Source organism: Gordonia sp. SGD-V-85 (assembly GCF_001456905.1).
Taxonomy (GTDB): domain Bacteria; phylum Actinomycetota; class Actinomycetes; order Mycobacteriales; family Mycobacteriaceae; genus Gordonia; species Gordonia hongkongensis.
This window is the reverse complement of sequence record NZ_LNQO01000032.1, coordinates 1-43,264: the sequence shown is the minus strand read 5'-3', so window position 1 is coordinate 43,264 and position 43,264 is coordinate 1. Positions and strand designations below refer to the sequence as shown.

23 protein-coding genes are annotated in these 43,264 nt (G+C 69.1%); 13 read left to right on the top strand and 10 right to left on the bottom strand.

All coding sequences use genetic code 11. The features are described 5' to 3' along the window. Nucleotides 1-506 precede the first annotated feature (506 nt). The 4 genes from AS181_RS23365 to AS181_RS23350 all read right to left on the bottom strand — a co-directional run bounded on the left by AS181_RS23365 (nt 507) and on the right by AS181_RS23350 (nt 4,225). Complete coding sequence (locus AS181_RS23365) at nt 507-2,528, bottom strand: NAD(+) synthase (RefSeq protein ID WP_058253834.1); 2,022 nt, start codon at nt 2,526-2,528, stop codon at nt 507-509. A 66-nt stretch (nt 2,529-2,594) separates the two neighbouring features. Then, entirely contained in the window at nt 2,595-3,419 is an 825-nt protein-coding gene (nadE, locus tag AS181_RS23360) for an ammonia-dependent NAD(+) synthetase (protein WP_058253837.1), read from the bottom strand. 21 nt (nt 3,420-3,440) lie between these two features. Next, nucleotides 3,441-3,935 (bottom strand): SixA phosphatase family protein, encoded by a 495-nt coding sequence (locus AS181_RS23355; RefSeq protein WP_058253833.1) that lies wholly within the window; start codon nt 3,933-3,935, stop codon nt 3,441-3,443. After that, the gene (locus tag AS181_RS23350; RefSeq protein WP_058253832.1) at nt 3,932-4,225 is read right to left on the bottom strand and encodes a hypothetical protein; all 294 of its coding nucleotides are present in this window, start codon (nt 4,223-4,225) and stop codon (nt 3,932-3,934) included. Before AS181_RS23350 ends, AS181_RS23355 begins: the two co-directional genes overlap by 4 nt. Nucleotides 4,226-4,340: 115 nt before the next feature. Here AS181_RS23350 and AS181_RS23345 point away from each other — a divergent pair, with 115 nt between their 5' ends. Beyond that, nucleotides 4,341-5,246, top strand: coding sequence for a DMT family transporter (locus AS181_RS23345; protein WP_058253831.1), 906 nt, complete (start codon nt 4,341-4,343; stop codon nt 5,244-5,246). A 25-nt stretch (nt 5,247-5,271) separates the two neighbouring features. Here AS181_RS23345 and AS181_RS23340 read toward each other — a convergent pair whose 3' ends face one another. Continuing rightward, nucleotides 5,272-5,712: a flavodoxin domain-containing protein gene (locus AS181_RS23340; RefSeq protein ID WP_058253830.1), complete on the bottom strand. Its 441-nt coding sequence runs from the start codon at nt 5,710-5,712 to the stop codon at nt 5,272-5,274. A 100-nt stretch (nt 5,713-5,812) separates the two neighbouring features. On the opposite strand from AS181_RS23340, the gene AS181_RS23335 reads away from it, so the two are divergent. From AS181_RS23335 to mmsB, 3 genes are read left to right on the top strand one after another with little or no spacing between them, the layout of a single operon-like run. After that, on the top strand, nt 5,813-7,402 hold the full coding sequence (locus tag AS181_RS23335) for a CoA-acylating methylmalonate-semialdehyde dehydrogenase (RefSeq protein ID WP_249145016.1): 1,590 nt from the start codon (nt 5,813-5,815) through the stop codon (nt 7,400-7,402). Nucleotides 7,403-7,408: 6 nt separating this feature from the next. Beyond that, nucleotides 7,409-8,584: an acyl-CoA dehydrogenase family protein gene (locus AS181_RS23330; RefSeq protein ID WP_058253829.1), complete on the top strand. Its 1,176-nt coding sequence runs from the start codon at nt 7,409-7,411 to the stop codon at nt 8,582-8,584. Between the two features lie 36 nt (nt 8,585-8,620). Then, nucleotides 8,621-9,490 carry a 3-hydroxyisobutyrate dehydrogenase gene (gene mmsB / locus AS181_RS23325; RefSeq protein WP_058253828.1) on the top strand — a complete coding sequence of 290 codons (870 nt, stop codon included), beginning with the start codon at nt 8,621-8,623 and terminating at the stop codon, nt 9,488-9,490. A gap of 69 nt (nt 9,491-9,559) precedes the next feature. On the opposite strand, the gene AS181_RS23320 is transcribed toward mmsB, so the two are convergent. The 3 genes from AS181_RS23320 to AS181_RS23310 form a co-directional block, all read right to left on the bottom strand. Continuing rightward, nucleotides 9,560-10,429, bottom strand: coding sequence for a type IV toxin-antitoxin system AbiEi family antitoxin domain-containing protein (locus tag AS181_RS23320; protein WP_058253827.1), 870 nt, complete (start codon nt 10,427-10,429; stop codon nt 9,560-9,562). A gap of 114 nt (nt 10,430-10,543) precedes the next feature. Next, nucleotides 10,544-11,047, bottom strand: a complete 504-nt coding sequence (locus AS181_RS23315; protein WP_058253826.1) for a MarR family winged helix-turn-helix transcriptional regulator — start codon at nt 11,045-11,047, stop codon at nt 10,544-10,546. A 35-nt stretch (nt 11,048-11,082) separates the two neighbouring features. Beyond that, nucleotides 11,083-11,679, bottom strand: a complete 597-nt coding sequence (locus tag AS181_RS23310) for a TetR/AcrR family transcriptional regulator (RefSeq protein WP_058253825.1) — start codon at nt 11,677-11,679, stop codon at nt 11,083-11,085. 51 nt (nt 11,680-11,730) lie between these two features. On the opposite strand from AS181_RS23310, the gene AS181_RS23305 reads away from it, so the two are divergent. The 3 genes from AS181_RS23305 to AS181_RS23295 all read left to right on the top strand — a co-directional run bounded on the left by AS181_RS23305 (nt 11,731) and on the right by AS181_RS23295 (nt 32,246). Further along, nucleotides 11,731-12,222 carry a DUF4188 domain-containing protein gene (locus AS181_RS23305; RefSeq protein WP_058253824.1) on the top strand — a complete coding sequence of 164 codons (492 nt, stop codon included), beginning with the start codon at nt 11,731-11,733 and terminating at the stop codon, nt 12,220-12,222. Nucleotides 12,223-12,864: 642 nt separating this feature from the next. Next, a complete protein-coding gene (locus tag AS181_RS23300; RefSeq protein WP_058253823.1) occupies nt 12,865-31,203 on the top strand; it encodes an amino acid adenylation domain-containing protein in 18,339 nt (6,112 codons plus the stop codon). Beyond that, nucleotides 31,200-32,246, top strand: a complete 1,047-nt coding sequence (locus tag AS181_RS23295; protein WP_231742681.1) for a hypothetical protein — start codon at nt 31,200-31,202, stop codon at nt 32,244-32,246. The genes AS181_RS23300 and AS181_RS23295 overlap by 4 nt, the downstream gene beginning before the upstream one ends. A gap of 52 nt (nt 32,247-32,298) precedes the next feature. Here AS181_RS23295 and AS181_RS23290 read toward each other — a convergent pair whose 3' ends face one another. Next, nucleotides 32,299-32,928, bottom strand: coding sequence for a TetR/AcrR family transcriptional regulator (locus AS181_RS23290; protein WP_058253821.1), 630 nt, complete (start codon nt 32,926-32,928; stop codon nt 32,299-32,301). 278 nt (nt 32,929-33,206) lie between these two features. Between AS181_RS23290 and AS181_RS23285 the strand changes: the two genes are divergently transcribed. The 6 genes from AS181_RS23285 (at nt 33,207) to AS181_RS23260 (ending at nt 42,315) form a co-directional block, all read left to right on the top strand. Next, entirely contained in the window at nt 33,207-34,796 is a 1,590-nt protein-coding gene (locus AS181_RS23285) for an amino acid permease (RefSeq protein ID WP_058253820.1), read from the top strand. 332 nt (nt 34,797-35,128) lie between these two features. Beyond that, nucleotides 35,129-35,980, top strand: coding sequence for an urea amidolyase associated protein UAAP1 (locus AS181_RS23280; protein WP_058253819.1), 852 nt, complete (start codon nt 35,129-35,131; stop codon nt 35,978-35,980). A 27-nt stretch (nt 35,981-36,007) separates the two neighbouring features. After that, nucleotides 36,008-36,688 (top strand): urea amidolyase associated protein UAAP2, encoded by a 681-nt coding sequence (locus AS181_RS23275; RefSeq protein WP_058253818.1) that lies wholly within the window; start codon nt 36,008-36,010, stop codon nt 36,686-36,688. 60 nt (nt 36,689-36,748) lie between these two features. Continuing rightward, the gene (locus AS181_RS23270; protein ID WP_058253817.1) at nt 36,749-38,818 is read left to right on the top strand and encodes a 5-oxoprolinase/urea amidolyase family protein; all 2,070 of its coding nucleotides are present in this window, start codon (nt 36,749-36,751) and stop codon (nt 38,816-38,818) included. Continuing rightward, nucleotides 38,815-40,488 (top strand): allophanate hydrolase, encoded by a 1,674-nt coding sequence (gene atzF / locus AS181_RS23265; RefSeq protein ID WP_058253816.1) that lies wholly within the window; start codon nt 38,815-38,817, stop codon nt 40,486-40,488. Before AS181_RS23270 ends, atzF begins: the two co-directional genes overlap by 4 nt. Before the next feature lie 120 nt (nt 40,489-40,608). Further along, nucleotides 40,609-42,315, top strand: coding sequence for a hypothetical protein (locus AS181_RS23260; protein ID WP_078113651.1), 1,707 nt, complete (start codon nt 40,609-40,611; stop codon nt 42,313-42,315). A gap of 277 nt (nt 42,316-42,592) precedes the next feature. On the opposite strand, the gene AS181_RS23255 is transcribed toward AS181_RS23260, so the two are convergent. Further along, a partial coding sequence (locus AS181_RS23255; protein WP_139114267.1) for an HNH endonuclease occupies nt 42,593-43,264 on the bottom strand: 672 nt, incomplete at its 5' end.

Genomic DNA, 43,264 nt, shown 5'->3' with positions numbered 1-43,264 from the left:
GCTCGACGACTAACCAGCACTGACACACAATCTTGGCCACCCGTCGCGGGACTCCCGCTGTGGTGAACAGGGAACGAATCCACGGCGTCGCTATGTGCGCCAGCACTTTTGGGTGCACGGTACGCACGTTTACATAGACCCGTCGGCCAGCGTTTTCATCTCCTGTCGAACACCGTTGAGCGGTAACCAACCCGCGTATATCAGTCCGACAACACCGTCGCGAGTAACGACCACCACACACCGCGGCGGGTGGCCAACCCCACAACAGCCCCTGAGAAGGAGGCAATTTCGCCATGGGACTTGACAGAGCAGCACTACATATCAGCGACGAGCCACGAAGGGCCTGGTGAGACAGGTTGCGGAGCCCTTCGTGGCTCGCTTCGCTCGCACCTCAGGGAGCAGAGATGTGGACCCTCAAGAGGGTTCTTCGTAGTCCACGACGGCCGCCCGGCCGCAGGTACTGAGGAGCGGGCCGGAGCTTGCGCAGGGCCCGACCACCCGCCGCACTAGCCCCCGGCGAGTTCGTCCAGCCAGACCCGCGCCGACGCATCCGAGGGTGAACGCCAGTCGCCGCGTGGGGACAGCGACCCGCCCGACCCGATCTTGGGGCCGTTGGGCATCGCCGAGCGCTTGAACTGGTTGCCCATGAACCGCTTCAGGAACACCGAGAGCCAGTGCTCGATGGTCGCGGTGTCGTACTCGTTGCGCTTGTCCTCTGGCAGCAGATCCGACCACGGGCCACGGCTGCGGTCACCCCACGCCTGGCGCGCGAGATAGGCGATCTTGCTCGGGCGATAACCGAAGCGCGTCAGGTGATAGAGGAAGAAATCGTGCAGCTCGTAGGGGCCGACCGTGTCCTCGGTGCTCTGGATCCGGCCGTCGTCGCCGGCGGGGACGAGTTCGGGAGAGATGACGTCGTCGAGGATCTCGACGAGCGTCTCGGTGGTCTCGGCGGAATGGTGCCCGCTGGTGATCATCCACCGGATCAGGTGCTGGATCAGCGTTTTCGGCACCGACCCGTTGACGTTGTAGTGCGACATCTGGTCGCCGACGCCGTAGGTGCACCATCCGAGCGCGAGTTCGGAGAGATCGCCGGTCCCGAGCACGATGGCGCCGTTGGCGTTGGCGAGCCGGAACAGGTGTGAGGTCCGCTCACCGGCCTGCACGTTCTCGAAGGTGACGTCGTAGACCTTCTCGCCGCGCGCGTACGGATGGTCGAGGTCGGCGAGCATCTGCTCACAGGACGGCCGGATGTCGATCTCCGCGCCGCTCACCCCGAGCGAGTTCATCAGCGCGTGGGCGCGCCGCAGTGTCGGGCCGCCGGTCGCGAAGCCGGGCATCGTGTAACCGAGGATGTTGGTGCGCGGCAGACCGAGTCGATCGAAGGTGTCGACCGCGACCAAGAGTGCGAGCGTCGAGTCCAGCCCGCCGGACACCCCGATGACGATCTTCTCCAGACCCGTCGAGCGCAGTCGTTGGGCCAGTCCCTGGACCTGGATGGAGCGGACCTCCGCGCAGCGTTCGTTGCGGTCGGCGGAATCCGCTGGGACATAAGGGAATCGGGGAACCAACCGCCGGACGACATCGTCGTCGGACAGGTCTCCGAAGTCGAAACCGATGCGACGCAACGACTTCAACCGGTCGGAGTGATCGCCGACCTGGTCCCGGAGGCTGATCATCCGCATGCGTTCCTGCCGCAGGCGGTCGAGATCGATGTCGGCGGTGATGATCTGGTCGATCGTCGCGAACTGTTCACTGCGGGCGAGGAGCGAACCGTTCTCGGTGATGAGGGCATCGCCGTCCCAGGCGAGGTCGGTGGTCGACTCGCCGTACCCGGCAGCGACGTACACGTGGGCCGAGATGGTCCGCGCGGAATGCCCGGTGCACAGGTTGGTGCGGTAGCTCTCCTTGCCGATGGTGACCGGGCTGCCCGACAGGTTGGCCAGCACGGTCGCGCCGCCGAGAGCTGCCCATGTACTCGGTGGGATCGCCACCCAGCCGTCTTCGCAGATCTCGACGAACAGTGCGAAACCCGGCAGGTCGCGGGCCTCGAACACGAGATCGGCACCGAACGGGACCTCGTCGTCGCCGATCCGCACGGTCGTGGGGATCGCGTCGCGCGCCGCGGCGAAGAAGCGCTGCTCGTAGAACTCGCGGTAATTCGGCAGGTACGACTTCGGGACCACCCCCAGGACCGCGCCGTCGTGGATCACGGCGGCGCAGTTGTACAGGCCGTCACCCACGCGCATCGGTAGTCCGACGCAGAGAACCGGCTTGAGCCCGGCACTGGCCGTCACGATGTCGTCGAGTGCGGTGCGGCAACCGTCGAGGAGGGCGTCCTGGTGGAAGAGGTCGTCGACGCTGTACCCGCACAGCCCGAGTTCGGGGAACACGACCAGGCAGGCGCCGTCGTCAGCGGCCCGCGTCGCGAGTTCGACGGTGCGCGCGGCGTTGACCGCGGGTTCGGCGAGCGTCAGGACGGGTACGGCTCCGGCGACGCGGGCGAATCCGTTTGCGTAGACAGACACTCCGACACCCTAATCGCGGACAGGCCGTCGTGTGGGGTCCGCCGAACGCGCCGGCCGGGTGCAGGGCTAGGACCGCCACCACGTGTCGTCGACCTCGACGGGGGTGGTGCGCTTGTGCCGGTTGCGGTGCCAGGCGGCCTCGATCTTCTCGGCCGCGTCCTCGGGGATCTCGCGCCCCTCGAGGTAGTCGTCGATGTCGTCGTAGCGCAGGCCGAGTTCGTCCTCGTCGGTCTGTCCGGCCTTCTCGTCCAGCAGGTCGGCGGTCGGGACCTTTTCCCACAGCTGCTGCGGCGCATCCAGGTGGCGCAGGATGGCACGCCCCTGTCGCTTGTTCAGGCCGGAGAGCGGCAGCACGTCGGCCGCACCGTCGCCGTGTTTGGTGAAGAAGCCGGTGACGTTCTCGGACGCATGATCGGAGCCGATCACCAGCAGCCCGCGGTCACCGGCGAGGGCGTACTGCGCGACCATGCGGTGCCGCGCCTTGGCGTTGCCCTTGGTGAAGTCGGTGAGCCGGGTGCCGGTGGCCTGTTCGATCTCGTCGTCGAGGGCATCCACGCCGGGTGCCACGTTGACGGTCACGACCTCGTCGGCGCCGATGAACTCGAGGGCCGCGGCCGCGTCGTCCTCGTCGTGCTGTACCCGGTAGGGCAGCCGCACGCCCATGAAGGTCGCGTCACCGCCGTCGGACCGGATGCGTTCGGCGGCGAGTTGGGCGAGCTTCCCGGCCAGGCTGGAGTCGACGCCGCCGGAGATGCCGAGTACGTAACCCTTGGCGCCGGTGACGCGGACGTAGTCGACGAGGAACCCGACCCGCCGCTCCACTTCCTCGCCGGGGTCGATCGAAGACTTCACGGCGAGGGCGTCGATGATGGTTCGCTGGATCTCACGCATGATCCCAGTGTGCGCCACCGGTCACCCCTCGCGTGGGATCCGCACGCCGACGAGGTGGGCTTCGGGGTCCGGGGCCAACCCGATCCGGTCCCACTCGTGGGAGATGCCGACGACCGCATAAGCCGAGGTGGGGAAGCGTTCGATGTAGCCGTGCGGATCGAGCGTCAGCGCGGTCGACGGCATCCCGGGCTCGTGGCCGACGACGAGGACCGTCCGCGCGTCGGCGGGCGCGTGGACGCGGATGGCCTCCAGGATCTCCTCGGGCGCGCCGCCGTAGATGTCCTCGACGAAGGTCACGGGCGCATCGATGCCGATTCGGGCGAGCGTCTGCCGCGTTCGCGTCGATGTCGAGCACAGCACCGCGTCGATCCGCAGGCCCTCATCGGCCATCCAGCGTCCGGCGAGGGCGGCCTGCCGATCGCCGCGCTCGGCCAGCGGACGGTCGTGATCGGGCGTCGCGGGCGGATAACCCGACTTGCCGTGCCGCATCAGGACCAGCGTGCGGGTCCGGCTCATGCGGCGCCGTGCCGGCCGCGGTCCCGGGCGTCGGATTCGGACCCCGACTCGGCGCCGATCATCCGCAGGACCCGCACGGTCGCGCGCCAGGCGGCGGCCTCCTGGCGGAGGTAGGCCGCGTGTTCGTCGTGACCGCGGGCCTCGGCCTCGTCGGCGGCGACGTCGAACTCCAGGTACTCGTCCACGGCACAGTCGATGAGCTCACCCACCGAGGTGCAGTCGGTGCAGGCCACCTCGATCGCGGCGGCGTCGAGGGTGGCCAGTCGTTCCAGATCTGACCGATAACGCATGGGTTCGAATCTACGTTGTCCGGGCAGGCCGTTGGTGTTACGACACCGTCGATGTCGCCCGGGACGACCCCGGCCGGGACCGCGACCGCGGCTCACCGCCGTTACCCTGGGGATCGTGCACACCTGGGTACCCGCGCTCCTCGCGGTGCTGGCCGCGTTGATGATCGCCGCCGGTACCGTGCTGCGTCAGCGCGCCTCCCGGGTCAACGGTGCGATCACCCCGGGATGGTGGGCCGGTGCGGCGATCGCGCTGTGCGGCTTCGGTTTGCAGGCCTCGGCACTCGGACTCGGCTCGATCCTCCTCGTGCAACCCCTCGTCGTGCTCGCCGTGCTGTTCGCCCTTCCGCTCGAGGCGTGGGCCGATCATCGGCACCCGGCCCGCATCGAGTGGGCCTGGGGCGGGGTTCTCGTCGCGTGCGTGGTGACATTCCTGATCGTGGCGCGTCCCGAACCGTCGATGCGACGCCCCGATGCTCTCCTGCTGTGGGGCACCGTGGGAGCGGTCATCGGCGTCGTGGTCGCGCTGGTGATCCTCGCCCACCGCTCGAGTCCGCACTACAAGGCACTGTTCTACGGGCTCGTCGCCGGCATCCTGTTCGGCGTGTCGGCGTTGCTGGTGAAGACCGTGATCTACCAGATCACGCACCACTTCTGGCGTTCCTTCGTCCACCCCGAGATCTATCTCTTCGTGCTGGTGGTGGTCTGCGCCATCCTCGCCCAGCAGATGGGGTTCGGCGCCGGTGATCTGCAGACGTCGTTCCCGTCGATGACCGTCGCCGAGCCGGCCGTCGCGATGGTGCTCGGTGTGCTGCTGCTCGGTGAGAACCTGAAGGTGTCGGTACCGACCGCGCTGTTCCTGGGGATCGTGCTCGCGATCATGGTGCGCGCTGTGTGCGAACTCGCGAAGCTGTCGGCCGTGCGCGGATACGAGCAGGCCGTGGCGGCGGAGGAGTCCGCCGCAGCCGACGCCGCAGCGGACGCGGGCCCGGCGGCGGGCGCGACGTCGCGCCCGGCGGGTTGACCGGCCGCGTCGACGTCAGGCGTGCTCAGATCTCCTGAGAGATCCCCTCGGCCCACTCGGCGGCCTGCTTCGCCGGCTTGATGGGCGAGGAGTTGTCGTGGCGAGCGTGCTCGCCGACCTGGACCGCGCCGCGCTTGGTGAGCATCTCGGCGACGATCTCGCCGCCGCGGTTGAACGTGTCGTAGATCGAGTCCCCGAGACCGAAGACCGCGAAGCGGAGACCGGTGAGGTCGGGGTTCACGCTCTCGAGTTCGTCGGCGAAGGGCTCGGCGCCAGTCGGCAGCTCGCCTTCGCCGTACGTCGAGCACACGATGACGAGGAAGTCCTCGGGGTCGAGGTCCTCGACCGCGTATTCGCTCATGTCGTAGATCGACGGATCGTGGTCGGCGGCCAGCGTGTCGGCGATGGCGTCGGCGACGAGCTCACCGTTCCCGGTTTCGGTTCCGTAGAGGATGACGACCGACATGTGAACTCCTCTCGACGTCGGCGTTTTCGCTAAGCGAGGGTAGCCTAACCCGCCCGTCGGGGCGAAATCCCAGTTGAGGGGGGTTGGAAGAAATACTTGGATGTCCTACTATGTGGTGACACCGGCCATACCCCCAACGAAGTCGAAGGTGATCTCCGTGTCCGCTCCTGCTGTCCCCTCGATCCCGCACTACCTGAACGGCAAGCGCGTCACCGCCGAGGGCGGCCGCTTTGCTGACGTCTTCAATCCGAGCACCGGCGCCGTGCAGTCTCAGGTTCCGCTGGCGTCGACCGACGAAGTCGCCGCCGCGATCGCGACCGCATCGGCCGCGCAGAAGGAGTGGGCCGCCTGGAACCCGCAGCGGCGCGCCCGCGTCCTCATGCGGTTCGTCGACCTGGTCAACAAGAACGCCGATGAACTCGCGACCACGCTGTCGCTCGAGCACGGCAAGACCCACGCCGATGCGCTCGGCGACATCCAGCGCGGCGTCGAGGTGATCGAGTTCGCGATCGGCATCCCGCACCTCATCAAGGGTGAGTTCACCGCGGGTGCCGGCGGCGGCATCGACGTGCACTCCATCCGTCAGCCGCTCGGTGTCGTCGCGGGCATCACCCCGTTCAACTTCCCGGCGATGATCCCGCTGTGGAAGGCCGGACCGGCGCTCGCGTGCGGCAACGCCTTCATCCTCAAGCCCAGCGAGCGCGATCCGTCCGTGCCGGTGCGTCTTGCCGAGCTGTTCACCGAGGCGGGCCTGCCCGACGGTGTGTTCCAGGTCGTCCACGGCGACAAGGAAGCGGTCGACGCGCTGCTGACCCACCCGGACGTCAAGGCCCTCGGCTTCGTCGGCAGCTCCGACATCGCGCAGTACATCTACTCGACCGCGGCCGCCCACGGGAAGCGCTCACAGTGCTTCGGTGGCGCCAAGAACCACGCGATCATCATGCCCGACGCCAACCTCGACCAGGTCGTCGACGCGCTGATCGGTGCGGGCTACGGCAGCGCCGGTGAGCGCTGCATGGCGATCAGCGTCGCGGTCCCGGTCGGCGAGCAGACCGCAGACCGGCTGCGCGCCAAGCTGATCGACCGGGTCAACGCACTGCGCGTCGGTCACAGCCTGGACCCCAAGGCCGACTACGGCCCCCTGGTCACCGCCGCCGCTCTCGAGCGGGTCCGCGGGTTCATCGACAAGGGTGCCGAGGAGGGTGCCGAGGTCGTCATCGACGGACGTGAGCGCGCCAACAACGAGCAGACCTTCGGCGACGAGGACATCTCGAAGGGCTTCTTCATCGGCCCGACCCTGTTCGACCACGTCACCAAGGACATGACCATCTACACCGAGGAGATCTTCGGACCGGTCCTGTCGATCGTGCGCGCCGGCGACTACGAGGAGGCCCTCGCCCTGGCGTCGGATCATCAGTACGGCAACGGCGTCGCGATCTTCACCCAGGACGGCGACGCCGCCCGCGACTTCACCGCTCGGGTCGACGTCGGCATGGTCGGCGTGAACGTGCCGATCCCGGTGCCGGTGGCGTACTACACGTTCGGCGGATGGAAGCGTTCCGGCTTCGGCGACCTCAATCAGCACGGCCCGGCGTCGATCCAGTTCTACACCAAGACCAAGACGGTCACGACGCGGTGGCCCTCGGGCATCAAGGACGGCGCCGAGTTCGTCATCCCGACGATGGACTGATCGGCGTTGACGACTTTCGCCGACGCCGCACTCGCCCGGCTCGACGGTGACGAACGTGTCATCGTCGAGACCGCGGCGGGTTTCGCGGCCAAGAAACTGGCGCCGTTCGCGCTCGAATGGGATGCCACGAACCACTTCCCGGTCGACGAGTTGCGTGAGGCCTCGGAACTCGGGATGGGTGCCATCTACTGTGCCGAGGATTCCGGCGGCAGCGGTCTGCGACGCCTCGACGGGGTGCGCATCTTCGAGCAACTGGCGTACGCCGATCCGGCCGTCGCGTCGTTCCTGTCCATCCACAACATGTGCACGTGGATGGTCGACGAGTACGGCACCGACGAACAACGTTCGACGTGGGTGCCGCGCCTGGCGACGATGGAGACGGTGGCGAGCTACTGCCTGACCGAGCCGGGTGCCGGCTCCGACGCGGCGGCGCTCGCCACGCGTGCCGAGCGGTCCGGCGACGAGTACGTGCTCACCGGGGTCAAACAGTTCATCTCCGGGGCCGGGTCGTCGGACCTCTACGTCATCATGGCGCGCACCGGTGACGCCGGCCCCAAGGGCATCTCCACGTTCTTGGTCGAGAAGGATTCGCCCGGACTGAGTTTCGGTGCGCAGGAGCACAAGATGGGCTGGCATGCGCAGCCCACCGCCCAGGTCATCCTCGACGAGGTGCGGGTGCCCGCGGGCAACCTCCTCGGCGGCACCGAGGGCATCGGGTTCGGCATCGCCATGAACGGTCTGAACGGCGGCCGCATCAACATCGCGGCGTCGTCGCTCGGTGGGGCGCAAGCCGCCTTCGACAAGGCGGCGGCCTATGTCGCGAGTCGCCGCGCGTTCGGCAACGCGCTCATCGACGAGCCGACCATCCGGTTCACCCTCGCCGACATGGCCACCTCGCTGCAGGCGTCCCGGCTCATGTTGTGGCAGGCGGCGACGGCGCTCGACGACGGCGCGCCCGACAAGGTCGAACAGTGCGCGATGGCGAAGCGTTTCGTCACCGACACCTGCTACGAGGTCGCCGACCAGGCGCTACAGCTGCACGGCGGATACGGGTATCTCACCGAGTACGGAATCGAGAAAATCGTCCGCGACCTCCGTGTGCACCGCATCCTGGAGGGGACCAACGAGATCATGCGGGTCGTGCTCGGCCGTTCGATCGCGACCCGCTACCGGGACAGCTGAATTCGCTCACAACCACTTTCGTAGGAAGCAGAGACAATGACGACGATCGCCTTCCTCGGCCTCGGCAACATGGGTGGCCCGATGGCCGCCAATCTGGTGAAAGCCGGTCACACCGTCCGCGGTTTCGATCCGGTACCCGAGGCGGTGAAGACCGCGCAGGAGAACGGCATCGAGACCTTCCCAGCCGCCATCGAGGCCGTGTCCGCCGCCGAGGTCGTGGTGACGATGCTGCCCAACGGCGGCATCGTGAAGAAGCTGTATGACGAGATCCTGCCGGCAACTCCGACCGGAGCCCTGTTCATCGACTCGTCGACGATCTCGGTCGACGACGCGCGGGACATCCACCAGCGCGCCACCGAGCACGGCTTCGCACAGGTCGACGCCCCGGTCTCGGGTGGGGTGAAGGGTGCCGTCGCCGGCACCCTGGCGTTCATGGTCGGCGGCGAGGACGAGGCCTTCGCCGCAGCGCGTACCACCCTGGATCCGATGGCGGGCAAGATCATCCACTGCGGTGCCGCGGGTGCCGGCCAGGCCGCCAAGGTGTGCAACAACATGGTGCTCGCCGTCCAGCAGATCGCGGTGGGGGAGGCCTTCGTGCTCGCCCAGAAGCTGGGCCTCGACGACCAGGCGCTCTACGACGTGATCACCGGCGCCACCGGCAACTGCTGGGCCGTCGAGACCAACTGCCCCGTCCCCGGGCCGGTCCCCACCTCGCCGGCGAACAACGACTTCAAGCCGGGCTTCGCGACCGCCCTGATGAACAAGGACCTCGGTCTCGCGATGGACGCCGTCGCCAGCACCGGCGCCCGTGCGCCGCTGGGTACCCACGCCGCACAGCTCTACCGCGGCTTCGCCGAACAGCACGCGGACCTCGACTTCAGCGCGATCATCACGTCGCTTCACTAGATCGTTCGCCGACCTCACGAGATCCGTATGACGTTGTGCCCGGTTTCCGGGCACAACGTCATACGCGTTTCAGGCGGCCGCTCGTCGGAGCACGGCCCTGACGTCCGCGGCGACCTGGGCGGGCCGGTCGACGAGGTCGGTCCACGTGAAGTTGAGGACAGTCCATTCGTTGGCGGTGAGCAGGTTGCGCTTGGTGCGGTCGCGCTGGAAGGCCGCGGCGTCGCGGTGGAAGGAGAAGCCGTCGATTTCGACTGCGACCTTCCTGTCGGGAAAGGCGAAATCGATGACGTAGCCGTAGGCGGGCATGTTCGGCATCCAGCCGGAGATCCCAGCGGCAGTCAGCAGTTCGGTGGTGAGTCGTTCGGCTTCCGATCGTGCTCCGTCGCCGAGGAGTTTCAGATAGGCAGCGACGCGCGGTGCTCCGTGCCGGTTGGGGTAGCGGTCGTTGGCGGCGCGGAGAGCGTCGAGGGTGACGCGGGTGCTGAGTAGTGCTGAATCGAGGATGCTGATCCCGAGGTCGAGGGAGGCGTCGAGGACGGTCAGCGCGGCGCTCGTTGTTCGGAGACCTTGATGCTCGGTGATGTCGTCGTCGTGTAGTCGCCGGAACCTGACCACCGCGGTCGCGGACGAGCGTCGGGCGCTGCCGCGGGTCGGGGTGTAGACGAGGTGTTTTCGGGGTTCGGTGTCGTGCAGTCCGAGCCACCAGGCGGCCGCTGGTCCGCCGAGTACCGCCATGTTGTGCACCGACAGGACCGCGATGCGGGCCTGAGCCCGGGCTGTGCGGTGGTGCCCGGCGACGAGGTACACCCCGCGTGCTACCGCTTTCCACTCGCCGGCAGCGACTTTGCGTTGGATCGTCGACGAGCTCGCACCGCAATCACGCGCTTCGCGGGTGGAGAACACGCCGTCTCGGCGGGCGGTCAGTTCGGCGAGGTCCATGGGGTTTCGACGCAGACGATCACCGCGCGGTTCCAACGCCGAGCAGCTGAGCGAATCCGTATGACGTCGAACCCGGATTCCGGGCACGACGTCATACGGATTCCGCGCGCCGTTTCAGAAGTCCCCGTTGTGCTTGCGAAGCGACTGGATGGCGCCGACGAGGCCGGTCATCTCGTCGTCGGACATGCCGACGTTGCCGAACACCTCGCGGTTGAGGGTCTCCGTGGCGTCGCCCACCGTCTTGCGGCCGAGGTCGGTGATCTCGACGAGCGTGGTACGTCCATCGGTGGGGTGCGGGACGCGGCGGACGAGCCCGCCCTCCTCGAGGCGACGGATCGCGTGGGTCACGCTGGTCACGTGGACCTGGAGCCGGTCACTGGCCTTGGTGATCGGCAAGGACCCCTGACGCGAGAACGCCAGCAGTCGGAGCAGTTCGAAGCGGGAGAAGCTGAGATCGAACGGACGCAGGGCGGCCTCGACACGGGCGAGCAGGATCTGATGGGCGCGCATCACCGACGTCACCGCGACCATGCCGTCGGCCACCTCGCCCCACCCCGCCTGGGTCCAGTTCTCCCGTGCTTCGGCGATGGGGTCGAAATCCATGCTGCGCCCTGCCATACCGACACCCTAGTGGTCCTCCGGCCCCGCCGCGGTCAGGCGCGAGCAGGACGCCATCCGTCGATGACCGCCGTCGCCGCAGCCACCGGGTCGGCACCGTCCGGGTAGTTGCCCGACAGCAGGAGCATGGCCATGCCGTGCACCTGGGCCCACAACGAGGCGACGACGGTGTCGGTGTCGGCGTCGCGGAAGACGCCCGCGGTGATCGCGGCCTGTACTCCCTCGCGCAGCGGGGTGATCGCCCGCGTCGCAGCGGCGCGGGTCTCCTCGGTGCGTGCGACACCCACCAGCGCATCCCCGAACATCAGCTCGTAGAGCCGGGGATTCTCCAGCGCCCACCCGACGTATGCGACACCGAGTTCGGCGAGCGCGGTCGGGTCGGTTGCTGCCGCCGCGGCGGAGCGCTGTGCGTCCGCGAACGCGTCGAAGGCGCGCACCAGGATCGCGCGCGCGAGGCCTTCCTTGTTGCCGAACAGCGAGTAGACCGCGGTGGTGGAGGTGTCGGCGGCACGGGCGGCCTCCCGGACCGACAACGCGCCGATGCCGTCGGCGGCCACCATGCGAACCGCCTCGTCGAGCAGCAGGGTACGCACATCGTCGGTGTGGGATCGGGGTCTTGCCACGACGCCCATCGTTTCATAACATCGTTTCGTAACAACGTTACGAAATGTCCTGGAGGTCTCATGTCCGCTCGCCGAGCCGCCCGCACGACCAACGACACCCCGCCGCCGGGCACGACGCTGTTCTTGATCGGGGTGCGGGTGACGCGACCCTGGCGGGTACGCGCCTGGTTGCCGGTGCTGACGTCGATGTCCCGGATGCTGATCCACCTCCGTCGCCGACCGGATGCGGGCATGCTCGACGCGCGCCTCTATCTGGGCGGTTCGCCGATGGTGTTGTCGTACTGGCGCAGCGCCGACGATCTCCGACGGTTCGCCTCCGACCCCGACGCCCCGCATCTGTCCATGTGGCGGTGGTTCAATCGCGAGCTCGCCGACACCGACTCGGTCGGGATCTGGCACGAGACCTACGTCATCGGCGAACACGAGACCATCTCGAGCGGGATGCCCCCGCAGGGCCTGGCCCGGGCGGTCGGGTGGCACCCCGTGGGGCCGGGGACCGCAACCGCCTCGGCTCGGTTGACGCGCAACCGGCCGGCCCCGCAACGTGGCTGACCCAGGGCAGCTGCGTTCGCTTTTTGTCGTTCATCAGTCGTGTCGTCTCAGCGAATGACGTCGACGATCATCTGGTTCCGAGTCGTCGACATCGGCATCGCATTCCCGATGAGTCCGGTCCGGTGCCAAACGCTGAACATGGTTAAACGGTTCGTTAGCAATGACACCTAAATATGATCCGTCCATTCTGGGCGATTTGCGTGAGAAGGGCGTGATGGACCGATTGATCGGTCGCCCGAAAGAACAACTGCTCCTTGTGGTTTGACAGACTCCGTGTGAGTAATGAATCCACATTCGCTTGTCGAATGAGTTGATCTGAAAATCAGAGACACGGGCGAAAATCCACGCCTTTCGGAAAACTCATCCGAATGGACCATCGAATTCTTTGTGACCGTTCTGAGACGTTTTATAGCTAGTCATTACTTCGACTTTACTGACGTTTTGCCTTTGCCGAAAAGGGATGTCGGCGAATGTTAATCGGGAGTATGGTCCGATTTGTCGACGGGGCGACAGCTCTCCAGGGGGGCTTATCTGGCTTGATCTCGCGCGGGTTGTGAATTGTCCATCCCGTGGTCTGCGGGGGGCGCCCGGGTGGTCCTGATACCCGGACGAGTGCGATCGATACGAACGCATGGAGGCCACGTGACCATCTCAGACAAGGATCTCGTCACCCCGTCCGCGCACTCCTCGTCGACCCGGATGCCGGCCGATGACCATCCCACGGAGACGACCGGGGCCGCCACGTCGGCGAGACCGGATCCCGGTGTGGACTCACTTCCGTTGTCCGCCGCGCAGCGCGGCATCTGGTTCGCCCAGCATGTGGCCGGTGACCTGCCGGTCTCGGTGGCACAGTACGTCGACATCGACGGCGAACTGGACACCGAGTTGCTGACGGAGGTCTGCCTAATCACCGGGCGGGAGTTCGGCTCGGGGCACCTGCGCCTGGTCGTCGTCGATGGCGAACCGCGGCAATACGTCGCCTCCCAGAGCGCTCCGGTGAGCACCGTGGATCTGCGCGGCGAGGCCGATCCGACCGCGACAGCGCACCGGCTGATGCTGCTCGACTACACGAGACCGCTCGACCTGCTCACCGACGACCTGATGACGAGCATCGTCTACCGCGTCGGGGACGCGCACTACATGTGGTACCTGCGGGCGCACCACATCGCGCTCGACGGATTCGCCGCGGTGACGATGGTCCGGCGGATCACCGAGCTGTACAACGCGGCCGTTCGCGGCGATCCCGCGCCGCCGTCGAAGGCGAGCGACATCGCCGACATCATCGCCCAGGACGCGTCCTACCCCGGGTCGACTCGTCACGACAACGACCGCAGGTACTGGAGCGACCATCTCGACGGCGCCCCGCCGGTCGTCACCCTGGCCGGCCGGCACGGCAAGCCGACGCTGCACCCGATCCTCGTGAGCGCGCCGATTCCCGCGGAGACGGCCGTGCTGCTCGATGCGGCCGCGCAGGAGGGAGGTGGCGTGACCCCGGTGGTCGTCGCGGCGTTCGCCGCGTACCTCGCGCGGATGACCGGCAGTGCCGAAGTCCTTCTCAGCCTTCCGGTCTCGGGTCGCCACTCCGCCGTGCTGCGCCGGTCGGGCGGCATGGTGGCCAACGTCGTGCCGCTCCGTGTGCCGGTCGCCGGCCGCACGCTCGGCGACGTGGTGACCTCCGTGCAGGGGGAGTTGCTGAGTGCTCTGCGGCGGCAGCGGTACCGGCAGGAGGACATCTTCGCCGACATGGGAATGGCCCGAGACGAGTCGGCGTCCTTCGGGCCGGCGGTGAACCTCATGATGGTCGACAGCGAGGTGGTGCTGGGTGAGGTCACCGGGCGGCTGCACGTATTGACCTCGGGTCCGACGTCCGATCTGTTCGTCAACATCTACCCGGGCGCGGGAAAGAGCAGCACGCACATCGACTTCCAGGGCAACCCGAACATCTACACCCCGGACGAACTCACCGGGCACCACCGTCGCTTCCTGATGTTCCTGCACGCCTTCCTCGGCGGGGCTTCCGACGATCGCGTGGGACAGATCTCGTTGCTCGACGAGCATGAGCGGGCGACATTGCTCCCAGTGCGGGGCGCGCGTTGCGCCCCGCCGCGGGTACTCGCCGACATTATCGCCGAAACCGTTGCACGGCACGGAGAGTCGACGGCAGTGTGCGCGTCCGGGCGTTCGATGACGTATCGCGAACTCGACGCCGCCTCGTCGCGACTCGCGCGGCGCCTGCTCGCCGCGGGCTGCGCGCCGGAGGAGTCGGTCGCGATCCTGCTGCGACGGTCCCTGGGCACCGTCGTGGCCGTCTGGGCGGTGGCGAAGACCGGTGCCGCGATCGTGCAGGTGGATCCGGAATACCCGCGAAAGCGCATCGAGCACATCTTCGCCGACAGCGGTGCCCGCGCGGCGATCACCGTCGACGAGTTCGCCGAGCGGGTGCCCCCGTCGGCGGTCCGGATCGACCTCGGCGACCTCTCGCCCGACGGGAACACCGACGCCTCGGGCGGCGGCCTCGACGACCCGCCGGCTCCGTCGCGCGCCCGGCTCGAGAACGTCGCGTACATGACCTACACGTCCGGTTCGACCGGCGTGCCGAAGGGCGTGCAGGTCACCCACTCCGGGCTGGCGAGTCTTATCACCGATCGCACCCGCGCCTATGGCCTCGCGCCGTCGTCCCGGGTGTCCTACGCGCTCTCCCCGAGCTTCGACGCGTCGATGGAACAGCTGCTGACCTGCTTCGCAACCGGATCCGCCCTGGTGATTGTGCCTCCGGAGGTGATCGGCGGCGAGCGGCTCACCCAGTTGCTCGCCGAGGAGGAGGTCACCCACCTGACCCTCACGCCCGCGATGCTGGCGACCATCGAGCCGGAATCGCTGACCCGGATGCAGACCGTCGTCGTCGGCGGCGACCGATGCGCACCGCACGTGGTCGAACGGTGGACCCGGTCGGCGACGATGATCAACGAGTACGGGCCGACCGAGTCGACGATCACGGCGGCGAGTGCGGTGGTCGAGCCCGATGCAGACGTCACCGTGGGCGGCCCCATCCGCGGTACGTCGGTGATGGTCCTCGACCACGCACTGCAACCGGTGCCGATGGGAACCGCAGGCGAGCTGTACCTCGCCGGCCCGGGGCTGGCTCGCGGCTACGCGCGCCTGCCCGGTCAGACCGCGGCACGTTTCGTGGCCCACCCGCACGGCGCGCCGGGCGAACGGATGTACCGGACCGGCGATCTCGCCCGCTGGGTCGGGGCGGGGACCGCGCCGTCACTGGAGCTGTTGGGCCGCACCGACTTCCAGCTGAAGATCCGTGGGTACCGGATCGAGCCCGGTGAGATCGACGCCGCTCTCACCGGGCACGCCCAGGTGGACCAGTCCGTCACCGTGCCCGCGCTCAACCTCGCCGGCGCGACCGTCCTGGCGTCGTACGTGGTGCCGGCGACGGGACAGCGGGTCGAACCGGCGGAGCTGGAGCGATTCGCACGCGAGTGCCTGCCGCCGCACCTGGTCCCGTCCGTCATTACGATCCTCGACACCCTGCCGCTGAATGCGTTCGGCAAGGTCGACCGACGAGCCCTGCCCGCGCCCGTGTTCGCATCCGCGCGATCGGGGCGGCCGCCGTCGACTCCCCGGGAATACCGACTGGCGCAACTCTTCTCCGAGGTACTCGGGGTGGTCGAGGTGGGTGCCGACGACAGCTTCTTCGTCCTCGGCGGCGACAGCATCCTGTCCATCCAGCTCGTGGCGCGGGCGAAGGCGAGCGGGCTCGCGTTCACGACCCAGGATGTGTTCGAGCACAAGACCGTCGCCGCGCTGGCCGCGATGGCTTCCGACGTCTCCGACGACGACGGACTGCGCGAGTTGCCCGGCGGAGCCGTCGGCTCCATCCCGTTGTCACCGATCATGCACGCCATGCTCGAACGCGGTCCCGTCGACCGCTTCGGACAGGCCGCGCTGGTCGAACTCCCGGATGCCGCCGGGCGCGACGAACTGGTGCGCACACTGCGCGCGGTGCTCGACCGGCACGACATCCTCCGGGCCACGCTGGTCGACGATCTCGCCGACCAACCACACCTGGTGGTCCGCCCACCCGGTACGGTCGACGCCGACGAGGCGCTCGAGCACGTGTGGCTCGACCGACGGGACGCCGACGAGATCGACCGCCACCTCCAGGCCGCGGCCGATCGACTCGACCCACGCGCCGGCGTCCTGGTGCGGTTCGTGTGGATGCAGCACCCCGACCGCACCGCGCCCGACCTGATGTGGCTGGTCATCCACCATCTGGCCGTCGACGGGGTCTCCTGGCGCATCCTCCTCGCCGACCTCCTCACCGCCTGGCACCAGATCCGCGGAGGCGCGGTGCCGGGCCTCGGCCTGCCGACGACGTCGGTCCGCCGTTGGGTCCACGGCCTCGTCGAGCAGGCACCCGTGCGCGCCGCGGCCGAACTGGACCGATGGACGGAGATCCTCGAGCCCGGCGACCGGTTGCTCGGACGCCGCGCGCTCGACCCGGATCGAGACATCGTCGCCACCGCCGGACGCATCCGGATGCGGATTCCGGCGGATGTGACCGAGGCGGCGCTCACCACCATCCCCGCGCGGTTCCACGGCGGTGCCAACGATTCGTTGCTGGCCGCGCTGGCCCTGGCGCTCGCGCACTGGCGACGTCGGCGCGGGCAGGCCGACGGCAGCGAGTTGATAGCCCTCGAAGGCCACGGTCGCGAGGAGGCCGCGGTACCCGGCGCGGACCTCACCTCGACGGTGGGCTGGTTCACCTCTCGCTTCCCGGTCCGGCTCGAATTGCACGGTGTCGACGTCGAGGACGCCCTCACCGGTGGTCCGTCGGCCGGACTGGCGATCAAGCAGATCAAGGAACAGCTGCGGGCGGCACCCGACCACGGGATCGGCTACGGCATGATCCGATATCTCGACCCGGCCGGCCGCGACGAACTGGGCGACCGGCCCGAACCCCAGATCAGCCTCAACTACCTGGGCCGGATGGGGACCGGCGAGCACACCGGTCCGTGGATGCCGGCGCGCGATTTCGACGCGTTGGTCGGGACCGGGCACCCGTGGATGGCGTTGCCCGCCGTCATCGACATCAATGCGATCGCCGAACCGGGTTCGGCCGGCGTCGAACTCGACGTCGGCTGGGAGTACGCCGCGCTGGTGCTCGACCGGGTCGACGTCGAGGAGCTGGCCGGCCTGTGGGTGCAGGCCCTGAAGGGTCTCGCCCAGCACGTCCGGTCCGGGACGGCCGGCGGCCACACGCCGTCGGACTTCCCGCTGGTCTCGACCACCCAGGCCGACATCGATCACTGGACCGCCGCCCATCCGTCGATGGTCGACGTGTGGCCGCTGACCGCGCTGCAGTCCGGACTGCTGTTCCACGCGACCTACGACGCCGCCGCCGTCGACGGGTACACGGTGCAGGCCGAACTGCGACTCGGCGGGCGGCTCGAACCGGACCGGATGCGTCGGGCGGCGCAGGCGCTGATCGCCCGGCACGACAGTCTCCGCGTTGCATTCGTCGAGACCGGCGCCGGGCCGCGGCAGATCCTGCTCGACGACGTGACCGTCGACTGGTCGGACTCCGACCTCACCGGGATCGCCGACGCCGACGACCGGGACCGTGCACTGCGTCGTCTCATCGCCGGGTCGGCGGCCCCCTTCGACCTGGCTCGGCCGCCGCTGGTCCGTTTCCACCTCATCCGGTTGACACGCGACACCGAGAACCCGGGTGGCGACGAGTTCCTGCTGTCGATCACCAACCACCACATCGTCCTCGACGGGTGGTCGATGCCCGTCGTCATCTCCGAACTGCTGCAGCTGTACCTGGCCGACGATGACGCCGACGGCGCTGCCGGACTTCCCGCACCCCGGACGTTCCGGGACTACCTGCAGTGGCTGCACACCCGCGACCACGACGCCACGGCACGTGCGTGGCAGGAGACCCTCGCCGGCATCGAGAGTCCGACGCGACTCACCGGCGCCGCGGAGCGCGACGCGACGGCCGAGGTCGACGAGACCGCGCTCGATCTCGACATCGCGACGACGGAGGCGATCGCGGGTCTCGGGCGCGCCCACGGGGTGACCGCGAACACCTCGATCCAGGTGGCGTGGGCGATGCTGCTCTCGATCATGACGGGCCGATCCGACGTGGTCTTCGGCAACACGGTGTCCGACCGTCCCGCCTCCATCCCGGGCATCGAGCAGATGATCGGGCTGTTCATCAACACCCTCCCGGTGCGGATCCGGCTCGACCCGGACGAGCGGGTGATCGACCTGCTCACGAGAGCGCAGTCCGAGCAGGCGGCGATGCTCGGCCACCGCGACATCGGCCTCGCCGAACTCCAGCGGGTGACCGGGGTGGCCGACATGTTCGACACCGCCACGGTGCTGGAGTCGTACCCGGTCGACCCGGACGAGATCAACCGCATGCTCGGCGACGCGGGACTGCGATGGAACGGCCTGGCCGCCCACGACGCGACCCCGTACCCGGTCAGCCTCCAGGTCACGCCGCCCCGGCCCGGACGGGCCGACCAACCGGCCGCCGATCGGCCCGGCACCTACGAACTGGTGGTGAAGTACGCCGTCGACCGCCTCGACCGGGAGTCCGCCGAGGTCCTGCTCGAGCGGTTCGTGCTGCTGCTGCGCCAGATCGCCGCCGAACCGGGCCGCAAGGTCGCCACGCTGGCATCCTGTTGGGACACCGAACGATCCGCCCTCTGTCCGATCGAGGGGCCGCCCGCCGTGTCGCCCCGCCTACTCCGGGACATCCTCGCCGACACCGCGCGACGACACCCCGAGGCACCGGCGGTGCGCGCCGACGGCGTCACGATGACATATCGCGAACTCGTGCGCCGCAGCAACCGGCTCGCCGACGAGCTCGCCGCCCGCGGCGCCGGACCGGAGACCTCGGTGGCCCTGGCGATCCCGCGGTCGGCCGCGCTCATCGTGGCGATCTGGGCGGTCGCCCGGACCGGAGCGGCCTTCGTCGCCGTCGACCCGGGCAATCCGGCCTACCGCATCGCCGAACTGCTCGCCGACGCGCGGTCCACGATCGGGGTGACCGTCGACGCCGTCGTCCCGAGCCTCCCGGACACCGTCGAGTGGCTGACCCTCACCGGACCCGGCTCGCTCCCGCTCGGTACCGACGACTCGACACCGCTCGGTACCGGGGACCCGCTCCCGCTCCGGCCGGACAACGCGGCCTATTTGATCTTCACGTCCGGCTCCACCGGCCGGCCGAAGGCCGTCCACGTCACCCATCGCGGCCTCGCCGACCTGGTAGTCGAGTACGCGGAATCCTTTGCGGTGAAACCGGATTCGACGGTCCTGCAGGTCGCGTCCCCCGGCTTCGACGCCTGCGTGTCGGAGGTGTTGGTCGCGCACAGCGCCGGCGCCTGCCTGGCCGTCGCGCCGCCGGAGATCTACGGCGGTTCCGACCTCGAGGACCTGCTGCGGACCGAGCGGGTGTCCCACGCCATCATCACGCCGACGGTGCTCAACACGATGGACCCGTCGCGTCTGCCGGAGCTGCGGATCGTCGCGGTGGTCGGCGAGGCGACGGGCGCGGACATCGTCACCCGGTGGTCGCCGGGTCGTCGGCTGATGAACCACTACGGACCCACGGAGACCACGATCTGGGCGACCGGCGCCGACGATCTCCGGCCCGGGGAGCCGGTGACGATCGGGGAACCGATCCGGGGAGTCTCGGCGTTCGTGCTCGACACCTGGTTGCGGCCGGTGCCGGTCGGAGTGGTCGGCGAACTCTACCTCGGTGGTCCCGGTCTGGCGCGTGGCTACTTCGACCGCGCCGGCGTCACCGCGACGAGGTTCGTGGCCGATCCCGTACGCTCCGCCGGCGAACGCCTCTACCGCACCGGCGATGCCGTGCGCTGGATTCGCACGGACGGCGCCCTGCGGCTGGATTATCTGGGGCGCAACGACCAGCAGGTGAAGGTCCACGGCCTGCGCATCGAGACCGGGGACATCGATGCCCATCTCGCGCGGATCGCCGGCGTCGCGCAGGCGGCGACCGTGCTCCAGCGCGGACCGGCGGGTCGTCCGGTCATCGTGTCCTACGTCGTGGGGACGCCGGACGAGCCGATGGACGTGCATGCGTTGCACGACGACCTCGCGAACACCCTGCCGCACTACATGGTTCCCGCAGCGATCGTCGAGCTGGAGTCGATGCCGGTCACCCGGTCGGGGAAGGTCGACACGAAGGCGCTGCGGCAGTGCGAGTTCCGTGCCGAGAGCGGGGGCGGCCGCCCGCCGGAGACACCGGCCGAGCGCATCATCGCCGCGCTGTTCGCCGAGGTGCTGGAACTCGACGACGTCACCGCCGACGACAACTTCTTCACCCTCGGGGGTGACAGCATCGTCTCGATGCAACTGGTCGCGGCGGCGAAGGCCGCCGGACTGTCCCTCACTCCGCGGGCGATCTTCGAGGCGAAGACCGTCGCCGCGCTCGCCGCCATCGCCACCACCGCCTCCGCGACCGGCGACCCTGCCACCGGTTCGGCCGTCGAACAGGCTGTCACCGAGCAGGATTCGCCACTCGTCGATCTTCCCGATGCCGATCTCGACCGGCTGCGCAACGACTACCCCAGGCTGTCGGACGTCTGGCCGTTGTCGCCGACGCAGTCGGGTATCCACTTCCACTCGACCCTCGATCCCGATGCGGTGGACACCTACACCGTGCAGTCGACGATCGCCCTCTCCGGTCCGGTCGACGCCGGTCTGCTGCGCCGCGCCGCGCAGGCGCTCGTGGACCGCCACGACGTCTTGCGGACGGCCTTCGTCGAGACGTCGCGTGGCCCGCGGCAGGTCGTCGTCGACGGCGTCGAGGTGCGCTTCCGGACAGTCGATCTCACCGTTGCCGCGGACCGCGGGGCCGCCCGGCGGGTCGCCGCCGACGACGCCGCCGCCGGTTTCGATCTGACCGAACCCTCGCTGATCCGATTCACCCTCGTGCGGCTCGACAGCGACCACTTCGCCCTGCACGTCACCAACCATCACGTGATCCTCGACGGCTGGTCGATGCCCCTGCTGCTCGGCGAACTGCTCCACTATTACGGCGACCCGGGGCAGATCGGCGCATGCCGGCCGGCAGCCTCATACCGGGACTACCTCGCGTGGCTCGGCGAACAGGATCAGGACGCCTCGACGGCCGCATGGGCGCAGGCCTACGCCGACGTCGACGGACCCACCCGCGTGACCCGACTCGGCGCCGCGACCACCGTGTTCGACGCCGGTGAGGTCATCGCCGAGCTGCCCGGGCAGGAGTATGCGCGTCTGCGGTCGGCCGCCGCGGAGTCCGCGGTGACGGTAGGGACCGCGTTGTCCGCGGCGTGGGCCCTCGTCCTGCGAACCCTCACCGGCGACACCGATGTGGTCCTGGGCTCCGCGATCGCCGGACGGCCACCGGAGCTGCCCGGCGTCGACCGGGCGCTGGGGATGTTCCTCAGCACGGTACCGATCCGGGTCCGTCTCGAACCGTCGATGTCATTGCGCGAGTTGCTGGTTCATGTGCAGGACGCGAACGCGCTGGTCCTGGACCACCACTACGTCGGACTCCCGGCCATCCACCGCGCGGTGGGCCGGTCGGATCTGTTCGACACCGCACTGGCCTTCCAGTCGTTCCCGCTGCGCGAGGACGCACTGCAACACTTGGTCACCGCGGCGGGCTTGCACGTCGACAGCGTCACCGGGCTCGACGCCACGCCCTACCCGCTGAGCGTCGTCGTGGCGCCGAAGATCGACGGCGGCGAGGGGGAACCGGGACTCGGCATCACCGTGCGGTTCCATCGGGACGAGTTCGACGAGAACCGCGCACGGGAGATCGTCGACCACTTCGTGGAATGTCTCGCCCGCATCGCCGATGAGCCGGGTTCGCGCCTCGGCGCACTCCGTCACATCGGGCACGAGGCAGGCGCCGGTCGGATCGACGCGAAGACGGAACCGGCCACCCTGCTCGACATCCTCACCGCCGCAGCCGGTCAGGCGCCCGATGCGATCGCGGTGACCTGCGGCGAGCGGTCGCTGACGTACCGGCAGCTGGACGCCGAGTCCGATCGCCTGGCGCGACAGATCTCGCGGCAGGCGCGGTCCGGCGTCGTGGCATGCGCACTGCCGCGGTCCGTCGAGGCGGCGATCGCGATCTGGGCGGCGGCCAAGGCGGGAGTGCCGTTCCTGCCGCTGGATCCGAACCTGCCCGCCGAACGCATCGAGTTCGTGCTGGCCGACGCCGGCGCCGGGTTGGGGATCACCGTCGGCGCGCGCCGGGCCGCACTGCCCGACAGCATCGATTGGCTCCTCGTCGACGAACTGCGGACGGACGGCCCCCAGTCGAACGAAGCCGGCGGCCCGATCCGGCTCGGGGACACCGCCTACGTGATCTACACGTCCGGTTCCACCGGCACGCCCAAGGGCGTCGTCGTCTCCCACCGCGGACTCGCGCCGGTGGTCGCGGCGCAGCGCGCGGTACTCGGCGTCGACCAGTCGTCGAATGTGTTGCAGGTGGCCTCACCGAGCTTCGACGCCTTCGTGTTCGAACTCCTGATGGCCCACGGCTCCGGGGGACGTCTCGTGGTGGCGCCACCCGATGTCTACGGCGGCCCCGAGCTCGCGAATCTGATTCGGCGCGAGAAGGTCTCGCATGCCGTCCTGACCCCGTCGGCACTGGCCACCGTCCCGGCCGACGGTCTCGACACGCTGCGCGTACTGGCGACCGCGGGTGAGCCGGTCGGGCCCGAGTTGGTCTCACGGTGGGCCGACGGCCGGAACATGATCAACCTGTACGGGCCGACCGAATCGACCATCTGGGCCACCGCCGGCACGCCGCTGCGGGCGGGTCATCCGATCACGATCGGGACGGCGGTGGGACCGGTCGGCACGATGGTGCTCGACACGTGGATGCGTCCGGTTCCGCAGGGCGTCGTCGGCGAGTTGTACCTCGTCGGCCCCGGCCTGGCCGACGGTTATGTCGGCCGGCCCGCGACGACGGCGGCGCGGTTCGTGGCCTGCCCCGCCGACGCGCCCGGAACCCGGATGTACCGGACGGGCGACCTCGTCCGGGTCTCCCGGTCCGGTGCACTGGAGTATGTGGGACGCAACGACTTCCAGGTGAAGGTGCGCGGCACCCGGGTAGAGGTGGGCGAGATCGACGCGCGCCTCGGATCGCGCGCCGACGTCGCCTACGCCGTGACCGTCCCGCGTGGCGGGAACGGAACGCCGCACTGTCTGGTCTCCTACGTGACCGCCACCGCGGGGGCGTCGCTCTCCGGTGACGAACTACGTGCGTCGCTGGAGCGATCGCTGCCCGCGTACATGGTCCCGGCCGCGGTGGTCGTGCTGGACGAGATACCCCTCACGCCGACCGGCAAGCTGGATCGGAGTCGCCTGCCCGAACCGGTGATCGCCCCGCGTGGGTTCCGTGCACCGTCCGGCCCGGCCGAGTCCGCCGTGGCGCACGTCTTCCAGGACGTCCTCGGCGTGCCGCGCGTGGGCGCCGACGATGACTTCTTCGCCCTGGGTGGCGACTCGCTGACCGCCTCGGTGGTGACGGCGCGGCTGGGTGCGGAACTGGGAGTACGGGTTCCGCTGCGGTCGGTGTTCGACGCGCCCGGCGTCGCGGCACTGGCGGAGCTGGTCGGGTCGCTGGGCGACGACCGGCGCACCGCGTTGACGGCAGCCGTTCGCCCGGAGCGCATCCCGTTGTCGCTGGCGCAGCAGCGGATGTGGTTCCTCAATCGGATGGAGCCGGAGTCGCCGGCCTACAACATCCCGGTGGTCCTCGAACTCATGGGGCACCTGGACCTCGCGGCGCTCGGGCAGGCCCTCGACGACGTGGTCGGGCGGCACGAGGTGCTGCGGACGATCTACCCCGACACCGACGGCGAGCCGTGGCAACTCGTCCTCGACCACGCCCCGGTGCTCCTCGAGTCGATGCGGGCATCGGCCACCGAGGTCGAGGACGTCGTCGCCGTATTCGTACGCCGCGGCTTCGACGTGACCGCGTCGGTACCGATGCGTGTGGCCGTGGTCGCGATGGACCCGGACGGCGTGGACGATCCCGATGGCCCGGACAACCGCGACGCACACGACGACCGGGAGGGGACCGACGGGCGTTTCCTGCTCGTCCTCGTGGTCCATCACATCGCCGGTGACGGCCAGTCCATGGCGCCGCTCGCCCGCGATGTGATGACGTCGTACGCCGCCCGCATCGCCGGCGCGGAACCGACCTGGGAACCGCTCGCGGTCCACTACGCCGATTACGCGCTGTGGCAGCGAAACATGCTGGGGAGCGAAGGCGACCCGACCTCGTTGATGCACGCCCAACTGGATTTCTGGCGGTCGACCATGTCGGGTGCCCCGGACGTCCTCGATCTGCCCACCGACCGCCCGCGTCCGCCGGTGGCGACCCTGGCGGGCGGGCAGGTGCCGGTGGCGATCGACGCCCGCCTGCACGGGCAACTCCTGGCCCTCGCGCGGGCACATGGCGCGTCGTTGTTCATGGTCGTGCACGCCGCGCTCGCCGCAGTGCTCGGCCGGTTGAGCGGCGCCGACGACGTCGTGATCGGCACCCCGGTCGCCGGGCGCGGCGAACCGGGACTGGAACCGCTCGTCGGCATGTTCGTCAACACCCTCGCGCTCCGGACCGACCTCGACGCCGCGGAGTCGTTCGCCGGATTGCTCGACCGCGTGCGCGAGGTCGACCTGGACGCCTTCGAGCACTCCGACGTCCCGTTCGAGCGGATCGTCTCCGAACTCAACCCGGAACGGTCCACCGCGCATCATCCGCTGTTCCAGGTCGCGCTGGCCTTCCAGAACCTGTCCGACGTCCATCTCGACCTGCCGGACCTGCGCGTCTCCCGCGCGCAGGCCGACACCGGCATCTGCCAGTTCGACCTCCAGGTGGTCCTCGCCGAGTCCTACACCGAAGACGGCACGCCGCAGGGTCTTTCGGGAACCGTGATGTTCGCCCGCGACCTGTTCGATCCGGGGACGGTGGCCGGCATCGCCAGTCGGTTGCACCGTGTGCTCGACGCGATCGTCGACGACGCGACAACACCCGTCGGTGACATCGACTGGCTCGGTGAAACCGAGCGCGCCGAACTGGTGTCGGTGGTGGGACCGGGTGCGGTCGCGGAGCCCGTGCTGCTGCCGGAGATCTTCGCGGCGGCCGTCGTGGCCGACCCGGACGGTGCGGCGGTGATCTGCGGCGACGTCGAGCTGTCCTATGGTGAGCTCGATCGCCGATCGAATCGGCTGGCACGGTATCTCATCGAGAACGGGGCGGCACCGGAGCGGCCGGTGGCGGTGGCCGTGGAGCGGTCGGCGGAATCGTTGGTCGCGTGGTGGGCCGTCGTGAAATCGGGTGCCCCCTATGTCCCGGTGGACCCGCACTACCCGGCAGCGCGCATCGACCAGATGGTATCCGATTCGGCTGCGCCACTGGGGATCACGACTATTGGCTCGCGGCCGGCACTGTCCGGGGCGCTTGAGTGGATCGTGCTCGACGACCGCGCCACCGTCGCCGAGGTCGCCGAACTGTCGCCGTCGCCGATCCGACAGACCGATCGGGTGTGCCCGGTCCTGCCCGCGAACACCGCCTGGGTGGTCTTCACCTCCGGCTCCACCGGCGTGCCGAAGGGCGTCGCCGTCACGCATGCCGGCGTCGCCGACTACCTCGCCACGCTGCACATCGACCGTGAGCCCGGAACCAGCCCGCGGGTACTGCATTTCGCCTCTCCCTCGTTCGACGCGTCGCTGCTGGAGATCCTGCTCGCCGTGAGCGCCGCGGCCACCCTCGTCGTGGCGCCCACCGGGATGCGGGGTGGTCGCGAGCTGGCCGACTTCCTCCGCGATCACCGCGTCTCCCATGCGTTCGTCACCCCGGCCGCGCTGGCCTCGGTGGACCCGGACGGGCTCGATGACCTGCGGGTCGTGATGTCGGGCGGTGACGAGGTACCGACCGACCTGGTGAGCCGGTGGGTGGGTGCCGATCCGGCTACTGGCCGGGAATTCCGGGTGCTGTACGGCCCCACCGAGACCACCATCGTCGCCACCGCCACTACTCCGCTGCGGGTGGGAGAACGGTCGACAATCGGCACGGCGCTCGCCGGGATGCAGACGCTCGTGCTCGACACCCGTCTGCAGCCCGTGCCGGACGGGGTCGCGGGGGAGCTGTATCTGTCCGGACCCGCGCTCGCGCGCGGCTACCTGAACAGGTCCGGGGTATCCGCCGCCCGATTCGTCGCCCACCCCTTCGGCGATGCCGGAGAACGCGCGTACCGCACGGGGGACATCGTGCGCCGCAACCACTCGGGCGACCTGGAGTTCATCGGACGCAACGACTTCCAGGTGAAGGTCCACGGCTTCCGGGTCGAGCTCGGGGAGATCGACGCCGCGCTGGCAGAACTCGCTCGGGTGGCCTACGCCGTCACCGTCCCGCGGCACGACTCCGGCATCGGTATGCGCCTGGTGTCCTACGTGGTGCCCGCGCCGGGCGTCGCCCTCGTCGGTGAGAAACTGCGTGCCGAACTCGGCGAGGTGTTGCCGACGTACATGGTCCCGGCGGCGGTCGTGGTCCTCGACGAGATCCCCCTGACACCCAGTGGCAAGCTCGACCGGCGTGCCCTTCCGGCGCCGGTCGTCACCACCCGGAGTTTCCGTGCCCCGGCCACGCCGGTCGAGGAGATCGTCGCGGGGGTGTTCGCCGACATCCTGTCCGTCGATGCCGCGGTCGGTGCCGACGACGACTTCTTCGACCTCGGCGGCAACAGTCTCGCCGCAACGCGGGTGGTGGCGAGAATCGGTGCGGCGCTTGACACCACGATCCCGGTGTCGGTGATCTTCGAGGCGTCCACGGTGACGCGGCTGGCCGCCCGCGCCGAGTCGCACACGGACACCGGGCGTGTCGACCTGGTGGCACACGAACGCCCGGAGCGGATCCCGCTGTCCTATGCGCAGCAACGCATGTGGTTCCTCAACCGGATCGAACCCGAGTCGCCGGCGTACAGCATCCCGGTCGTGGTGCGGTTGTCCGGAAGTCTCGATGTCGACGCCCTCCACCGGGCGATCGGTGATGTCGTCGCGCGCCACGAGATCCTGCGCACCGTCTACCCCTTCGTCGAAGGCGAACCGGCTCAGGTGATCCTGCCCGCGGACTCCGTCCCGATGGAGGTCGTCCAGGTCGCGGAATCCGATGTCGATCAGGCGATCACGGAGCTGATCGCGGCACCGTTCGACCTCACCGCCGGGGCGTCGACCCGGATCGTGCTCTTCGAGCTCAGCGGCGACGAGTGGGTGCTCGCCGTGATCCTGCATCACATCGGCGGTGACGGCTCCTCGTTGGGGCCCCTCGCGCGGGACATCATGACGGCCTACGTCGCGCGTCTGCAGGGCGAGGCGCCCGGATGGGTGCCGTTGCCGGTGCAGTACGCCGACTACGCGATCTGGCAGCGGGCGGTCCTGGGCTCCGAATCGGACCCGAACTCGTTGCTGCGAGCGCAGATCGACTACTGGGCCGAGCAACTGGCCGACACACCGCCGCTGCTCGAACTGCCCACCGATCGGCCGCGCCCGGCCACCCAGTCCTACGCCGGGGAGTCCGTCGGCCTGACCGTCGACGCCGATCTGCACGCCGGGTTGCAACGGGTCGCCCGCGCCCACAACACGACCCTGTTCATGGTCTTCCATGCCGCGCTGGCCGCCCTGCTCGCGCGGCTCGCCGCGACCGACGACGTCGCCGTCGGGACCCCGTACGCCGGACGCGGGGAACGTGCCCTCGACGATCTGGTCGGGATGTTCGTCAACACGCTGGTCCTGCGCACCCGGGTGCGGAGCGGGATGTCGTTCGCCGAGTTGATCGATGACGTGCGCGCCACCGACCTCGCGGCGTTCGGTCACGCCGACGTCCCGTTCGAACGGCTCGTCTCCGAACTCAACCCGGTCCGCTCCGACGCCCACAACCCGCTGTTCCAGGTGATGCTGGCGTTCCAGAACATCTCGAGCACCGACATCGAACTGCCTGATCTGTCGGTGCGGGCCGTCGAACCGGACACCGGACTCGCCCTGTTCGATCTGCAGGTGACGGTCGCCGACTCCTACGACGCGCACGGGGCGCCGGCCGGCATCACCGGTGGTGTCACGTTCGCGTCCGACCTCTTCGACGCGTCGACCGTGGAGCGGTTCGTCGAACGGTTGGTGGCGATGCTCGAGGCGATGACGATCGACAACGACCGCCCTGTCCACGACGTGGACCTGCTCGACGACGCCGAACGGGCTGCCGCCCTCCAGGGTCCGAACGCGACGTCGCACGAGGTGGACTCCGCCGAGACCCTCGCCTCGATGTTCGCCGCGGCCGCGGTCGCGTACGCCGAGGACACCGCGGTGATCTGCGGGACGGTCTCGCAGACCTACGCCGAGTTCTCCGGTCGGGTGAACCGGCTGGCCCGCTGGATGATCGCACAGGGGGTGGGGCCGGACTCGCTGGTCGCGCTCCGTATGCGACGCTCGCTCGACCAGCTCACGGCGATGTACGCGGTGCACGCCGCCGGCGGTGGTTACGTGCCGATCGACCCGGACCATCCGGCCGAGCGGATCGACTACATGGTCGAGTGCGCCGAGCCGGTGCTGGTGCTGTCCGCGCTCGACTCCGTCGACCTCTCGGGGTTCGACGACTCGCCGCTGACCGACGATGACCGGATCACGCCGCTGAACCCGGACGCCCTCGCGTACGTGCTGTTCACCTCCGGCTCCACGGGTCGACCCAAAGGCGTTGCCGTGTCGCATCGTTCGGTGGTCAACCAGCTTCGCTGGATCAGCGCCGAGTACGGGCTGAGCCGATCGGACGTGGTGCTGCAGAAGACTCCCGCGACCTTCGACGTGTCGGTGTGGGAACTGTTCGCGACCCTGGCCGTCGGTGCCCGACTGGTGATCGCGCGACCGGACGGCCACACCGATCCGCGCTACCTGGCCGAGGTCATGTCCACCCATCGGGTGACCATCACCTCGTTCGTGCCGTCGATGCTGGCGGTGTTCGCCGACGCCCTGCCCGTCGGGTCGGCGACGTCGTTGCGGGCGCTGCTCGTCGCGGGTGAGGCCTTCGGGCCCGACGTGGTGGACGCCGCCCGCCGTGCGTTGCCGGAAGTCGAGTTGTACAACCTGTACGGGCCGACGGAGTTCACGGTGCACGCGACCTCCTCCGCGGTGGGGACGGCCGCCGACGGCGCGGTGCCGATGGGGGCGCCGGTGTGGAATGCCTGTGCGTACGTGCTGGACTCGCGGCTGCGTCCGGTGCCGGCGGGGGTGACCGGCGATCTCTACCTGTCCGGGACGCAGGTGGCGCGGGGTTATCACGGACGACCGGCTCTGACCGCCGATCGCTTCGTGGCCGATCCCTTCACGGCCGGCGCCCGGATGTACCGCACCGGTGATCTGGTGCGGCGTCGCCGAAGCGGTGCGCTCGAGTATCTGGGACGCAGCGACTTCCAGGTCAAGCTCCGCGGGCTGCGCATCGAACTCGGTGAGATCGAGGCGGTCTTCGCCGCGCACCCGGACATCGCCCGCGCGGCGGCCGCGGTCACCTCGACCGACACGGTCGACTATCTCACCGTCTACCTGGTGCCGGCGGGGGCCGACCGCGGCGTCGGCGTGAGGGACGTCGGGGAGAGGTCGGTGAACACCGCCGAGGTCACCGCGTTCGCGTCGGCGGCGCTCCCGGGATACATGATGCCGACGGCGGTGATGGTGATCGACTCGCTGCCGATCACCGCCTCGGGCAAGCTCGACCGGGCGAGGCTGCCGCAGCCGACACGTGACGCCTCGGCGTTCCGCGCACCGTCGTCGTGGCTGGAGACCGAGATCGCCCGGACCTTCGAGCACGTGCTCGGTGTCCCGCGGGTCGGTGCCGACGACGACTTCTACGCGCTCGGCGGCAATTCGCTGCGGTCGGTCCAGGTCGTCAACGACCTCGAGACCGAGTTGCACGTCGAGATCCCGGTCCGGTGGATGCTGTCCGATTCGAGCCCGGCCGACCTGGCCCGGCGGATCGAGGACGGGATGCGTAACGGGTTCGACGTTGCGAGCGGGCCGGGGGACGAGTCGCCGGGCGGGGTGGGCTTCGACGTCTTGCTCCCCATCCGGCCGGAAGGCGAACTGCCGCCGCTGTTCTGCGTCCACCCCGCCTCCGGACTGGCCTGGTGCTACCAGACGCTGAGCCGGCAGGTCCCGCCCGGCCGGCCGGTGTACGGCCTGCAGGCGCCACAGATCGGTGGCGAGGCACCCGGCCCCACCACGATCTCCGAAATCGCACGCCGGTACGCCGACGAGATCCGGACGGTACAGCCCGAGGGGCCGTATCACCTGCTGGGATGGTCGCTGGGCGGGGTGATCGCGCACGCGGTCGCCGCCGAGATGCGGGCGGCCGGTTCCGAGGTCGCGCTGCTCGCCATGCTCGACACCGAGGCCGACGGTGTCGACTCGTCGGCGATCACCACCGTCACCGCCGGCGAGCTGATCAGCAACCTCGGCCCGGTCCTCGGCATCGACTACGTCAGTGCGGACGCGACCGCCGAACAAGCCGCCGAGCAGATCGCCGAGCGCCTCGGCGCCGGGTTCGGCATCGACGCCGCGACGATCGAGCGGCTGACCGACGCCTACAACCTGTTGATCCGGGCCACCGGTGACTGGCACCCGCCGGTCGTCGACACCGACGTGCTCTACTTCACCGCAGTGCGCGATCGGCGACCGGATGCGTTGGGCGCCAACGGATGGGGTCGGTACGTCCGGGGGAGCATCACGAATGTCGACATCGACACCCACCACCTCGGGATGACCGAGGACGAGGCGATCAGACAGATCGCGACCGTCCTCGACGATCATCTGACGCGCGAAAGTGCCTCGCGGAAAGCCGCTTCGGGGTTAGCGTTTTCTCACGATGATCGGTTCACCAACAAGAGATGAGGTCGTCCATGGACAAGAACGGCAAATCCGGCGCACACCGTTGCCCACGTCCGCGCGGTCGCCGCCCGGCGGGCGCCTTGCTCGGCTGCGCAATGGCCGCGTCGCTCACGGTGACGGCCCCGGCCGTGGCCCAGGCGGCCTCACCCGGGGTGGCCCTGCCCGTCCCGATGGTTCCGTCTTCATCGACGTCGGGAGCACAAACGCTGCCCGGCAACGCTTTCCGCATCGCGCAGATCGACGCCGCACTGGTCTCGGATGCGGCGCCGGTGGTGGTCGGGTCATGGCCGGACGTGACGTCGGTCGTCCCGACACCGGGGCCGCGGCACCTACGGCCACTCGGTTCGGTGGCGGTGCCGGTCGCCGATGCCGGGGACCGGGTTCGGGTCGGCAACCTGGACCTGACCCGTCCGCGAGCGGTGTCGCCGCAACTGGCCGCGCAGATCTCGGCGGGAGCCGGCGAGATCGTCCGAGGAATCTCGGATGTGTTGCAGAGCAACGGCGTACCGGTCGCGCGCGCCGACCGGGTGGCCGAGCAGATGGTCGGTGACGCCGCGGTCGGTGGCGTCATCGGAGCCGGGGTGGCAGCACCCCTCGCCCTCGCGGTCGGCGGTGTCGTCGGCGGCGGACTGGGTCTGCTCTTCGGTATCCCGTTCCTGCCCACCGGACTCGTCGTCGGTCCCGTGGTCGGGACGGCTCTGGTCGCCACCCTCGTCGCGCTGCCCGCGGTCGCGGCCGGTGTCGCGATCGGCGCCGCGCACGGCTACGACAAGGGTTGGAAGGTGCCGGTCGACAAGCCGCGACACCTGCGCGCGGACGCCACCGAGGTGTCGGCCGAGCGGGTCGTCGTCCCGCATCAGCCGCGGCACGCCGCCCCGGAGCCGGTCGTACCGCAGGTCACCGGGCCGGTCGGCCGGCAGCTCGCCCCGACCCCCGCGGTGAAGCAGGTCGAACCCATGCGGGGTGTCGGGAGTGGTCCGGCGGACTGCTCGATCGTGCGCAAGATGGAGGTGGCGCTGCAGGGCGGCGTGATCGGAACCTGCTAGCCGCCACGCTCGCGGGGATCCCGTAGCGACGTCGGCCATCGGCGCTCTGTTGCTACAGGATTCGCGAGATCGCGTCGACGACGGTGGCGGCGAGACCGGCGGCCGTGTGTTCGCCGAGCTCGCCGCGCTGTTCGTCGGCGCGCATCATGATGACCGACTCCACCAGCCGGAAGGGGAGCAGCGTCCGCTTGTCGGTGGAGTCGCCGAGTGCCGCGGCCGCCAGGGCGGCATAGGAGTCGGCCAATTCCTGCCGTGCTGAACGGAATTCGACGAACCGCTGGTCGGCGACCTCGGGCAGCAGGTACAGGGCGCCGAGGTTCCAGCGCGACTGTGCCAGCTGATCGACATCGAAGCGCGCGAGCTCCAGCAGCCGCGCGAGCGCGGGTCCATCCCCGTCGAGGAGTACCCGCGCGCGGTCGAGTGAGGCGACGACTGTCGTCTCCAGCAGGGTCGCGAGAATGTCGTCTTTGGTGCCGAAGTAGTGGTACATCGACGCCTGTCGGATGCCGACCGCCTCGGCGATCATGCGTGTCGACGTCCCGGTGTACCCGTGGCGGGTGAACAATTCGGCAGCGGCGTCGAGGATTTCCTCGCGCGCGGTCTGCCCGCGGCGTCGGGCCTGGACCAGGCGCGGGCGGCCGCGGCCGGTCGGCGTCGGGGCCGTACTCGAGCCGGACGGCATGTCGTCTCCTCAATTGCGTCAACAGATCTCGCAACCCGGGCATCTTGCGACCCGGATTTCTCGACCCTAGCCGACAGACCGCGTGCTTCGGCTGTTCGCGGACCCGCCGACCGGGGAAATCCCAGGCTCGTTACGCGGACGTAACGGGAGTTTTCACGACCGGAACAATTCTGTCAATCGATAGAAATCAGCGAGGGCTTACCTATCAGGTGACAGGAAACAGTGCCTGCCTCAACCGTGCTCAACGTGGAGCTTTCTCTCGGAAAGGAAGACCGCGCATGACCTCCACCCCCGAAGTGGCTCCCGCGCCATCGCCCTCCTCGGCCGCTGGATCATCGTCCGGCCCGGGCGCCGGAGATGCCGACGCACACGACCTCTCGGCACTCGGCTACGACCAGCAACTCCATCGTTCGCTCGGCAAGTTCGCGTCCTTCGACGCCGGGTTCTCGTTCGTCTCGATCCTGACCACCATCTTCCAGTTGTTCGGTCTGGGTTTCGGTTTCGGCGGCCCGGCCTTCTTCTGGACCTGGCCGATCGTCTACGCCGGCCAGTTCCTGGTGGCGCTGTGCTTCGCCGAAATCGCGGCGCGATACCCGATCTCGGGCGCGATCTACCAGTGGTCCCGCCGAATGGGCGGCGAGGTCGTCGGTTGGTTCGGCGGCTGGTTCATGATGATCGCGCAGGTCGTCACCGCTGCCGCGGCCGCGATCGCCCTGCAGGTCGTCCTGCCGTCGATCTGGATCGGCTTCCAGATCATCGGCGACGACCCAACCCTCACCACCACGAGCGGTGCGGCCAACGCGGTGCTGCTCGGCTCGGTTCTGCTCGTCATCGTGACCGCGATCAACTGCATCGGTGTCCGGTGGATGAGCCGGGTCAACAGCATCGGCGTCGTCTGCGAACTCGTCGGTGTCGTCGCGGTGATCCTGGCACTGTTCACCCACGCCCAGCGCGGTCCCGACGTCGTCTTCGACACCGGCGTTCCCGGTCAGCAGCCCGGTTACATCTGGGCGTTCATCGTCTCCGGTCTGATGGCCGCGTACGTCATGGTCGGTTTCGGGTCGGCGGGTGAGCTGGCCGAAGAGACGAGGGACCCGCGCCGCGTCGCACCGCGCACTATCCGGATGGCGCTGACCGTCTCGGCCATCGGCGGCGGACTGATGCTGCTCGGCACCCTGATGGCGGCACCCACCCTCGATGAGCAACTCGCGACCGGCGGTCTGCCGTACGTCCTCGATTCCGTGCTCGGCAGCTTCTGGGGCAAGGTCCTGCTCGCCGACGTGGCGGTGGCCATCTTCATCTGTACCCTCGCCATCCAGACCGCCTGCTCGCGTCTGATGTTCTCCATGGCTCGCGACGGCCGGCTCCCGTTCTCGGCGCAACTGGCACATGTCAACAGCCGCACCGGGACCCCGATCCTGCCGTCGATCCTGATCGGTGTGCTCTGCATCGGCATCCTGCTCGTCAACGTCGGCAACTCGGCGATCTTCGCGACCCTCGCCAGCGTGTGCATCATCCTGATCTACCTCGCCTACCTGGCCGTCACCGGCCCGATGCTCTACCGGCGGTTCCAGGGCTGGCCGCATCGCGGCGGCCGGGACACGCCGGCCGTCGACGCCGGTGGCCGAAAGCTGTTCAGCCTGGGCCGATTCGGTATCGTGGTGAACGCCCTCGCGGTGCTCTACGGCGTCCTGATGGTGATCAATCTGGCGTGGCCGCGGGCCGAGGTCTTCGACCCGTCCGGTGAGATGCCGATCCTCCGCTGGGCCGGCCCCATCTGCATCGTGGCGACCGTCCTCGTCGGCATCGCCTGCTACCCCCGCGGAAAAGAACACCCGCGACCGGTGACGACCTCCCCGTCCGCCTGATGCCCCCTTGCTCCCTAATCCGAAAGAACCGCACAACCTCTGCTCCCTGAGGAGCGCCCGGAGCTTGCGGAGGGCGCGTCACGAAGGGTCCTGGCGAGACGAGTTGCGAAGACCCTTCGTGACGCTCGCAAGCTCGCTCCTCAGGGAGCAGGGGGAGACGCTCGAAAGCTCGCTCCTCAGGGAGCAGGGGAGACCCTCGCAAGCTCGCTCCTCAGGGAGCAGGGGGAGACGCTCGGAAGCTCGCTCCTCAGGGAGCAGGGGGAGACGTTCGCTAGCTCGCTTCTCGGGGAGCAGGGTGGCACCCGAACACCATCTACAACAAGGAGTTCCGAATGAGCACGATCACCGCGGCGGGTACCGGCACCACCATCGGCGCCCGCGAACACGCCCGTGCGCAGGCCGGTGCCATCACCGACAGCATGCCGGTGGTGCCGCCATCGGCCTGGCCCAACCCGCCCGCAGACGTCCCGCCCACCTCGCTGACCTGGGCGGAGACGGTGCCCGGTGGCCGCTACACCAGCAAGGTCCTGGCACGGGGGACCCGGTTGCGGCTCACCGATGTGGCCGGCGCGGCCTGCGCCCATCTGCTGCTCTGGCGCGCCGACACGCCGTGGGAGCGTCTCAACGTCGCCGACACCGTGAAGGTCCCGTGGCAGGCGTACCTGGGTGCGGGTCATCCGCTCCTCAGCGATCAGGGCCGCGTGCTCGCGACCGTGGTCGCCGACGACTCCGGTCACCACGACGCTCTGTGCGGTACCTCGACCCTCGCGGGCAATACCGCGAGATATGGAGCCGGGGAGGTGTATTCGGGTAGTCCGGCCGGTCGTGAGCTGTTCACGCTCGCGGCCGCGAAGCACGGTCTGACACCCACGGATGTGGCGCCGTCGCTGTCGTTCTTCCACGGCGTCACCGTCGACGCCGACGGGACACTGCGCTCGACCGGCAGCGCGGGCCCCGGGCGTTCGGTCGATCTGATCCTGCATCTGCCGTGCACGGTCGCGATCGCCAACACCGCGCATCCGCTCGACCCGTCGCCGCATTTCGACACCACCTCGCTGGAAGTGCTGGCGTGGCAGGCGAAGAGCGACTTCGACACGCTGCTGGCCGAGGTCGCCGGCACCGACCCCGAGTACCAGCGCGCGGTCGCCAACTCCGAAGACGTCTGGGCCGCGGCTCATCACTGAGCCGACCCACAGAGAGGACCACCCATCGTGACCGAGACAAACACCGCACTCATCACCGATTTCGCCTCGGCGCCCGCCGCCGAACTCGCTCTCGTCCCCGGCGCCGTCGTCGACGACGCGCATGTGGGCGACCGGGCTCCGTGGTCGGGCGTCGTCGCCGCCGGCGACGTGCTGACCATCGTCGACCTGCACGGCAACCAGGCCGTCGACACGCTGTTCTACGCCGCCGCCGACACTGCCCAGCGGTATTCGGCCCAGGCGACGATCGCCGCGCAGGGCAACATCTTCCTCACCACCGGCAGCGTGATCCGTGACCACGACTCCACTCCGCTGATGACGATCGTCGCCGACGAGGTCGGCAACCACGACACCCTCGGCGGCGCCTGCTCGCAGGAATCCAACACGCTGCGCTACGGCCACCACACCAAGCACCAGCACGCATGCGTCGAGAACTTCCTCATCGAGGGCAGCCGGCACGGCCTCGGCAAGGCCGACCTCGTCGGCAACGTCAACTTCTTCATGAACGTCCCCGTCGATCCCGACGGCTCGCTGGGGATCGTCGATGGGTTGTCCGCCCCCGGCAAGCGACTGGCGCTGCGCGCCGAGGTCGACACCCTCGTGCTCATCTCGAACTGCCCGCAGATCAACAACCCCTGCAACGGATTCGATCCGACGGCGGTGCGCGTCATCGTCACCCGGCCGTCCTGACCTCCGTTCACCTCCACGCCCCCCCGGGCGTCGCCTGACTCCGACGAGGAACCCACCATCATGTCTGCCACCACCACGGGCGCGGTGACCGTACTGCGGTCCGGTCCGCTCACCACCATCCAGGACTGGCCCGGCCGGGTCGGGTACTGGAAGGTCGGCGTACCCCCCTCCGGTCCGATGGACGACCTGTCCTTCCGGCTCGCCAACATCGCTGTCGGCAATCCGGGGACGGCAGCCGGTCTCGAGATCACGCTGATGGGGCCGGCCCTGCGGTTCGACCGGTCCGCGGTCGTGGCCGTCACCGGGGCGCCGGTCCCGGTGACGATCAACGGAACAGTTGCACCGCAATGGGTTCCGCTGACTATCGAACCAGGTGACGTGCTCGACATCGGATCGATCGGTGCGCTCGGCATGCGGGCGTATCTGGCGGTGGGGGGCGGGTTCGACGCCGCCGATCACCTCGGGAGCCGGTCCACCTTCACCATGGGCAAGTTCGGCGGGCTCGACGGGCGGGCACTGGTGGCCGGCGACGATCTCGCGTTGCTGGGTGCGCCGGTCGGCGCGCCTCGGCGCATCCTGTCCGACGAGCAGCCGGCGTTCACCAACAGCTGGCAATTGGCGGTGACCGTCGGACCCCACGGCGCCCCGGAGTTCTTCACCGAGGACGACATCGCCGATCTGTTCGCGACCGACTACGAAGTGCACTTCAACTCCGACCGGACCGGTATCCGGTTGATCGGCCCCAAACCCCGGTGGGCGCGCGACGACGGTGGCGAGGCCGGTCTGCACCCGTCGAACATCCATGACACCGCCTATTCTGTCGGTGCCCTCGACTTCACCGGAGACACACCGATTCTGCTCGGCCCGGACGGCCCGAGTCTCGGTGGATTCGTGTGCCCGGTGACGGTCACGACCGCGCAGCGCTGGAAGCTCGGGCAGCTGAAGCCGGGTGACACGATCCGGTTCGTCGCGGTGCGCGGTGACCGTGCGGCCTCGCCCGCAGAGGTGGGGCTGGGCCGGCGAGCGTGCTTCGTCGACGTCCTGTCGTCGGGCGGCGACGCCGACAACGGAATCCTGGGCACCACGACGACCGCCGACGGATCGACCACCGTCACCTACCGCCGGTCCGGCGACGACAACGTGCTCGTCGAGTACGGCGAGATGCACCTCGACCTGGCCCTGCGGGCCCGGGTACATGCGCTGGCCGAGCGGATCGCCGCCGAGAAGCCGCGCGGGCTCATCGATCTCACGCCAGGAATCCGCTCCCTGCAGGTGAAGGCGGACCCGGACGTGTGGTCGCAGGCGCAGATGCTGGAGTGGCTGACCGAATGCGAAAGCCAACTGCCGGCCGCCAAAGACCTCGTGGTGCCGAGCCGTACGGTGCACCTGCCGCTCTCATGGGACGACCCGGCCACTCGCGAAGCAATCGAACGGTACATGCTCGGCGTGCGGTCCGACGCCCCGTGGTGTCCGTGGAACATCGAGTTCATCCGCCGGATGAACGGCCTGGACTCCGTCGACGACGTGTACCGCACGGTCTTCGACGCCAGTTACCTCGTCCTCGGTCTCGGCGACGTCTATCTCGGTGCGCCGGTGGCTGTTCCGCTGGATCCCCGCCACCGCCTGGTCACGACCAAGTACAACCCGGCCCGCACCTGGACCCCGGAGAACGCGGTGGGTATCGGCGGCGCCTACCTGTGCATCTACGGCATGGAAGGCCCGGGCGGTTATCAGTTCGTCGGACGGACAACCCAGGTGTGGAACCACCGGCATCCGTTGCCGGCCCCGGGTTTCGATCCCGAACATCCGTGGCTGCTGCGGTTCTTCGACCGTATTCACTGGTATCCGGTCAGCTCGGAGGAGCTGCTCGACATGCGGGCCGACGTCGCCGCCGGGCGCGGCGACAGCACGAAGATCGTCGACGGCGAGTTCTCGCTGGCCGCGCATCAGCGCTTCCTCGACGAGCACGCCGGCGACATCGCCGCTCGCCGGGAGACGATGGAGATCGCCCGTGCGGAGGAGCGCGAGAGATGGTCGTTACAAGGTGAATTCGCTGCGCGAGCGGCCGGTGTGAGCGTGGCCGACGGCGGAGCGTCGGAGAACGCGGACGACGAGGAGCGGGTGGCATGAGCAGGATCGACGAGGTGTACGCGCGGATCGCCGAGGCGAATCGTCCGGAGGTGTTCATCACGCTCCGGCCCGAGGCCGAGGTGCGTGCCGAATACGAGCGGTCCGTCGCGACCGGCGGACCGCTGGCGGGCATTCTTCTCGCGGTCAAGGACAACGTCGACGTCGGCGGTCTGCCGACCACCGCCGGGTGTCCCGGTTTCGCTTTCACCCCCGAGGCCGATGCGCCCGCGGTCGCCGCCCTGCGTGCGGCCGGCGCGGTGGTGCTGGGCAAGACCAACCTCGACCAGTTCGCGACCGGACTGGTGGGAACGCGCAGCCCCTATGGCGCGGTGCGGGATTCCCGACGCCCCGACCGCATCTCGGGTGGATCGAGCTCGGGATCGGCGGTGGCGGTCGCCCTCGGATTCGCCGACATCGCCATCGGGACCGACACCGCCGGGTCGGGTCGGGTGCCGGCGGGCCTGCAGGGCATCGTCGGTGTCAAGCCGACCCTCGGTGTCGTCTCCACCGACGGAGTCGTACCCGCCTGTCGGAGCTACGATGTCCTCACCATCTTCGCCGCCGACCTCGCGCTGGCCGACCGATCGGTTGCGGTGATGGCGAAAGCCGCTGGGACACGCCCCTTCCCGAAGTCTATGCCCTACGCCGCGCCCGAACGCCCGGTCGTCGCCGTGCCCACCGAGCTGCCCGGTCTGGACGACAGATGGCGCGCCGCGTTCGACGACGCGGTGCATCGTGCCGAGGCGGCGGGGCTCATGATCAAGACCATCGACCTGTCGCCGTTCCTCGAGGCCGCCCGGCTCCTCTACGACGACGCGCTCGTCGCCGAGCGATACGAGGCGGTGGGGGAGTACCTCGATTCCGTTGCCGATCCCGGCGCCGCCGGCCTCGATCCGACGGTGTCGGCCATCATCGGTGCGGCGGACCGTTTCTCGGCGGTCGACCTGTTGCGCGCCCGTCGTCGGCTGGCGGACCTTCGTGCGGCGGCGATGGACCAGTGGGGCGATGCGACGGTCCTGATGGTCCCGACCGCGCCGGCGCACCCGACGCTCGCCGAGGTGGCCGCCGATCCGGTGGGCGTGAACTCGCGGATGGGCACGTACACCAACTTCTGCAACCTCTTCGACCTCTGCGGACTCGCGGTGCCGGCCGGGACGGTCATCGAAGGAGACGGCAGCACAGCCCAGTTCGGCGTCACGTTCCTGGGCGTCGCGCATGCCGACGCCGTGCTCGTCGACGTGGCACGTCGCTTCGTCGGTGACGACTCGGTGGCGTCCTCCTGGGCGGAGCCCGACGATGCGATCGAACTCGCGGTCTTCGGGGCGCACATGCGGGGTGGGCCTCTGACGCACGAGCTCAGCGAACGGGGTGCCCGGTGGGCCGGCGAGGTCACCACGACCCAGTCGTACCGTCTGGTCGCACTTGATACGACCCCGCCCAAACCGGGACTGATCCGCGATCCCGAGGCCGGCCGTGCGATTCGCGGCGAGGTGTGGACGCTCGCCCCGTCGGCGCTGGGGGAGTTCCTGGCCGCCCTGCCCGAGCCGATGATGCTGGGCAAGGTCGAGATCGCCGCGGGAGAGAGCGGTCCTGCCCGCTGGCTCGTGGGATTCGGGTGCGCCGCCGACGCCGGTGCCACCGGTCAGGGTCTCGATCGCGACCGCTGGTAGGGGTGGGACGTCTGACCAGAACCGCCGATTCGTGCCATTTCCTCCGATCGACCATCTGTTCACCGAGCGTGATGATTCACTTACTCAGCTCGGGCGGTCGGGGAGAAGAGGGTGGGACGGATGACCAGGTTGGGGCGCAGCGGAATTCAGCGATCGGAGAAGGTCGCTCGACGCGAGAACCGGAAGCAGCGGCGGCAGCATCGTGCGATCGCGGGGGCGGCCGCGTTGGCGACCGTAGCCGCGATCGGAGCGGGGCAGGTCGCGGAGCCGACGGTGGCCGAGGCCGCGGTGATACCACCGGCGATCGGCGAACTCGACGACTGGCTGAACGGTTTCAACAGCGGAAACCCGCTCGGCAGTCTGATCTCCGAGATCGGGAACGGCGCGCTCGCCGACATCGCGGAGCAGTGGCGCATCCAGAGCTGCCTGTCCGGCGGCGTCCGGGACGGGGCCGACTGCTCTCAGTCGAGCACCGAGCTCGGCGGCATCGGACTCGCCGTCGTCCTGCCCGACCGCATCGAGGTGGTGCCGGTCGCGATCTACGATCCGGTCAAGCAGGTGTTCGACACCGTGTCCGGTTCGGTCCTCGGCGACATCCTCCGCTTTCTCGGCATCGACCTGCCGCCGACGATGACCGACGGCCCCGCCACCGAGGGTTCGGCGACGGTCGCCGGGAACGGCTTCCAGTTCGCGCTCGCATACCGTGGCGGCGACGCAACTGCGACATCGTATCTGCCGCTGAGCATCGCGACCGCGGGGGCGAGTGACGGACGGACGGCGAGGTCGTTCGCACTGATCGGGATGGCACACGCGTGGAACACCGGGCCGCTCGACGTCACGGTCCTCGGCGAGACGATCACGACGATCCCCGGCGTCCAGGGCGTGGGTTGCTATGGCGGCCTCACCGGTGCCTATGCCGACGGCGTCGGAGCCTGCGCGAACGTGCTGGGCACCTTCGACTTCCGGTGGCAGCAACCGAACGGCGAACTCCAGTTCGCGCTCACTGACCCGACAGCGCTGATCGCCGATCCGGGAGGGGTTCTCGGCGGACTCGGCGCCGACGTTCTCGAGGGTCTGCTCGCCGGCGCCCTGAGTGGTTCCGGAATCGACTTCGACGGCGACTGGATGTCGCTTTCCAAGGACTTCGCCCGCCTGAGCATCGGGGGCGACTACGACCTGTTCAGCGGGAACTTCCTCCGGCTGACGAGCGATTACGGATTCACGGCTCCGATCACCGTCGACTGGCTGGGTTCGACCGTCACCTTCCGGCCGCTGGTCGAGGTCAACGGCGAGCTCCGGCCGAATCGACTGGGCATGCCGGTCATCGAATTCGGGCAACTCGACACCGGCGAACTCGTCCCCGTGATCCGCATCCCGAGTTACGAGTTCCCGTTCGGCCTGCCCGCCACCGATCCAATAGACACCGGCGCGTCGAACACTGTGGCGCGCACGAGCATGTCGGTCGTCGACACATCGGCGGATTCGGCCGCCACCGACGATGAGACCGACGAGGCCGATAGCTACGTCGGCAAGCACCGCTCGGCGGAGAACTCCTACGTCGGCAAGCACCGGGCGCCGGCGACCTCCGAAGAGGGTGGCGTCGGGAACTCGGATGCCGGAGACTCCGACGCGCCCGAGCCCGGCGGCTCGGACTCCGACACCTCGGATCCTGACACTTCGGATTCCGACGGAGCCGGTTCCGACGCCGCGGACTCCGACGCCGCTGATTCCGACACCTCTGATTCCGATGGCAACGACTCCGGTAGCGACTCGGACTCGAGCGCCGATTCCGATTCCGGCAGCGATTCCGAAGATGCCGCGGCCTGATCCGAAAGTGTTCCAGGCTCGCTGCGCTCTGAGGGGAGGGGGCCGGGCCGGGGCTGACTCACCGCCTGGCTATTGGTTGCTGTGAAGGCGGGAACGGTTGATCTCAAGTGCAGCTTCGATCCCCCCGGACCCCACCGGGATCTCTCGCGAAGAGATTGCTAACGACATCTTCCGCGACAGTGCCCCGGTGGGCAGGGGTTTGTTTTAACACTGTGGAGTTGTCAAGGGTCGTGTGGCGTCGGGGTCGATGCCCGAGGGTCTGGTGCGGCGGGGACGGTTAGACGAGTGCGTCGTCGAGTCGCATGGTGCGCCGATTGTAGGCGGGTCGGGGGAGGCGTTTCTGGTCGATGTCGGCGGGTGGGATCAACCAGGGATGCCGGTCCGGGCCCATCACCACCTCCCAGCCGTGGTGATGGACCTGGGTGTGGCAGCGCTGGCAGAGTAGGCAGCCGTTGTCCAGATCCGTCGGTCCGCCGTCGGCCCAGTGGACCAGATGATGCACTTGGGTATGTGCTGCTGGGGCACCGCATTTCACACAACACGCATCCCGCACGACGATCGCCTGACGTAAGTGATGCGGAAACAGTCGTTTCGTCGTCCCCATCCGCAGCGGCACCCCCTCGTCGTCGAGGACGATCTCGGCGACCCCGCCGTCACACGACAACCGACGCGCCGTCGATGCCGTGACCGCGCCCACCCACGGCAGAATCGCCGGGCCCACACCATCAGCGGGGATGGTCACCACTACCTGAGTGCGGGGTGCACCTGCGGTGGTCATCGCCGCACCGATCGCGGCCTGATCGAGCAGTAGCTCCAACCCGTCCGCACGACGCTGCCCGACATCACGGCGGTCGTCGGCCCCGTCGGGTTCGGGACGCGGACAGGAGCGTTCGTCGATCATCGCCAGGAACTTCTCGCCGATCACCGCCGTCACATCGCCGGTGATCGC

Coding starts and splice junctions, on each gene's coding strand:
- AS181_RS23310 (WP_058253825.1), bottom strand. CDS start 11,679: ATGGGCGTCGTGGCAAGACCCCGATCCCACACCGACGATGTGCGTACC.
- AS181_RS23290 (WP_058253821.1), bottom strand. CDS start 32,928: ATGCCGTCCGGCTCGAGTACGGCCCCGACGCCGACCGGCCGCGGCCGC.
- AS181_RS23295 (WP_231742681.1), top strand. CDS start 31,200: ATGAGGTCGTCCATGGACAAGAACGGCAAATCCGGCGCACACCGTTGC.
- AS181_RS23320 (WP_058253827.1), bottom strand. CDS start 10,429: ATGGACCTCGCCGAACTGACCGCCCGCCGAGACGGCGTGTTCTCCACC.
- nadE (WP_058253837.1), bottom strand. CDS start 3,419: ATGCGTGAGATCCAGCGAACCATCATCGACGCCCTCGCCGTGAAGTCT.
- AS181_RS23285 (WP_058253820.1), top strand. CDS start 33,207: ATGACCTCCACCCCCGAAGTGGCTCCCGCGCCATCGCCCTCCTCGGCC.
- AS181_RS23315 (WP_058253826.1), bottom strand. CDS start 11,047: ATGGCAGGGCGCAGCATGGATTTCGACCCCATCGCCGAAGCACGGGAG.
- AS181_RS23335 (WP_249145016.1), top strand. CDS start 5,813: ATGTCCTACTATGTGGTGACACCGGCCATACCCCCAACGAAGTCGAAG.
- AS181_RS23305 (WP_058253824.1), top strand. CDS start 11,731: ATGTCCGCTCGCCGAGCCGCCCGCACGACCAACGACACCCCGCCGCCG.
- AS181_RS23260 (WP_078113651.1), top strand. CDS start 40,609: ATGACCAGGTTGGGGCGCAGCGGAATTCAGCGATCGGAGAAGGTCGCT.
- mmsB (WP_058253828.1), top strand. CDS start 8,621: ATGACGACGATCGCCTTCCTCGGCCTCGGCAACATGGGTGGCCCGATG.
- AS181_RS23280 (WP_058253819.1), top strand. CDS start 35,129: ATGAGCACGATCACCGCGGCGGGTACCGGCACCACCATCGGCGCCCGC.
- AS181_RS23355 (WP_058253833.1), bottom strand. CDS start 3,935: ATGAGCCGGACCCGCACGCTGGTCCTGATGCGGCACGGCAAGTCGGGT.
- AS181_RS23350 (WP_058253832.1), bottom strand. CDS start 4,225: ATGCGTTATCGGTCAGATCTGGAACGACTGGCCACCCTCGACGCCGCC.
- AS181_RS23270 (WP_058253817.1), top strand. CDS start 36,749: ATGTCTGCCACCACCACGGGCGCGGTGACCGTACTGCGGTCCGGTCCG.
- AS181_RS23340 (WP_058253830.1), bottom strand. CDS start 5,712: ATGTCGGTCGTCATCCTCTACGGAACCGAAACCGGGAACGGTGAGCTC.
- atzF (WP_058253816.1), top strand. CDS start 38,815: ATGAGCAGGATCGACGAGGTGTACGCGCGGATCGCCGAGGCGAATCGT.